Source organism: Luteimonas sp. A534, from assembly GCF_054072805.1.
This window is the reverse complement of the sequence record NZ_JBSVRR010000001.1, coordinates 740,567-798,237: the sequence shown is the minus strand read 5'-3', so window position 1 is coordinate 798,237 and position 57,671 is coordinate 740,567. Positions and strand designations below refer to the sequence as shown.

42 protein-coding genes (2 of these 42 running past the window's edge) are annotated in these 57,671 nt (G+C 70.1%); 19 read left to right on the top strand and 23 right to left on the bottom strand.

The genetic code is table 11. The features are described from left to right. Nucleotides 1-784, bottom strand: partial view of a GH1 family beta-glucosidase gene (locus tag ACW5F0_RS03570; RefSeq protein WP_456999041.1) — the 5' portion only. 596 nt of this gene lie to the left of the window's left edge; 784 of the gene's 1,380 nt are visible here — the first part of the coding sequence; its start codon is at nt 782-784; the stop codon falls past the left edge of the window. Nucleotides 785-894: 110 nt separating this feature from the next. On the opposite strand from ACW5F0_RS03570, the gene ACW5F0_RS03565 reads away from it, so the two are divergent. Then, nucleotides 895-2,010 carry an ABC transporter ATP-binding protein gene (locus ACW5F0_RS03565; protein WP_456999040.1) on the top strand — a complete coding sequence of 372 codons (1,116 nt, stop codon included), beginning with the start codon at nt 895-897 and terminating at the stop codon, nt 2,008-2,010. On the opposite strand, the gene ACW5F0_RS03560 is transcribed toward ACW5F0_RS03565, so the two are convergent. Beyond that, on the bottom strand, nt 2,007-2,885 hold the full coding sequence (locus tag ACW5F0_RS03560) for a DNA ligase (RefSeq protein ID WP_456999039.1): 879 nt from the start codon (nt 2,883-2,885) through the stop codon (nt 2,007-2,009). The two genes, ACW5F0_RS03565 and ACW5F0_RS03560, sit on opposite strands and share 4 nt — an antisense overlap. Before the next feature lie 244 nt (nt 2,886-3,129). Here ACW5F0_RS03560 and ACW5F0_RS03555 point away from each other — a divergent pair, with 244 nt between their 5' ends. The 7 genes from ACW5F0_RS03555 to epmA all read left to right on the top strand — a co-directional run bounded on the left by ACW5F0_RS03555 (nt 3,130) and on the right by epmA (nt 16,212). Continuing rightward, on the top strand, nt 3,130-5,403 hold the full coding sequence (locus tag ACW5F0_RS03555) for a winged helix-turn-helix domain-containing protein (RefSeq protein WP_456999037.1): 2,274 nt from the start codon (nt 3,130-3,132) through the stop codon (nt 5,401-5,403). Nucleotides 5,404-5,533: 130 nt separating this feature from the next. After that, nucleotides 5,534-7,771 carry an LVIVD repeat-containing protein gene (locus ACW5F0_RS03550; protein WP_456964649.1) on the top strand — a complete coding sequence of 746 codons (2,238 nt, stop codon included), beginning with the start codon at nt 5,534-5,536 and terminating at the stop codon, nt 7,769-7,771. Nucleotides 7,772-7,914: 143 nt separating this feature from the next. After that, the gene (gene smc / locus ACW5F0_RS03545) at nt 7,915-11,418 is read left to right on the top strand and encodes a chromosome segregation protein SMC (protein WP_456999036.1); all 3,504 of its coding nucleotides are present in this window, start codon (nt 7,915-7,917) and stop codon (nt 11,416-11,418) included. 19 nt (nt 11,419-11,437) lie between these two features. Beyond that, the gene (zipA, locus tag ACW5F0_RS03540) at nt 11,438-12,193 is read left to right on the top strand and encodes a cell division protein ZipA (RefSeq protein ID WP_456964647.1); all 756 of its coding nucleotides are present in this window, start codon (nt 11,438-11,440) and stop codon (nt 12,191-12,193) included. 235 nt (nt 12,194-12,428) lie between these two features. Beyond that, nucleotides 12,429-14,789: an NAD-dependent DNA ligase LigA gene (gene ligA, locus ACW5F0_RS03535; RefSeq protein WP_456999035.1), complete on the top strand. Its 2,361-nt coding sequence runs from the start codon at nt 12,429-12,431 to the stop codon at nt 14,787-14,789. Then, a complete protein-coding gene (locus ACW5F0_RS03530) occupies nt 14,786-15,265 on the top strand; it encodes an N-acetyltransferase family protein (RefSeq protein ID WP_456964646.1) in 480 nt (159 codons plus the stop codon). Before ligA ends, ACW5F0_RS03530 begins: the two co-directional genes overlap by 4 nt. Next, complete coding sequence (epmA, locus tag ACW5F0_RS03525; protein ID WP_456964645.1) at nt 15,262-16,212, top strand: EF-P lysine aminoacylase EpmA; 951 nt, start codon at nt 15,262-15,264, stop codon at nt 16,210-16,212. The genes ACW5F0_RS03530 and epmA overlap by 4 nt, the downstream gene beginning before the upstream one ends. Here epmA and ACW5F0_RS03520 read toward each other — a convergent pair. Beyond that, a complete protein-coding gene (locus tag ACW5F0_RS03520) occupies nt 16,191-17,006 on the bottom strand; it encodes a CPBP family intramembrane glutamic endopeptidase (protein WP_456999034.1) in 816 nt (271 codons plus the stop codon). The genes epmA and ACW5F0_RS03520 overlap by 22 nt on opposite strands. An 88-nt stretch (nt 17,007-17,094) precedes the next feature. Here ACW5F0_RS03520 and mtnA point away from each other — a divergent pair, with 88 nt between their 5' ends. From mtnA to pbpC, 4 genes are all read left to right on the top strand, one after another. Beyond that, nucleotides 17,095-18,171 carry an S-methyl-5-thioribose-1-phosphate isomerase gene (gene mtnA, locus ACW5F0_RS03515; protein WP_456964643.1) on the top strand — a complete coding sequence of 359 codons (1,077 nt, stop codon included), beginning with the start codon at nt 17,095-17,097 and terminating at the stop codon, nt 18,169-18,171. Nucleotides 18,172-18,317: 146 nt separating this feature from the next. Continuing rightward, nucleotides 18,318-21,041, top strand: a complete 2,724-nt coding sequence (gyrA, locus tag ACW5F0_RS03510; protein ID WP_456999032.1) for a DNA gyrase subunit A — start codon at nt 18,318-18,320, stop codon at nt 21,039-21,041. A 172-nt stretch (nt 21,042-21,213) separates the two neighbouring features. Further along, entirely contained in the window at nt 21,214-26,145 is a 4,932-nt protein-coding gene (locus tag ACW5F0_RS03505; protein ID WP_456999030.1) for an alpha-2-macroglobulin family protein, read from the top strand. A 16-nt stretch (nt 26,146-26,161) separates the two neighbouring features. Then, nucleotides 26,162-28,528, top strand: a complete 2,367-nt coding sequence (gene pbpC / locus ACW5F0_RS03500) for a penicillin-binding protein 1C (RefSeq protein WP_456999029.1) — start codon at nt 26,162-26,164, stop codon at nt 28,526-28,528. Nucleotides 28,529-28,531: 3 nt separating this feature from the next. Here the strand turns inward: pbpC and ACW5F0_RS03495 are convergent, their stop codons facing one another. Beyond that, the gene (locus ACW5F0_RS03495) at nt 28,532-29,008 is read right to left on the bottom strand and encodes a redoxin family protein (protein ID WP_456999028.1); all 477 of its coding nucleotides are present in this window, start codon (nt 29,006-29,008) and stop codon (nt 28,532-28,534) included. Between the two features lie 159 nt (nt 29,009-29,167). Between ACW5F0_RS03495 and ACW5F0_RS03490 the strand changes: the two genes are divergently transcribed. After that, on the top strand, nt 29,168-30,076 hold the full coding sequence (locus tag ACW5F0_RS03490) for a DnaJ C-terminal domain-containing protein (protein WP_456964638.1): 909 nt from the start codon (nt 29,168-29,170) through the stop codon (nt 30,074-30,076). 12 nt (nt 30,077-30,088) lie between these two features. Here the strand turns inward: ACW5F0_RS03490 and pilH are convergent, their stop codons facing one another. The 9 genes from pilH to purB form a co-directional block, all read right to left on the bottom strand. Further along, on the bottom strand, nt 30,089-30,478 hold the full coding sequence (gene pilH / locus ACW5F0_RS03485) for a twitching motility response regulator PilH (protein WP_456999027.1): 390 nt from the start codon (nt 30,476-30,478) through the stop codon (nt 30,089-30,091). A 67-nt stretch (nt 30,479-30,545) separates the two neighbouring features. After that, a complete protein-coding gene (locus ACW5F0_RS03480) occupies nt 30,546-31,538 on the bottom strand; it encodes a YhdH/YhfP family quinone oxidoreductase (protein ID WP_456964636.1) in 993 nt (330 codons plus the stop codon). A gap of 97 nt (nt 31,539-31,635) precedes the next feature. Then, nucleotides 31,636-32,229, bottom strand: a complete 594-nt coding sequence (locus ACW5F0_RS03475; protein ID WP_456999026.1) for an LOG family protein — start codon at nt 32,227-32,229, stop codon at nt 31,636-31,638. Nucleotides 32,230-32,332: 103 nt separating this feature from the next. Next, nucleotides 32,333-33,769, bottom strand: a complete 1,437-nt coding sequence (gene lpdA, locus ACW5F0_RS03470; protein ID WP_456964634.1) for a dihydrolipoyl dehydrogenase — start codon at nt 33,767-33,769, stop codon at nt 32,333-32,335. Between the two features lie 15 nt (nt 33,770-33,784). Further along, nucleotides 33,785-35,008 carry a dihydrolipoyllysine-residue succinyltransferase gene (sucB, locus tag ACW5F0_RS03465; RefSeq protein ID WP_456964633.1) on the bottom strand — a complete coding sequence of 408 codons (1,224 nt, stop codon included), beginning with the start codon at nt 35,006-35,008 and terminating at the stop codon, nt 33,785-33,787. 42 nt (nt 35,009-35,050) lie between these two features. Continuing rightward, the gene (locus tag ACW5F0_RS03460) at nt 35,051-37,915 is read right to left on the bottom strand and encodes a 2-oxoglutarate dehydrogenase E1 component (protein WP_456999025.1); all 2,865 of its coding nucleotides are present in this window, start codon (nt 37,913-37,915) and stop codon (nt 35,051-35,053) included. A gap of 166 nt (nt 37,916-38,081) precedes the next feature. Further along, nucleotides 38,082-38,582, bottom strand: a complete 501-nt coding sequence (locus tag ACW5F0_RS03455) for a DUF7931 domain-containing protein (RefSeq protein WP_456999024.1) — start codon at nt 38,580-38,582, stop codon at nt 38,082-38,084. Next, on the bottom strand, nt 38,579-39,802 hold the full coding sequence (locus tag ACW5F0_RS03450) for a JmjC domain-containing protein (protein WP_456964629.1): 1,224 nt from the start codon (nt 39,800-39,802) through the stop codon (nt 38,579-38,581). The genes ACW5F0_RS03455 and ACW5F0_RS03450 overlap by 4 nt, the downstream gene beginning before the upstream one ends. Nucleotides 39,803-39,830: 28 nt before the next feature. Further along, nucleotides 39,831-41,201, bottom strand: a complete 1,371-nt coding sequence (gene purB, locus ACW5F0_RS03445; RefSeq protein WP_456999023.1) for an adenylosuccinate lyase — start codon at nt 41,199-41,201, stop codon at nt 39,831-39,833. Between the two features lie 439 nt (nt 41,202-41,640). On the opposite strand from purB, the gene ACW5F0_RS03440 reads away from it, so the two are divergent. Continuing rightward, nucleotides 41,641-43,029: a class II fumarate hydratase gene (locus ACW5F0_RS03440; protein WP_456999022.1), complete on the top strand. Its 1,389-nt coding sequence runs from the start codon at nt 41,641-41,643 to the stop codon at nt 43,027-43,029. Nucleotides 43,030-43,053: 24 nt separating this feature from the next. Here ACW5F0_RS03440 and ACW5F0_RS03435 read toward each other — a convergent pair whose 3' ends face one another. From ACW5F0_RS03435 to ACW5F0_RS03410, 6 genes are all read right to left on the bottom strand, one after another. Further along, entirely contained in the window at nt 43,054-43,953 is a 900-nt protein-coding gene (locus ACW5F0_RS03435; RefSeq protein ID WP_456964626.1) for a universal stress protein, read from the bottom strand. Nucleotides 43,954-44,049: 96 nt separating this feature from the next. Then, nucleotides 44,050-44,889 (bottom strand): hypothetical protein, encoded by an 840-nt coding sequence (locus tag ACW5F0_RS03430; RefSeq protein WP_456999021.1) that lies wholly within the window; start codon nt 44,887-44,889, stop codon nt 44,050-44,052. 49 nt (nt 44,890-44,938) lie between these two features. Continuing rightward, nucleotides 44,939-45,985 carry a hypothetical protein gene (locus ACW5F0_RS03425; protein ID WP_456999020.1) on the bottom strand — a complete coding sequence of 349 codons (1,047 nt, stop codon included), beginning with the start codon at nt 45,983-45,985 and terminating at the stop codon, nt 44,939-44,941. Further along, a complete protein-coding gene (locus ACW5F0_RS03420) occupies nt 45,985-46,854 on the bottom strand; it encodes an ABC transporter ATP-binding protein (RefSeq protein ID WP_456999019.1) in 870 nt (289 codons plus the stop codon). Before ACW5F0_RS03420 ends, ACW5F0_RS03425 begins: the two co-directional genes overlap by 1 nt. Then, complete coding sequence (locus ACW5F0_RS03415; RefSeq protein WP_456964622.1) at nt 46,851-47,213, bottom strand: GntR family transcriptional regulator; 363 nt, start codon at nt 47,211-47,213, stop codon at nt 46,851-46,853. The genes ACW5F0_RS03420 and ACW5F0_RS03415 overlap by 4 nt, the downstream gene beginning before the upstream one ends. A gap of 3 nt (nt 47,214-47,216) precedes the next feature. After that, nucleotides 47,217-47,471: a hypothetical protein gene (locus ACW5F0_RS03410; protein WP_456999018.1), complete on the bottom strand. Its 255-nt coding sequence runs from the start codon at nt 47,469-47,471 to the stop codon at nt 47,217-47,219. Between the two features lie 183 nt (nt 47,472-47,654). Between ACW5F0_RS03410 and ACW5F0_RS03405 the strand changes: the two genes are divergently transcribed. From ACW5F0_RS03405 to ACW5F0_RS03385, 5 genes are read left to right on the top strand one after another with little or no spacing between them, the layout of a single operon-like run. Further along, entirely contained in the window at nt 47,655-48,596 is a 942-nt protein-coding gene (locus ACW5F0_RS03405) for an FKBP-type peptidyl-prolyl cis-trans isomerase (RefSeq protein WP_456964620.1), read from the top strand. Nucleotides 48,597-48,631: 35 nt separating this feature from the next. Further along, nucleotides 48,632-49,399, top strand: a complete 768-nt coding sequence (locus ACW5F0_RS03400; RefSeq protein WP_456999017.1) for an FKBP-type peptidyl-prolyl cis-trans isomerase N-terminal domain-containing protein — start codon at nt 48,632-48,634, stop codon at nt 49,397-49,399. A gap of 3 nt (nt 49,400-49,402) precedes the next feature. Then, entirely contained in the window at nt 49,403-50,746 is a 1,344-nt protein-coding gene (locus tag ACW5F0_RS03395; protein ID WP_456964618.1) for a UDP-glucose dehydrogenase family protein, read from the top strand. 2 nt (nt 50,747-50,748) lie between these two features. Continuing rightward, nucleotides 50,749-50,964, top strand: coding sequence for a SlyX family protein (locus ACW5F0_RS03390; RefSeq protein ID WP_456964617.1), 216 nt, complete (start codon nt 50,749-50,751; stop codon nt 50,962-50,964). Nucleotides 50,965-50,970: 6 nt separating this feature from the next. Continuing rightward, complete coding sequence (locus ACW5F0_RS03385) at nt 50,971-51,660, top strand: DUF2058 domain-containing protein (RefSeq protein ID WP_456964616.1); 690 nt, start codon at nt 50,971-50,973, stop codon at nt 51,658-51,660. Nucleotides 51,661-51,839: 179 nt separating this feature from the next. On the opposite strand, the gene ACW5F0_RS03380 is transcribed toward ACW5F0_RS03385, so the two are convergent. From ACW5F0_RS03380 to ACW5F0_RS03365, 4 genes are all read right to left on the bottom strand, one after another. Further along, nucleotides 51,840-53,021, bottom strand: coding sequence for an MFS transporter (locus tag ACW5F0_RS03380; protein WP_456964615.1), 1,182 nt, complete (start codon nt 53,019-53,021; stop codon nt 51,840-51,842). A gap of 18 nt (nt 53,022-53,039) precedes the next feature. Then, a complete protein-coding gene (gene metH / locus ACW5F0_RS03375; RefSeq protein ID WP_456999016.1) occupies nt 53,040-55,727 on the bottom strand; it encodes a methionine synthase in 2,688 nt (895 codons plus the stop codon). A gap of 376 nt (nt 55,728-56,103) precedes the next feature. After that, a complete protein-coding gene (locus ACW5F0_RS03370; RefSeq protein ID WP_456964613.1) occupies nt 56,104-57,180 on the bottom strand; it encodes a homocysteine S-methyltransferase family protein in 1,077 nt (358 codons plus the stop codon). Then, nucleotides 57,177-57,671, bottom strand: partial view of an ArsR/SmtB family transcription factor gene (locus ACW5F0_RS03365; protein WP_456964612.1) — the 3' portion only. It continues 435 nt past the right edge of the window; 495 of the gene's 930 nt are visible here — the last part of the coding sequence; the start codon falls outside the window, past its right edge — the gene reads right to left on this strand; it ends in the stop codon at nt 57,177-57,179. The genes ACW5F0_RS03370 and ACW5F0_RS03365 overlap by 4 nt, the downstream gene beginning before the upstream one ends.

The following is a 57,671-nucleotide window of genomic DNA, read 5'->3' as shown; positions in this document are numbered from 1 at the left end:
GCAGGGCGGGGTGCAGGAACTGCTCGTTCATGTAGGCATGCGCGCGGCGCACGGCGGCGGCGTCCTCGGCCGAGTCGCTGGCCGGGTACTTCGGCTCGATGTTCACCACCAGGCCCATTTCGTGCTTGCCCTCGGCGCGGTAGGCCTGCACCGCGGCGCCGTGCGCGCGCATCAGGTTGTGCGCGGCGATCGGCGCTTCGTAGCGGCTGCGATGGCCGGGCGCCAACGCGCCGTGCAGGTAGCCGCCGTCGGTGACCACCCAGGGCTCGTTGATCGTGGCCCATTTCTTCACCCGGCCGTCGAGCGCGCGGTAGAGCGTGGTGCCGTATTCGGCGAACCAGTCGGCGCAGTCGCGGTTGAGCCAGCCGCCGCGGTCGTCCAGCGCCGCCGGCAGGTCCCAGTGGAACAGGGTGAGCAGGGGCTCGATGTCGTTGGCGAGCAGTTCGTCGACCAGGCGGGAATAGAAGTCCAGGCCCTTCTGGTTGACGCGGCCGGTGCCCTCGGGATGGATGCGCGACCATGACACGCTGAAGCGATAGGCCTTCAGTCCGAGTTCGCGCATCAGCGCGACGTCCTGCTTCCAGCGCCCGTAGTGGTCGCAGGCGACGTCGCCGGTATCGCCATTGAGGGTCATGCCCGGGGTGTGCGCGAAGCGCGTCCAGATGCTGGGGCCGGCGCCGTCGGCCAGCGGCGAGCCTTCGATCTGGTGGGCCGCGGTGGCGGCACCCCAGAGGAAGCCTTCGGGGAAAACGAGGTCTCTTGCAGGACCAGTGGAATCGGACATGGACAAGGGGCTCCGGGCGGATCGGCGCGTAGGAATGCGTTGAAAACGGTTACATTGCGAGGATAACGCACAGGCCCCGCAGCCGCATGACGGGGAAACCCGGAGTGACGATGGCGCAGGTCAGGCTCGAACACGTCCGCAAGGTCTATCCCGACGGCTTCATCGCCGTCCATGACGCAAGCTTCGAAGCCGGCGACGGCGAGCTCCTTGTGCTGGTCGGACCGTCGGGCTGCGGCAAGTCGACCCTGCTGCGGATGATCGCGGGCCTGGAGACGGTCGACGGCGGCACGATCTCGATCGGCGAGCGGGTGGTGAACGACGTTGCGCCGCGCGACCGCGACATCGCCATGGTGTTCCAGAACTACGCCCTGTACCCGCACATGAGCGTGGCCGGGAACCTGGCCTTCGGCCTGAAGCTGCGCGGCATGGACAAGGCGGCGATCGCGGAGCGGGTTGCGGGCGCGGCGAAGACGCTGGGGCTGGAGGACATGCTGGAGCGCAAGCCGGCGGCGCTTTCCGGCGGCCAGCGCCAGCGCGTGGCACTCGGGCGCGCACTGGTCCGGCAGCCGCAGGTGTTCCTGCTCGACGAGCCGCTGTCCAACCTCGACGCCCGCCTGCGCGCGGCGATGCGGGTGGAGATCGCGCGCCTGCACCGCAGCCTCGGCACCACCATGGTCTACGTCACCCATGACCAGGTGGAGGCGATGACCCTGGGCCAGCGCATCGTGGTGCTCGACGGCGGCCGCATCCAGCAGGTCGACACGCCGATGGCCCTGTACGAGCGGCCGGCGAACCTGTTCGTGGCCACGTTCCTGGGCAGTCCGGCGATGAACGTCATTCGCGGTCGGCTGGTGTCGGTTGGCGACGCGCCCGCGCTGCTGGCCGATGGCGAGCTGCGCGTACCGCTGCCCGGGCTGCAGGTGCCCGGCGATTGGGAGGGCCGCGAACTGGACATGGGCCTGCGGCCCGAGCACCTGCTGCGGGCGGACGCCCCGGCCGGCGTGGAAGCCGTTGGGAGTGGCGACGCCAATTTCGAAGCGCTGGTGGAAGTGGTCGAGCCGGTGGGCAGCGAGGTGTTCGTGAACCTGGACCTGGGCGGGCATGCGCTGGTGGCGCGGCTGCCGCCCGGCGACCTGCCACGTCCGGGCGAGTCACTGTCCCTCCGGGTCGCAGTCGCCCACCTGCACTTCTTCGATATCGGCGACGGACGCCGATTGCAGCGCTAATCCAGTCGAGGGAGGGCGCCTGCCTGGCGCTCGGGGACGGCATCGGGCGGCGGCTCGCGCAGCCGCATGAAGCGTGCGAAGCGCGGCAATCCATTGCTGGTCAGGCCGTTGTAGCGATAGGTCACCAGGCTGCCGAGTGGCGGCGGCACGTCGCGCTCGGCGTCGCTGAGGCCGCTGCCGAGGCGGAAACGCGCGCCGTCTTCGCGCTCCACCAGCAGGGCACCGACCATGCCGGCGTACTTGCCGCGGCCTGGCAGATGCGCGACCACGCGCGCTTCGGCATCGTCGTGCGGCTTGAGCTTCAGCAGGCCGTCGCTGCGGCCGGGCATGTAGTGGACGTCACGGTGCTGCAGCATCAGGCCCTCGCCGCCGGCGTCGAGCACAGCGCGCAGGCGGGCCTGCAGCTGCTTGTCGTCAGTGACCCTTGACTGCGCCACCGGCCGCAGCCAAGGGGGAGTGTCCGGGCCGGCGAGCGCGCGCATGGCCTGGACCCGCTGCTCGAAGGGACCGGCGTGGTCCGGCAGGTCGAACACGAGGAAGCGCATCGCGCGCCACGGCGCGTCATCGGCCGGCGGATTGCGTACCAGGCTGCTGGCCTCCTCGAAGCGGCCGCGGCCCAACCACAGTTCGCCGTCCATCGGCTCCTCTGGCCAGCCCACGGTGAACCAGGGCGGCGCGTCCACCGGCAGGCCACCGCGCGTCCACAGCCGCCGACCGTCCCAGCGCCCGCGGACGCCGTCGAGCTTTTCGCTCAGCCAGTAGTCCGCAATGGGCCCGGCAGGTATCGCGCCGGGCGCAAGCACCGCGGGCGCGGCGTGCATGAGATCGGCTGGCTGCGCGTGAATGGCCGTGGGGGCGAAGGCCGGTGCGGACATGCATGCGCAGGCGAGCGCGCCGCGAAGGAACACGCCTGTTCCAAGTGTCGGAGCCGTGGTCATCGGTATGGTCCATCCTCGGGAAAGGCAGGCCAGCCTCCCGCCTCGTGCCCACCCTGCATATCGGCGCGACGGCCAAGCCTGCATCGGTGAGTTGCCCGTGACGATGCCGGGTACTGCGCCGGGATCCGGCCAAGGGGCGTCGAATCGGCGATCATCGCAGCGTGCAGATCCGATCGAACCCATGAGCCCGCGCTACCGCTTCGGGCGCCACTTGCTGGACACGGCCACGCGCGAACTTCGGCGCGACGGAGAGCCGGTGGTGCTGCAGGCGCGCGTGTACGAGTGCCTGCTGTGCCTCATCGCCCACCGCGACCGCGCGGTGTCGCGCGACGAACTGGTGCGGGCGGTGTTCCGCCGCGCCGACGTGTCCGATGCCCAGCTCGGGCAGGTGATGGTGCGCACGCGGCGGGCGGTCGGCGACGACGGCCAGTCCCAGCACACCGTGCGCACGGTGCCGCGCTACGGTTTCCGCTGGATGATGCAGGTGGACGTCGAACAGGGCACGCCGACACCGGCCCCCGTTCCCGTTCCCGTTCCCGTTCCCGTTCCCGTTCCGGCCAGCATGGAGCCGCCCCCTCGACCTCCACCGCCGGACCCGCCCCGCCCGGGCGATTCCGGCCGGCCCGGCCGGCTACGCCAACGGTGGGCTGTCGGATCGTTCGCGCTCCTCCTGTTGGCGGTCTTCGCGGCCACGGCATGGTGGGCGACGCGCCAGCGACCTCATGCAGGACCGCTGGACGCGGTTGTCGCCGGCAGTGGGGCGACGGTGCCGGTGCAGGACGCGCTGCTGGTGCTGCCGACCCGCGTGGAGGACGGCGACGATGTCGCCTGGGTGCGGCTTGGCCTGATGGACTACCTTGGCGACCGGCTGCGGCGCAGCGGCCTCGTGGTGCTGTCGAGTGAGTCGGCGCTGGCGGCGGACGCACGCGAGGGGGGCGACGGGCCCGCCCGGTTCCGCGCCATGCTGGGACGCGGCTGGCGGGTGGAAAGCGAGGTGGCGCGGAACGGCGCGGCGTGGGGTGTCCGCCTGACTGCAGGGGACGGCGGGGGCATGACCCACGCCGCGGCCGGAGAGGCCGGCGACCTGCTCGAAGCCGCGCGCCTGGCGGTCGACCGCTTGGCCCCGAGGCTCGGCGGAACGGCGCTGGCGGATGCCGAGGCCACGGACCTGGCCGAGCGCCTGCAGCGTGCGCGAGCGGCGATGCTGGCCAACGAGCTCGAGGCCGCACGCGGCATCCTGCTTGCCGCGCCCGAGCTGCAGCGCGCACAGCCGCGGCTGCAGTACCAGCTGGCGCGGGTGGATTTCCGCGCCGGCGAACACGCGCGGGGCCTGGCGCGCCTGGAGCGCCTGCTGGAAGAGGATGCCGTGCCCGATCCGGTGTTCCGCGTGCAGGTGTTCAACGCGCGCGGCGCGATGCTGCTGCGCCTGGAGCGGCTTGACGAGGCGGAGGCGGCGTATGACACCGCGATCGCGCTGGCCGCGGAGTACCCGGCCGAGCTCGGCCAGGCCCTCAGCGGGCGCGCGGTGGTGTACGCGATGGACGAACGCTTCGACGCGGCCCTGGCCGACTTCGGCCGTGCCCGAGTGACGCTGCAGCGGACCGGCGATGCCCTGGCGGTCGCGAGGGTCGACGCCAACATGGGCATCCTCGAAGCCGATCGCGGCCGGCCGGCCCAGGCCCTGGCCTTCCTGGACGAAGCCGAACAGGCGTTTTCGGCAATGGGGGCGGTGAACGAACTGGCGACCGTGCTGGCAGCGCGCACCGACGCCGAACTCGGCCTGCTGCGGGTGGAGCAGGCGCTGGCTGCAAGCGGGCGCGGCCTGGCGCTGCGCGACCGCGTCGCCGACCCGGCGCAGGCGCGGGCGCTGCTGCAGGCGCGGGCCGGGGCGCTGCGGGTCGCCGGCCGGCTGGACGAGGCGGCGGACATCCTCGCGAGCCGTGGCCCGCCAGGCCCCGGTCTCACGCTGCAGCTCGAGGCGGCGCGGCACGAGGTTGCGCTGGCCCTCGACCGCGAACGGCCGGACGAGGCCCTTGCGTTGGCTGATGCGGCCCTCGCCGCCGTTCCCGTCGGCGTGCATCCGGAGGCCCGCGCCTGGCTGCTGCTGCGCCGCGAGCAGGCCGCGCTGCGCCTCGATCGGCCGGTGCGCATGGCGGCGGAGGCCGATCTGGGGGCGTTCGTGCCCGACCGGTTGCGGCGCGCACTGGGCGTCCAACAGGCGGGACGGCCAGCAGCCGAGGTGGACGCCGCATTTGCCGACGCCCTGTCACTGGCCGAGCGCGAGGGCGTGCCGTCCGACATCGCCGACGTCGTGCTCGCCTACGCCGGCTGGCTGCTGGAGCAGGGGCGGCAGGCCGAGGCCGCGGCGCTCGCGGGGCGCGTGGCGATCTGGGCGCCCGCCGTCCCGTCGCTGGCGGAGCTGCAGGCGCGGGTCGCTGCCGCGATCGCCGGATGACGGTGGAGTTCGCCCGCAAGTGTCTGATTTCAAGCGTAATGATCATGTAACAGTCATGCGTCTGGAGTGTCCGGCAGCAGGTCGGGTCCCAAGGTCGGTGATCCACCCCAGCAAGACAGAGGATCCGTACGTGAAGCCGAATCCGTTTCTCACTGCCGCGCTTGCGGCTGCCATGGCCTGCACCCTTGCCGCGGGCGTCGAAGCCGCCGAGCCGCTCAAGCTCAAGCTGCTGCGCGGCGGCGGGATCGCGGCTGCCCCGGTCGTTTCCGGCGCGCTTGCCTACGTCCCGACCGGCCGCGTGATCGCGACCTGGGACTACGCCCGACCTGATCGACCGGTGCGGCTGGACACCTCGGACGCCGTGGGTGGCCCCATCAACGGCCTGGTGCGCGTGGGCGACCACCTTTACGCCAGCTGGCGCGGCGACAACGGTCGCAGCGGCGTCGCCACCTGGTCACTGGCCGACCCGCGGGTCCCGCGCCTGGTGCGCGATGACGAGGCCTACCTCGACAGCGATCGCACGCTGCGCGCCCTCGGCCTGACCACGGCCAACGACCATCTCTATCTGTTCGACGATGGCCACGGGCTGCTGGTCGGCAAGCTTGACGATCCGGAGGCGCCGGTCTTCGCGGCCAGCGCCGTGGGCAGCCTTCCGGCCCAATTCACGGACCTGGCGGTCCACGGCGACACCATCCACGCCAGCGGTCGTGGCTGGCTGGGCAATACGGTCTACACCCTGTACGACGTGTCCGCGCCGGGAGCCCCGGTGGTGGCGTCGAGCCACGGCCTGGACGGCCTCGACACATTCCGGGTCGTCAGCGGCCCGGAGACCACGGTCGGCATCGGCAACAACCTGTCGGTCTTCGACACGGCCGCGGGCATGGCCCAGCGTGGCTCGATCGAGATTCCCGCCGCCACCGCCGGCGCCCGCCTGGGCGACCATGTCTACAGCTTCGGCTACGGGCCCGGGATGGGGATCTGGAACGTGGCCGACCCGGACGCGCCGCAGGCGGTGGCACAGTCCACGATCGATGCCTTCGCCGGCAGGCGGGCCGTGCCGCTGGGCGAACAGGGCATGTTGCTGCAGACCGGCACCGATCTCATGCATGCGCTGGACGTCGGCCAGCCCGGCAAGCCGCAGCTGGTGGCCACCGGCTGGCTCCCCGGCGGCGTCCGCGCCGTGGACGCCGCGATCCATGACGGAAAGACGGTGCTGCTGCAGGCAAACTACGGCCTGACGGTCAACGACCCGGATACGCTGGCGCCGCTGGCGCGCGTGGAGGCCGGCCTGCCGAAACTGCTGGAGGGCCGCAGCTTCGAACAGATGGCCATGGCGGGCGACATCGCCTGGATGGCGGCCTGGGGCTACGGGCTGGTGGCGGTGGATCTCGGCGCGCAGGGTGGGCCGAAGGAGGTCTCGCGGCTTCCGTACCAGTTCGCCGCGACCATCGCCATCGAAGGAACCCGTGCCTGGGTCGGCCGCTGGACCAATGAAGGCGGGCTGGCGACGGTCGACATCGCGAAGCCCGGCGCGCCGGCGCTGCTGTCGGAGATCCCGCTCGCCAACCAGCCGTACCGCCTGCATGCCGGCAATGGCTACCTCTACATGGCCCAGGGCGCGCAAATCGAATCCGGATACCCGGGCGGCATGATCGTCTTCGACGTGTCCGGCAGTGGGGCGCCGCGGCAGCTTGCCCACGTCGACGACGGCTGCGGCGCGGCCTTCGATCTCGCCGTCGACGAGGCCATGGACCTGGCCTACCTCGCCTGCGGAGAGGGCCTGCGCGTGGTCGACATCGCCAATCCGGCGGCGCCCGAGGTGATCGGGCGCTACTCCCCGGGCAGCGGCTTGGGGGACTACACCCGCGTGGCTCAGGCCGGCGAACTGGTGTGGTTCGCGGACGCGGAAGGCCTGCACGAGCTTGACGTCAGCGATCCCACCAGCCCGGAGCTGCGGAAGCTGACGTCCTTGGGCGGTGCCGCGCCGCAGCGCCTGCTGGCCACCGGAGACCAGCGCCTCCTGGCCCTGGGCGGCGACACCGGCGTCCACGTGCTGGGTCCGGATGCCCGCCTGCTGCGCGCCGGGGAAACGGTGCGGGGCCTGTCCGGTGCGGAAGGCGATTCGTTCCTGTTCGCCGTCCGGGTGCCGGCCGGCGTGCGCAACCTGACGGTGCTCAGGGGCGGTGGTGGTGGCAGTGGTCAGCTGCGCATCGAGTCCCGCCACCAGGCGGTGCCGGAGGATGGCGCCGCCGATGGTTCGACCAGCGGCCGTGGCCTGCGCATCCAGGCGCCGGAGCCGGGCCTCCACTACATCCGTGTCACCGGACTGCAGGCGTTCGCCGGGGTCAGCCTGTACGTCGTCTTCTGAGGCTTGGGGGTGGCGGCATCCGGCCCAGCCGGGTGCCGCTATACTGCGGTGCTGCTGCCTCCGGGCCGCATTCCCGCTGCATTTCCCCGAAACCGACCGCCGCCACGGCCCGCCCGTGTGCCGCCGAGGCAACCGACCGCCGCATGCGCCTGTCCACGATCAAGCTCTCGGGTTTCAAGTCCTTCGTCGATCCGACCACCCTGCACCTGCCGACCAACATGACCGGCGTGGTGGGGCCCAACGGCTGCGGCAAGTCGAACATCATCGACGCCGTGCGCTGGGTGATGGGCGAGAGTTCGGCCAGCCGCCTGCGCGGCGACTCGCTGACCGACGTGATCTTCTCCGGCTCGAACTCGCGCAAGCCGGTGTCGCAGGCGACGGTCGAGCTGATCTTCGACAACAGCGACCACGCCATTACCGGCGAATTCGCGGCCTTCAACGAGATTTCGGTCAAGCGCCTGGTGTCGCGCGACGGCCAGAGCAGCTACTACCTCAACGGCGCCAAGTGCCGCCGCCGCGACATCACCGACCTGTTCCTTGGCACGGGCCTGGGGCCGCGCAGCTACTCGATCATCGAGCAGGGGATGATCAGCCAGATCATCGAAGCCAAGCCCGAGGAACTGCGCGTGTACCTGGAGGAGGCCGCCGGCATCTCCAAGTACAAGGAGCGCCGCAAGGAAACCGAGACCCGCATCCGCCACACGCGCGAGAACCTCGATCGTCTTGGCGACCTGCGCGACGAGGTCGGCAAGCAGCTCGGGCATCTCGCGCGCCAGGCGCGGCAGGCTGAGCAGTACACCGCGATCCAGGCAGAGCGCCGGGTGCGCGACGCCGAGTGGAAGGGGCTTGAATACCGTGCGCTCGACGCGAAGCTGTCCAGGCTGCGCGAGGGCCTGGCGCAGGAAGAGACCCGTCTGCAGCAGCTGATCGCCGAGCAGCGCGAAGCCGAGCGCGAACTCGAGGAAGGCCGCGTCAGGCGCGAGGAGGCGATGGACGCGCTCAACCGCGCCCAGGCCGCGGGCTACGAGGTCGGCGGCACCCTGGCGCGCATCGAGCAGCAGATCGCGCACCAGCGCGAACTCTCGCAGCGCCTGCTGCGTGCCCGCGAGGAGGCCGAGGACGCGATCGCCGAGCTGGCGCAGCACATCAGCGGCGACGAGGAGCGCCTGGCGATCCTCGAGGAATCGATCGCCGAGGCCGAGCCGGCGCTCGAAGCCCTGCGTGAAAGTGACGAAACGCGGCAGGACGCGCTGCGCGATGCCGAAGGCGCGCTGGCCGACTGGCAGGAGCGCTGGGACGCGCACAGCGGCGAGTCCAGCGAGGCGGCGCGTGCGGCCGAGGTCGAGCGCACCCGCGTCGACTATCTCGACCGGCAGTCGCTGGAAGCCGACCGGCGCCGCGAAGCGCTCTCCGCCGAGCGCGCCGGCCTGGACCTGGATGCGCTGGCCGAAGCCTTTGCCGGCGTCGCCGAGGAACACGAGACGCAGAAGCTCGCGCTGGACGGCCTCAACGAAGGCCTGGAAGCGCGCAAGCAGGCCGCGCTCGACCTGCAGGACCAGCAGCGTGCGGCCCAGCAGGAAATTTCCGAGGTGCGCAAACTGGCGCAGGAGGCCCGCGGCCGCCTGTCCTCGCTTGAAACCCTGCAGCATGCGGCGCTCGGCCAGGAGCAGGGCGCGGCGGTGGCCTGGCTGCGCCAGCGCGGCCTGGACTCGGCCACTCGCGTGGGCGAGGCGCTGGAGGTCGATCCGGGCTGGGAGAACGCGGTCGAGGGCGCGCTCGGGCAGATGATCGAGGGCGTGCTGGTCGAGAGCCCGGAAGCCTTGGTGGAAGCCTTGGCCGACCTGGGGGAAGGCCGCATCGCGCTGGTGTCGGCCGACGCCGGCGACGCTGATTTCGCGCCGACCTCGCTCGCCGCGCGCGTGCGCGGCCCGCTGGCCATCCGCCGCCTGCTGGCGCGGCTGCACGTGGCCGATTCGCTGGCCGATGCGCGTGCGCTTCAGGCACGGCTGGAGCCGGGCGATTCGGTGATCACCCGCGATGGCGAGCGCCTTGGCGCCGGCTGGCTGCGGGTGCTGCGCTCGGGTGCGGCGCGCCAGGGCGCGCTGCTGCGCGAGCGCGAGATCCAGGGCCTGCGCGAACGCATCGAGCAGTTGCAGGCGCGCGAGGCCGAACTCGAAGCCGCGCTGGCCAACGGCCGCGAGCGCCTGCTGGCCGCCGAGCAGGCGCGCGAGGACGCGCAGCGCCAGCTCTACCACGCACACCGCAGCGTTTCGGAGCTTGCCGGCCGGCTGCAAGGCCAGCAGGGTCGGCTCGACGCGGCCCGCAACCGCATCGAACGCATCGACGCCGAACTCGCGCAGCTTGGCGAATCCATCACCGGCAGCGGTGAACAGGCGCGCGAGTCGCGCGGGCGGCTCGAGGACGCCGTCTCGCGCATGGCCGAACTCGAAGGCCGCCGCCGCGAGCTGGACGCCGAGCGCGCGCGCCTGTCCGCGCTTCGCGACGAAGCCCGCACCGCCGCCCGCGAATCCCGCGAGCAGGCCCATGCGCTGGCGCTGCAGCTGGAAGCCCAGCGCACCCAGGCCAATGGCCTGCGCCAGGCCCTGCAGCGCATGGGTGGCCAGCGCGGCCAGCTCGACAGCCGCCTCGGCGAGATCAGCACCCAGCTTGCCGCCGGCGACACCCCGGTCGACACGCTGGAACAGCAGCGCCAGGCCGCGCTTGCCGAGCGGGTGAACGCCGAGCAGGTGCTGGCGCAGGCACGCAGCGCGCTCGATGGCGTCGACGCCGGCCTGCGGCAATACGAACAGGTGCGCCACCAGCGCGACGAGCAGGCCATCGCCCAGCGCGAGGCCATCGCCCAGCGCCGCCTCGACCAGCAGGCACTGGTGATCCACGCCGAGCAGCTGGGCGCGGCCGTGGTCGAGGCCGGTTTCGTGCTCGACGACGTGGTCGCGGGCCTGGCCGACGATGCCGAGGCCACCGCCTGGGGGCGCATGGTCGCCGACTTCGACGCGAAGCTGCGCCGGCTGGAGCCGGTCAACCTCGCGGCGATCCAGGAGCATGTCGAGGCCGCGCAGCGCAAGGAGTACCTCGACAGCCAGGACGCCGACCTCAACTCGGCGCTGGAAACGCTGGAAGATGCGATCCGCAAGATCGACCGCGAGACCCGCGGCCGCTTCAAGGACACCTTCGACCGCGTCAACTCCGGCGTGCAGGAAATCTATCCGCGCCTGTTCGGCGGCGGCCACGCCTATCTCGAACTCACCGGCGAGGACCTGCTCGACACCGGCGTGGCGATCATGGCGCGCCCGCCGGGCAAGCGGGTGTCCAACATCTCGCTGCTGTCGGGCGGCGAGAAGGCGATGACCGCGGTGGCGCTGGTGTTCGCGATCTTCCAGCTCAACCCGGCGCCGTTCTGCCTGCTCGACGAGGTCGATGCGCCGCTGGACGAGGCCAACGTCGGCCGCTTCAGCGCGATGGTCACCGAGATGAGCGAGAAGGTGCAGTTCCTGTTCGTGACCCACAACAAGGCGACGATGGAAGCCGCGAGGCAGCTGTCGGGCGTTACCATGCGCGAGCCCGGCGTCAGCCGGCTGGTGTCGGTGGACCTTGCGGAAGCCGCGCGCCTGGCCGGCGCCGCCTGAACCAACACGGGAGAGTGGAATGAGCGATACCTGGCTGCTGCGGATCGGGATCCTGGTCGCGGGCGTCCTGCTGTTCGCGGCGATCTGGTACTTCGGCACCCGTCCGCGGAGCCCGCAGGGCCGCCGCGTGCCGGCGAAGGCCGCGTCCGCCGTGCGCGAGGAGCGCATGGAGCCGACCCTGGGCGCGCAGCTCGAGCGCGAACTCGGCGAGGGCGAGGCGTTTCCGGCCGAGGAAGCGGTGCAGAGCGAGATGGACCTGCTCGACGGGGCCGTCGGCGGGACTGCGGGGGCGACGGTCAGCCAGTATGGCCAGCGCGTCAGCGACGACTTCGACAAGATCGTGACCTTGTACATCGCGGCGCGCGCGGGCAACGTGCTGCGCGGCCCGGACATCGTGGTGGCGGCCGAGAAGGCGGGGCTGACCTATGGTCATCTCAGCGTGTTCCATCGGCTGGTCAACGGACATCCGGAGCGGGGGCCGGTGTTCAGCGTGGCCAACATCCGCCGTCCCGGGAGCTTCGAGATGGCCGAGATCCAGTCGTTGGAGACGCCGGCGATCGCGTTCTTCCTGACGCTGCCGGCGCCGGTGTCGGCGCTCGATGCGTGGGATGCGATGCTGCCGACGGCGGAGCGCATGGCGGAGCTGCTGGACGGGGTGCTGTTGGACGAGCACCGCAATGCGCTCGGGCGCCAGCGGATCTCGCACCTGCGTGAGGAATTGCGCACGTACGATCGCGAGCAGGATGTGCCGATTACGCGCAGTCCGGACTGGTAGCCGGAGGGCGATAACGCCAAAGGCGGAAGGGCGTGCCTTGGAGGCGCGCGGTACGGCAGGTGGGCGGGTACTCCGTGGGCTGACCACGTGGTGGTCTTTATGCCCACTGCGTACCCGCCCACCCGCCTTGCGGCGCTGTGCCGCGGGCCGCCGGGAGGAGCAGTGCCGGCGCGAGCACTGGCCTCAACGCATGGACGGGTGCCTCGGGAACGCGTGGCCGTCTTACAATCTGCGGATGCCACAGAACGCCCGGAAGCGCGCCGCCGAACTGCGCCGGCTGATTGACGACGCCAACCATCGTTACCACGTGCTTGACGATCCGGCGCTGCCGGATGCGGAGTACGACCGGCTGCTGCGCGAGCTTGTTGCGCTCGAAGCCGCCGATCCGTCGCTGCAGACACCGGATTCGCCGACGCTGCGCGTGGGCGGCGTGCCTTCGGGCAAGTTCGCGACGGTCCGGCATACGGTGCCGATGCTGTCGCTGGGCAATGCCTTCAGCGATGGGGAGGTGGCGGAGTTCGTTGCCCGTATCGTGCGCGAGACCGGTGACGAAATGCCGGTGTTTTCGGTGGAGCCGAAGTTCGACGGGCTGGCGATCAGCCTGCGTTACGAGGATGGGCTGTTCGTGCGGGGGGCGACCCGTGGGGATGGTGCGTCGGGGGAGGATGTCGCTGCCAATCTGCGCACGGTGAAGGCGATCCCGCTGCGGCTGCGGGACGATGGCAGCGAAGCGGGTGGCCCGGGTATCCCGGAGGTGCTTGAAGTGCGTGGGGAGGTTTATATGCCGCGCGCGGGCTTCGAGGCTTACAACCAGTGGGCGCTGGCGCACGGGGCCAAGCCTTTGGCGAATCCGCGCAACGGGGCGGCAGGGTCGCTGCGGCAGCTCGATCCGGCGATCACGGCGAAGCGGCCGCTGGCGTTTTTCGCCTATTCGCTGGGCGAGGTGAAGGGCGTCCGCGTTCCGGCCACGCATTCGGGCGTGCTCGCGTGGCTGCGTAGGCTGGGGCTGCCGGTGTCGCCGCTGGTGGAGTGCGCCACGGGCCTGGCGGGCGTGCTCGATTACTACCGTCGCATCGGCGAGGCGCGCGATGGGCTGCCGTACGACATCGATGGCGTGGTCTACAAGCTCGACAGCCACGAGCTGCAGGCGGACCTGGGCTTCGTCTCGCGCGCGCCGCGCTGGGCGATCGCGCACAAGTTCCCTGCGCAGGAAGAGGCGACCGTCGTCGAGGCGATCGAGGTGAATGTCGGCCGGACAGGTGCGGTCACGCCCTGGGTGCTGATGCGGCCGGTGCACGTGGGCGGCGTGACCGTCACCCGGGCGACGCTGCACAACGCCGACCAGGTCGCGCGCCTCGACGTGCGCGTGGGCGACACGGTGATCGTGCGCCGCGCGGGCGACGTCATTCCGGAAGTGCTGCGGGTGATCCCGGAGCGTCGGCCGGAGGGCACCACCGCCTGGCGCATGCCGGAGCATTGCCCGGTCTGCGGCTCCGAGATCGTGCGCGAGGAGGGTGAGGTGGTGGCGCGCTGCAGCGGCGAGCTCGTGTGTCCGGCGCAGCGCGTGCAGGGCTTGTTCCATTTCGCGTCGCGCCGTGCAATGGACATCGATGGCCTGGGCGAACGGCTGATCCAGGCGCTGGTGGACTTCGACTACGCGAAGAGCATCGCCGACCTCTATGGCCTTGGCGTGGACGACTTCGTTGAAATGCGGCGCCGCGCGGACGAGCGCGATGGCACCACGCCGGAGACGGTGAAGTCGGGGAAGGTCGCGACCAGGTGGGCGGAAAACCTCGTGGCCGCGATCGAGCGCAGCCGGGAGACCACGCTCGAGCGTTTCCTGTTCGCGCTGGGCATCGAACACGTGGGCGAGAGCACGGCCAAGGCGCTTGCCGCCTCGTTCGGCGACCTCGACCGCATCCGGCGGACGCCGTGGCCGCTGTTCAAGCGCGTGCCCGATATCGGCGACGAAGTCGCACGCGCGCTCGGCCACTTCCTGGACCAGCCCGGGAACCAGGCGGTGATCGACGGGCTGCTGGCCGCGGGCGTGCACATCACCGATACCCGGGCGCCTTCGCCGAAGCTGCGCGAAGGTCTCGACCTGCAGACGCTGCTGGCCGACCTGGGCATTCCCAGGCTCACGCCCCTGCGGGCGAAGCAGCTGGCCGATGCCTTCCCGGATGCCGCGAGGCTGCTCGACCAGGAGCGCCACAACTTCGTGATGGCAGGCCTGCCCGACGACACGGCGACCGCCGTGGCCGGGTGGCTGTCCGTCGATGCCAACGCGCGCCTGCTGCTGGCCGCGGGGGCGATGCAGGCGGAGTTGCTGGCCGCGCTGCCCGAGGACACCGCGGCGGCGGGGCCGCTGGAAGGCGTGACCGTGGTGCTGACGGGCACGCTGGAATCGATGGGCCGCGACGAGGCGAAGCAGAAGCTCGAGGCGCTCGGCGCCAAGGTGTCGGGCAGCGTGTCGAAGAAGACCGGCTTCGTCGTCGCCGGTGCCGAGGCCGGCTCGAAGCTGGTCAAGGCCACCGAACTCGGCGTCGACGTCTGGGACGAGGCGCGACTGCTGGCCTTCATCGGGGCGCAGGCATGAGCCGACTGCCGGATGCACCGCTGTCGCTGCGCGCCGCGGGGCCGGAAGACCTGCCCGGGATGCTCGACATGCTGCGTCGCTTCTACGCCGAGGACCGGATCCCGCTGGATGAATCCCGCGTGCGCCGCGGGCTCGGGCAGCTGATCGCCGACGCTTCGCTCGGCGCGGTGCTGCTGGCCGAAGCCGACGGCGCCTGCGTGGGTTACCTGGTGCTGGGGTGGTGCTTCAGCATCGAGCAGGGCGGCCGCCACGTGCTGGTCGACGAGCTGTACGTCGAGCCCGCCGCGCGTGGTCGCGGGCTGGGCGCAGCGCTGCTGGCCAGCGCGTGCGACTGGGCGCGCCAGCACGGTGCCGAGGTCGCGCGCCTGGAAGTCAATCGCCACAACCCGCGTGCGAAGGCGCTGTACCTGCGCGCCGGCTTCCGCGACGACGATCGCGACATCCTCAGCATCGCGCTCGCGCCGGTGGACGCGTGAACCACGACGCCCTGCGCCTGCGCGCGCGCCTGAACCGGCTGGTGCGTGACTTCTTCGACGCCCGCGGCGTGCTGGAAGTCGAGACCCCGGTGATGTCGCGCGGCGGCAACACCGATCCCAACATCGCCTCGTTCACCGTCGAGTTCGGCGGCCGCACCCACGGTGCGCCACGCACGCGCTGGCTGCGCACGTCCGCGGAATTCCCGATGAAGCGCCTGCTCGCCGAAGGCATCGGTGACTGCTACGAGCTGGGCCGCGTGTTCCGCGACGGTGAGGCCGGCGGCCGCCACAACCCCGAGTTCACCATGCTCGAGTGGTATCGCGTGGGCTGGACGCTGGATCCGTTGATCGATGAAACCGCGGAACTGGTGCGCGCAGCCCTCGCGCTGGTCGGTCGCGAGGCGGGCTTCCGCAAGGTCTCGTTCCGCGAGGTCTACCGCGAAGCGCTCGACATCGACCCGATGACGGCGTCCCTGGCCGAGCTGCAGGCGGCGTTCCCCGGCCAGGTCGACCCGAAGGGCCTCACCCGCGACGACTGGCTGGACCTGCTGATGACCCATCGCATCCAGCCGGCGTTCCCGCCGGGCCAACTGTTGGCGATGCATGACTATCCGGCCACGCAGTGCGCGCTGGCCAAGGTCGTGCGGCGCGATGGCGTGGATGTCGCCGAGCGCTTCGAGCTCTACCTCGGCCCGCTGGAGCTGGCCAACGGGTACCACGAACTCACCGACGCCGACGAACAGCGCGCACGCTTCGCGCGCGACCACGGCGTGCGTCGACCACGCGGTGACGTGCTGCCGCCGATCGACGAAGCACTGCTGGCGGCGCTGGCCGCGGGCCTGCCCGATAGTGCCGGCGTCGCCCTCGGCATCGACCGCCTGCTGATGGCGATGCTCGGCACCGGCGCCATCGCCGACGTGCTGGCCTACGACTTCGCGCAGGCCTGAGCGCGCCACGAAAACCCAGGGGCGCGGATGCCCAGCACCGTGCCGATGGTGGCCGACGGCAGCAGCGCGAACGCGATGAACTGCAGCGTCTCCACGCCTCCCACCGTGGCCACGCCGTGCTGCGGCGAAAGCAGGAGCGCCGTGGCCGTCATCCACGCGGTATGCACGCCCATGGCCAGCCAGACGCTGCCACCGACGGCGCGGGCATAGCCCAGGATCAGCGCCAGTCCGGGCAGGAACATCCACTGCTGGAGAGACGCCAGTGCACCCACCGCCCACGCGAAGGCGATGAACAGTGCGGCCTGCACCAGCAGTGCGACCCAGGCCGCACGGGTCCGGCCGACCCGTCCCTGGATGTAGCCGCGGAACACGAGTTCTTCGGGAAACGCTTCGACCAGGAACACGCCGAGCGCCGCAACCGGGATCGCGGCGAGCACTTCCGTGGGGGAGGCGTGCACGGCGACCGTCGTCCAACCGGCTGCAGTGCACAGCGCCAGTCCGATGGCGGCCGGCAGCGTCCATAGCGCTATACCGAGGAAGAACGCCCGGGCATTCGCGCCCGCCGAGTGATGGCCGAGCATGCATGCCGCCAGCCGCTCCCGGCGCGCAAGCAGCAGCACCGTGGCCAGCACCACGGCCGAGAGCGCCAAGCCGAGCAGTACGTGGCCCCCGGTGCCGCGACCGGTCGAGAGCGGCATCCCGAAGCGCCAGCAGGCCGCCATCACGCACAGCAGTATCGCCACGCGCAGCACGGCCGGAATCCAGGGGGTGCGGGTGGGGCGAGGCAGGTCCATGGCGCGATTGTCGAGCATGCACGGCGCCATTCGTACTGACAGCTGTCATGCGAATCGGCCGCGATGCGCGGGGCGGTAAACTTGGCGGATGGACACCGCCATCGATTACGCCCGCTACGACCGCATCCGCCCGATCCGCTGGACCGGCGACGCGCTTGAACTCCTCGACCAGCGCAAGCTGCCGTTCGCGACCGGGTACGTGACCTGCACCGACAGCGACGCCGTCGCCGAAGCGATCCACGGACTGGCAGTGCGCGGGGCGCCCGCGATCGGCATTGCCGCCGCGTGGGGGGCGGTGCTGGCAGGGCGTGCGATCGAGGCGCGCGACGCCGCCGACGCCGCGGAACGCCTGGAGCCCGCGTTCCAGCGTCTCAACGCCGCGCGTCCGACGGCCGTCAACCTGGCCTGGGCGCTGGGGCGCATGCGTGCCGCGCTCGTGCGCGCGCAGGCCGGTGATGGCGATGTGGACTGGCGTGGCGCGCTCGAGGCCGAGGCACGTGCGATCGAGACCGAGGACCTGGCCGCCAACCGCACCATGGGCGTGCTGGGCGCCTCGCTGATCGCGCCCGGCAGCGGCGTGCTCACCCATTGCAACACCGGCTCGCTGGCCACCGCGGGCTTCGGCACCGCACTGGGCGTGATCCGCGCCGGCGTGGCGCAGGGGCGCGTCGGCCGCGTGTTCGCCGGCGAGACCCGGCCCTGGAACCAGGGCGCGCGGCTGACGGTGTGGGAGCTGCAGCAGGACGGCATCGACGCCACCCTGATCGCCGATGCCGCCGCCTCGCACCTGATGAAAGGGGGCGATGTGCAGTGGGTGGTGGTGGGCGCCGACCGCATCTGTGCCAATGGCGACGTCGCCAACAAGATCGGCACCTACCAGCTGGCCATCGCCGCGCGCCACCACGGCGTGCGCTTCATGGTGGTGGCGCCATCGTCGACGGTCGACATGGCGACGGCATCGGGCGACCTGATCGAGATCGAGGAACGTGATCCGGGCGAACTGCTGGGCGCCGCGGGCAGTCGCACCGTCGCCGAAGGCGTGCAGGCCTGGAACCCGGTGTTCGACGTGACCCCTGCCGGACTGATCGATGCGATCGTCACCGAGAAGGGGATCGTGGAACGTCCAGGCGAAGATGCGATGCGGGCGCTGTTCGCCACCGTCTGAGCGCACGCAAGCCATTGATTTCAGGTCGGATTGGTCGCCTGAAGACTCGCGTTTTGTGATAGAATCCTAGGGTTCCGCCGAGGTGTGTGCGTGGCGTGCCCATGCGCGCCCTCCGGCGGCTTCCCGAATCACTGCAAAGGGTCGCAATGGCCGAGCTCGCCAAGGAAATCATCCCGGTCAATCTCGAGGACGAGATGCGCCGCAGTTACCTCGATTACGCCATGAGCGTGATCGTGGGCCGCGCGCTCCCCGACGTCCGCGACGGACTCAAGCCGGTGCACCGGCGCGTGCTGTTCGCCATGACCGAGCTCGGCGCGCACAGCAACAAGCCCTACTACAAGTCGGCGCGTATCGTCGGTGACGTGATCGGCAAGTACCACCCGCACGGCGACCAGTCGGTATACGACACCCTGGTGCGCATGGCGCAGCCGTTCTCGCTGCGCTACATGCTGGTCGACGGGCAGGGCAACTTCGGCTCCATCGACGGCGACTCCGCCGCGGCCATGCGTTACACCGAGGCGCGCATGTCGCGCCTCGCGCACGAGCTGATGGCCGACATCGACAAGGACACGGTCGATTTCCAGCCCAACTACGACGAGAAGGAGCTGGAGCCGACGGTCATGCCGACCCGGTTCCCGAACCTGCTGGTCAACGGCTCGGCCGGCATCGCGGTCGGCATGGCGACCAACATCCCGCCGCACAACCTGGGCGAAGTGGTCGACGCGCTGATCGCGCTGATCGACAACCCCGACATCGACATCGACGGCCTGATGGAATACATCCCGGGCCCTGACTTCCCCACCGGCGGCATCATCAACGGCGTCGGCGGCATCCACCTCGGCTACCGCACCGGCCGTGGCCGCGTGCGCATGCGCGCCAAGGCCGACATCGAGATCGCCGACAACGGCCGTGAGTCGATCATCGTCACCGAAATTCCCTACCAGGTGAACAAGGCGCGGATGATCGAGAAGATCGCCGAGCTGGTGAAGGAGAAGAAGCTCGAGGGCATCAGCGAGCTGCGAGACGAGTCCGACAAGGACGGCATGCGCATCTACATCGAGATCAAGCGGGGTGATTCCGCCGATGTGGTGCTGAACAACCTGTACCAGCAGACCCAGATGGAGTCGGTCTTCGGCATCAACATGGTGGCGCTGGTCGACGGCCGCCCGAGGCTGCTGAACCTCAAGGACTTCCTCGAGGCCTTCGTGCGCCACCGCCGCGAAGTGGTCACCCGCAGGACCATCTTCGAGCTGCGCAAGGCGCGCGCACGCGCGCACATCCTGGAAGGCCTGACGGTCGCGCTCGCCAACATCGACGAGATGATCGAGCTGATCAAGACGTCCGACAACCCGCAGGTCGCCAAGGAACGCATGCTCGCGCGCCTGTGGCAGCCGGGCCTGGTCGGCGCGCTGCTGGGTGCCGCCGGCGCCGAGGCGTCGCGTCCCGAGGACCTGCCGGATGGCGTCGGCCTGCTGGTCCATGCCGATGGCAGCACGGGCTACCAGCTCACCGACATCCAGGCGCAGCAGATCCTCGAAATGCGCCTGCACCGCCTGACCGGGCTGGAGCAGGAGAAGCTGACCGAGGAGTACAAGCTGCTGCTCGACGTCATCCGCGGCCTGATCGAGATCCTGGAGGATCCGGACGTGCTGCTGGAGGTGATCCGCACCGAGCTGCGCAACGTCAAGGAAGAGTTCGGCGATGCGCGCCGCAGCGAGATCCGCGCCAGCGAGGAAGACCTCGACATCCTCGACCTGATCGAGCCCGAGGACGTGGTGGTCACCGTGTCGCAGGCCGGCTATGCCAAGCGCCAGCCGGTCAGCGCCTACCGCGCGCAGAAGCGCGGCGGCCGTGGCCGCAACGCCGCCGCCACCCGCGACGAGGACTTCATCGCCCAGCTGTGGCTGGTCAATACACATGACACGCTGCTGGCCTTCACCAGCCGCGGGCGCGTGTTCTGGCTGCCGGTGCACCAGCTGCCGGAGGCCGGTGCGAACGCGCGCGGGCGCCCGCTGGTCAACTGGATGCCGCTGGAAGAGGGCGAGAAGGTGCAGGCCGTGCAGCCGGTGCGCGAGTACCGCGAGGATCAGTATGTGTTCTTCGCCACGCGCCGCGGCACCGTCAAGAAGACCCCGCTCACCGAGTTCGCCTACCGCCTGGCGCGCGGCAAGATCGCGATCAACCTCGAGGACGGCGACGCGCTCGTCGGCGCCGAGCTGACCGACGGTTCGCGCGACATCATGCTGTTCGCCAGCAACGGCAAGGCCGTGCGCTTCGACGAAAGCGCCGTGCGCGCCATGGGTCGCACCGCGACCGGCGTCCGGGGCATCCGCCTGGCCGACGGCGAGTCGGTGGTGGGCCTCATCGTGGCCGAGTCCGCGCAAAGCCTGGACGAGTCCGAGGACGATGATGTCGTTGTCGACGGCACCGCCGAGGTCGTCCAGGACGAGCGCGAGGGCGAGCCGGACGCCTACGTCCTGACCGCCACCGCCAACGGCTACGGCAAGCGCACGCGCTTGGCGGAATACCCGCGCAAGGGTCGCGGCACCCAGGGCGTGATCGGCATCCAGACCACCGAGCGCAACGGCCCGCTGGTGGCCGCGGTGCTGCTCAGCCGCGAGGACGAGGTGCTGCTGATCTCCGATGGCGGCACCTTGGTGCGTACGCGCGCCGCCGAGGTCTCCGTGGTCAGCCGCAATACCCAGGGCGTGACCCTGATCCGCCTCGGCGTGGGTGAGCGCCTGCAGGCCATCGAGCGCGTGGACGGCTCGATCGGCAGCGACGATGACGAGGGCGACAGCGATGCCGAGGCCGGTACCGCTGCCGTCGATGCCGGTGCAGGTGGCAGCGGCGAAGCTGCAGCCGACTGAGTCGGCACAAGCGGCAGCACCGCGATCCCCCGCCCCCTTCCCTTCGTGGGAGCGGCTAAAGCCGCGATGGCCTGACCTGGCAATCGCAGCTATAGCTGCTCCTACAAAGGCGGGCGCCGCCCTTCCCGACGCCCGGCCCTGCTTATACTGCCGGCGACTCGGGAGGGAAGGCATGCACGCAATGAATGGAATCGGGCGTCCGCTCGGCCTGCGGCTCTGCGCCGCGGCAATGATGGTGCTGGCGCTGCTGGCAGTGGGCTGCAAGCGCAACGAAGGCGGGCAGATGCCCGCGCCCAGCGGCGAAGCAATCGTCGCCGAGCGGACTGAAATCGATGGATTCGGACTGGTGCGGGCGTGGCCCGACCAGGAGCAGGGCTCGCTCGCGCTGGCAGTCGAATTCTCGCAGCCGCTGGTCGGCACCCAGGACTTCGACGCGCTCCTGACCTTTGCCGAGCCGGTGGCCGCCGACAGCGGCTGGAGCCTGGACGACGACGGCCGCGTGCTGCGCTTCCCCTTCGCGCAGGCCGACCGCGAGTACACGCTGCGCATCTCCGCCGCGCTCACCGCTGCCGACGGCAGCACCCTGGGCCGCGACATCGAGCAGAAGGTCTACACCGGCGAGCTCGAGCCCGCCGCCGGCTTCGCCTCGCAGGGCAGCGTGCTGCCGGCACGCGAGTCGCGCGGGCTGCCGGTGGTGTCGGTGAACGTCGAAGAGGTCGACGTCGAGTTCCTGCGCGTGCGCGACTCCGAGCTGTCCCGCTTCTTCTCCCAGTACCAGCGCGGCGGGCGCCGAAGCAACTGGGACCTGGACAACCGCTACCGCGGCAGGCCCACGCTTGCGCGCATGGCCGAGCCGGTCTACGTCAACCGCTTCGTGCTCGGTGGCCAGCGCAACGAGCGTGCGGTGACCTACCTGCCGCTGCAGGACATCGCCGAGCTGCAGCAGCCGGGGCTGTACTTCGCCACCATGAAGCGCGCCGGCAGCTTCGATGGCATGTACGACACCGCCTTCTTCACCGTCAGCGACATCGGCCTGCACGTGCGCGCCTATGCCGACCAACTGTTCGTGCATACCGCATCGCTGCAGGGCGGCGGGGCGCTTGGTGGTGTCGAGCTGCGCGTCCTGGGCGACGACGGCGGCACCGTGTTCAAGGCGGAGACCGACGGCAACGGCAACGCCGTGCTCGACCACAGGCTCGACGCCGCGCAGGTGCTGGTGGCCACGCGCGGCAGCGACGTGTCGATGCTGCCGTTCAACCAGCCTGCGCTGGACCTGTCGGAATTCGCGGTCGCCGGTCGCAGGCAGGCCTGGTTCGAGGTCTTCGCCTGGTCCGGGCGCGACCTCTATCGCCCGGGCGAAACGGTGCGCGTCTCGGCGCTGCTGCGCGACGCCGACGGCAAGCCGGTGCCGGCTGCGGCCGACGGCAAGGCGCAGCCGCTGTTCGCACGGCTGAAGCAGCCCGACGGCAAGACCTTCGTGGAATCGCGGCTCGAGTCCGACGCCCAAGGCTACTACCGCTTCGAGAAGGAGATTCCGGTCGAGGCGCCTACCGGGCGCTGGCAGGTCGAGTTCCGCACCGATCCCGCCAGCAAGGAGGCGGTGCAGGGCATGGCGCTGCGGATCGAGGAGTTCCTGCCCGAGCGCATGAAGCTCGAACTCGACAGCGCCCAGGTGCGCCTGGCCAAGGGCGATCCGCTGCGCGTGGAGGTCACGGGTGCCTATCTGTACGGCGCACCGGCGGCGGGCAACCGCTTCACGGCGCGGCTCGCGGTCACCGTCGAGCAGCACCCCGTGGTGTCGCTACCCGGCTGGTTCTTCGGTGATCCCACGGTGTCGCTGCCGCGCGAGGCCAGCGACGTGGTCGATGCGACGCTCGACGACGCCGGCACGCTGATGCAGGCACTGCCGCTGCCCGCCGAGGTGCGCGGAGACACGCCGGTATCCGTGGTGCTCGCGGGCAGCCTGTACGAAACCGGCGGTCGCACCGTCAACCGCAGCCTCCAGCGCGTGCTCTGGCCCGCGGAGGCGCTGGTCGGCGTGCGTCCGCTGTTCGACGACAAGGACGGCAGCGACGCCAACGCCAATGCCGGCTTCGAGATCCTCCGCGTGGATGCGGAAGGTACGCCGGCGCCGCTGGCCGGCCTCGAGCTCAAGCTGGTGCGCGAGCGCCGCGACTACCACTGGAACTTCGACGAGGACAGCGGCTGGAACTACAACCACACCAGCCGCTTCGAAGTGGTGGAGACCCGGACCGTGGATGCCGGATCCACCGCACTGCGCGTGGACTTCCCGGTGGAGTGGGGCGGGTACCGGGTCGAGGTCCGCGATCCGCAGACCGGGCTCGTCACCCGCTATCCCTTCAACGCCGGCTGGAGCTGGAACGACGACAACCGCGGCCTCGATGCGCGGCCCGACAAGGTCAAGCTGGCCCTCGACCGCACCGGCTACCGTGCCGGCGACACCCTGGAAGTCACGGTCACGCCGCCGCACCCCGGCAAGGGCCTGTTGCTGGTGGAGAGCGACAAGCTGCTCTACGTGCAGGCGATCGACGCCAGGGCCGGCAGCAGCTTCCGCATCCCGGTGACCGAGGACTGGGAGCGGCACGATGTCTACGTCACCGCACTGGTGTTCCGCGGCGGCAGTGCCGCCAGCAAGGTGACGCCGGCGCGCGCGGTGGGCGTGGCCCACGTGCCGATGGCGCGCGACGACCGGCGCGTGGCGGTCGGGCTGTCGGTGCCGAAGCAGTCCAAGCCCGCCGAGACCCTGCGCGTGACCCTGGCGGTGCCGGAGCTGGCGGGCACGACCGCACGCGCGACGGTGTCCGCGGTGGACGTGGGCATCCTCAACATCACCCGCTACCCGGTACCCGATGCCAACCGCCACTTCTTTGCCCAGCGCAGGCTGGGCGTGGACGCGTACGACATCTACGGGCGCGTGATCGAAAGCCTGGACGGCGGCACTGCGCGACTGCGCTTTGGCGGCGACGCCGGCATCGAAGCGCTGCCGCAGGCGCGGCGGCCGACCGCCCGCGTGCAAACGGTGGATCTGTTCTCGGGTCCGGTGACGCTCGACGGCCAGGGCAATGCCACCGTCGAGTTCCCGCTGCCCGATTTCAACGGCACCCTGCGCGTGTCCGCCCTGGTCTTCAGCGACGCCCGCTACGGCAACCGCGACACCGAAGTGCTGGTGCGCGCGCCGCTGGTGGCCGAGGCCAGCATGCCGCGGGTCATGGCGCCCGGCGACCGCGCCACGGTGACGCTCGACCTGAGCAACTTCACCGGCAAGGCCGGTGACTTCCGCGTGCGCGTGGAAGGCATCGGGCCGCTGCAGGTGGAGGAGGGCACGCGCGAGGTGAAGCTCGCAGCCGACGGACGTTCGACCCTGTCCTTCCCGCTGCGTGCGCTCGACGGGCACGAGGTCGCCAAGGTCCGCTTGCGCGTGGACGGCCCCGGGGTCGCGGTCGATCGCAGCCACGACCTGCCGGTGCGCGCGCCGTGGCCACAGGTGCTGCGCTCGCGCAGCCTGGTGCTGGATCCGCTGGCCCCGGTGGTGCTCGAAGCCGCGCTGGCCGAGGGCATGCTGCCGTCTTCGGTGAACGCGCGCCTGGGCCTGAGCGCCACGCCGCCGATCGCCTTTGCCGCCGCCCTCGAGGGGGTCTTGCGCTATCCCTATGGTTGCGCGGAACAGACCGCGAGCAAGGGCTATGCGGCGCTGATGCTGGACGCGCCCACCGCCGAGGCCTACGGCATGTCGCCGCTCCCCGCTGACGACCGCCTGCGACGCATGGAAAGTGCGCTGGGGCGGCTGGCCGCGCTGCAGGCCGGCTCCGGCCACTTCGCCATGTGGGGCGGCAGCGGCCGCACCGAGCCGATGCTGACCCCGTATATCGCGGAGTTCCTGCTCGATGCGCGCGACGGTGGCTTCGACGTGCCCGACGCGATGTTGCAGAAGGCGCTGTCGCGCATGTCCGAAGACCTGCTGTCCGACGGCGAGCAGTTCTACGGCCGCGACAACCGCAGCCACCTGCGCCTGGCGTACAAGGCGCACGCGGGCTACGTGCTGGCGCGCCTCGATCGCGCGCCGCTGGGCACGCTGCGCGCGCTGTACGACGGCGAGCGCAAGTCCGCGCGCAGCGCCATGCCGCTGGCCCACCTGGGCCTGGCGCTGGCGCTGCAGGGCGACGTGACCCGCGGCAACAAAGCGCTGGACGAAGCCTTCGCGTGGAGCGGCGACCGCCCCGGCTGGCTGGGCGACTTCGGCACGCCGCTGCGCGACGCCGCGCTGATGCAGGCCCTGGTGCAGGAGCACGACCTGGCCACGCCTCAGCGCAGCAGCGGCCTGCGCACGCTCGGCCTCGAGCTCGACGCCCGCCGCAAGGCACGCTGGTTCTACCTGAGCACCCAGGAGCAGTCCGCGCTCGCGCGCCTGGGCCACGCGCTTGCGGGCACGCCCGGCCGCAGCTTCAGCGGCACCCTGGTCGAAGGTGGCGTGGAAGAGGCGCTGGAGCCGATGCGTCGCTTCTCGCGCAGCTACGGCTACGAGGCCCTTGCGGCCGGCGTCCGCCTTGCACCGACGGGCGAGCCGCCGCTGTACGCGAGCATGGACGTCGCCGGCATCCCGCGCACCGCGCCCACGCCCGATGACAGCGTGCTGAAGGTGGAGCGCAGCTGGTACACCACCGACGGCAAGCCCTGGGCACCGCGTGCGCTGCGCGAGGGCGAGGCTCTGGTGGTGCGGGTCACGGTGACCGCCGACCGCGCCATGCCCGACGCGCTGCTGACCGACCTGCTGCCGGCGGGACTCGAGGTCGAGAACATGAATCTCGGCGACGCCTCGGCCTGGGCCGACGTGGTCGTGGGGGGTATCCATCTCAACGAGCGCGGCCACGCTGCCGACCTGCTGCACGAGGAGTTCCGCGACGACCGCTACGTCGCCGCCCTGCGCTTGGATGCGGGCCGTGCCGCCGACGTGTTCTACCTCGTGCGCGCGGTCACGCCCGGCGAATACACCGTGCCGCCGCCGCTGGTGGAAGACATGTACCGCCCGGAGCTGCGCGGCGTCGGCCGCGCGCAGCCGGCGCGCATGACGGTGGTGCAGCCGTGAGCTGGGGCGGTGCGGCGTGGGGTCGGGCGTAGACCGTCCGAAGTGGCGCGCACGCCTGCTGCCAACGCTGCGCTGGGGCGCGGTCGCGCTGCTGCTGTCGCTGCTCGTGCTCGACCTCGCGTTCCCGCCGCCGCTGCCCGAAGCCCGTGACCACGCCACCCTGGTCACCGCGCGCGACGGCACGCCGCTGCGCGCCTTCGCCGACGCCGAGGGGGTGTGGCGCTATCCCGCGTCCGAAAGCACCGTCTCGCCGCTCTACGTCGAAGCACTGCTGGCCTATGAAGACCGCTGGTTCCGCCGCCATCCGGGAGTGAACCCGGTGGCGCTGCTGCGTGCCGCGTGGCAGGCCGCGGCCAGCAGGCGCATCGTGTCCGGCGGCTCCACGCTGACCATGCAGGTGGCGCGCATCCTCGAACCCCACGCGCGCACGCCGGCGGGCAAGCTGCGGCAGATGCTGCGCGCGCTGCAGCTCGAGGCGCACCTGTCCAAGGACGAGATCCTCACCCTGTACCTGGAGCGCGCGCCCTTCGGCGGCACCATCGAAGGCGTGGAGGCGGCGAGCTGGGCCTATCTCGGCAAGCCGGCGGCACGACTGTCACACGCCGAGGCCGCGCTGCTGGCGGTGCTGCCGCAGGCGCCGACGCGACTGCGGCCCGACCGCGCGCCCGAGGCCGCGCGGCGCGCGCGCGACAAGGTGCTGCAGCGCATGGTCGACCGTGGCCACTGGAGCCGCGCCGAGGTGGATGACGCACGGGTCGAAGCGGTCGTCTCGCGCGCGCTGAAGCCGCCGCTGTCGGCGGCGCTGCTGGCACAGCGCCTGCGCTCGCAGCGACCGCGCGCCGAGCGCATCGAATCCACCATCGACGCCGCGTTGCAGCGCACGCTCGAAGAGCGCCTCGGCGCCTCTGTCGGCCGCCTGCCCGAGCGGACCTCGGCGGCGTTGCTGGTGATCGACAACGAGACCATGCAGGCGCGAGCCTATCTCGGCACCGCGGCCTTCGGCGACGCCGCGCGCCTGGGCCACGTCGACATGGTGCAGGCCTGGCGTTCGCCGGGTTCGACCCTGAAGCCCTTCGTCTATGGCATGGCGCTGGATGACGGCCTGGTGCATTCGCAGAGCCTGCTGCTCGATGCGCCGCAGTCCTTCGGCGGCTACCGCCCGGGCAATTTCGACGCCGCCTTCAATGGCCCGGTGGCGGTGGCCGATGCGCTGCGCCTGTCGCTCAACGTGCCGGCCGTGGACCTGCTCGACCGCGTCGGGCCGGCGCGCTTCGCGGCGCGCCTGGACCACGCCGGGATCGGCCTGCGCTTTCCCCGTGGTGCCAAGCCGAACCTCACGCTGATCCTGGGCGGCACCGGTGCGCGCCTGGAAGACCTGGTCGGCGCGCATGCGGCGCTGGTGCGTGGGGGCATCGCAGGGCGCGTCCGCTACGCCGCCGACGATCCGCTGGTGGAGCGCCGCCTGCTGTCGCCGGGCGCGGCCTGGATCGTGCAGGAGATCCTGGCCGCGAATCCGCGGCCCGGCGAGCGCGTCGACACCTTCGACACCGGGCGTCGCCCGCGGGTGGCGTGGAAGACCGGCACCAGCTACGGCTTCCGCGATGCCTGGGCGCTGGGTGCCACCCGGCGCTACACCGTCGGCGTCTGGGTGGGACGTCCCGACGGCACGCCGCTGCCGGGCCAGTACGGCGCGGTCACCGCGCTGCCGCTGCTGTTCGAAGTCGTGGACAGCCTGCCGCAGCGCCCGGGCGACGGCGCGCGCCTGCCGCGTCCGGCCAGCGTGGGCGAAGCCGAGGTGTGCTGGCCCTTGGGAACGGCCGCCAGCGCGCAGCCCGGGGACGCCTGCCAGCGGCGGATGCAGGCATGGGTGCTGGACGGCGCGGCGCCGCCGACGCTGCCCGAGCGCGACATCCGCAGCTGGGCGACGCGGCTGGAACGGATCGAGGTGGATGCCGCCACCGGGCAGCGGCTCACGGCCGACTGTTCGCGACCGCACGAGCGGCGGCTGCGCAGCATCGCGCGCTGGCCTGCGCTGGCATCGCCCTGGCTGGGCGCGACCGAACGCAGCGCGTCGCGCCTGCCGCCATTGGCGCCGGACTGTGCCGACGACGGACGCGGAACCACGGTCGCCATGCACATCGAGGGCGTCAACGAGGGCGCGCTGCTGCTGCGCGCGCCGGGATCATCGCGGCCGCCGCGGCTGGCGCTGCGCGCGGTCGGGGTCGATGGCGAGGTGCAGTGGCTGCTCAACGGGCGCCTGGTCGGCAGGACCCGCGGCGGCCAGGTGCTGTGGCGCGAGTTCGGCGAACCCGGCCGCCAGCAGCTGACCGCTCTGGCCGAGGGCGGCGCCTGGGCCAGCCTGTCCTTCGAGGTCGGGCGCTGAACCTCAGATGGCGCCGAGCACGTGCTCGGCGGAAGACACCTTGAACTCGCCCGGCGCCTCGACGAACAGCTGCTTCACCACGCCGTCCTCGGCGTAGAGCGCGAAACGCTTGCTGCGCATCCCCATGCCGAAGGCGGTGCCGTCCATCTCCAGGCCGAGCGCGCGGGCGAAGTCGCCGTTGCCGTCGGACAGCATGCGCAGCCCCGCGGGAATGTGCTGGCTTTCGCCCCAGGCCTGCATCACGAACGGATCGTTGACCGCCATGCAGGCGACCTCGATGCCACGCTCCCTGAATTCGCCGAAGCGTTCGACGAAGCCGGGTAGGTGGCGCTCGGAGCAGGTCGGCGTGAAGGCGCCGGGCACCGCGAACAGCACCACGTTCTTGTGCGCGAACAGGGTCGGGGTATCGATGGTCTGCACGCCGTCGTCGATGTGCTTGAGCGTGACTTCCGGGATGGCATCGCCGATCTGGATGGGCATTGGGGGCTCCGTGTGGGCAGGGCGGGACCGGGATGGGCCGCAGCGTACCCATGGTGCCATGCGCCGTGGAAAATGCGGCCTTGCCTTGCCCGGCACCGCCCCGATATTGCTAACCTGCCGCCGCCGCGCACGACCTGCGGCGGCGCGAGTGGAGATCGCATGCAGTTCAAGGATTACTACGCCATCCTGGGTATCGAACCCAGCGCCGGCGACGCCGAGATCAAGACCGCCTACCGGCGGCTTGCGCGCAAGTACCATCCCGACGTCAGCAAGGAGGCCGGCGCCGAGGACAAGTTCAAGTCCGTCAACGAGGCCTACGAGGCGCTGCGCGATGCGGAGCGCCGCAAGGCCTACGACCAGCTGCGCAGCCGTGGCTACCGGCCGGGTGACGACATCCATCCGCCGCCGGGTGGCTTCGGCGGCAACGGCGGCGGGCCGGGCTTCGACTACGAAGAGGTCTTCGGCGGCGGCGGCGGTGGCAACGGCGGCTTCAGCGACTTTTTCGAAAGCCTGTTCCGGCGCCAGGCGCAGCAGCGTGGCGGACCGGGCTTCGGCGCGCCGCCGCGCGGCGATACGCGCGCGCGGCTGGTGGTGCCGCTGGAAACCGTGCACCAGGGCGGGGCGATGCGCATCGCGGTCAAGGGCCGCACGCTCGAGGTCAAGGTGCCGCGCGGGATCCGCCCGGGCCAGGTGATCCGGCTGGCGGGGCAGGGCGAGCACGGAGGGAACCTGCTGCTCGAGGTCGAGTACGGCACGCATCCGCGCTTCGAGGTCGACGGCCGCAACATCCTGTACGCGCTGCCGATCGCGCCCTGGGAGGCTGCGCTGGGCGCGAGCGTGAGCGTGCCGACGCTGGGCGGTACGGTGGAAATCAAGGTGCCGGCCGGCTCCGAGGCCGGACGCCGCCTGCGCCTGCGCGGACGCGGATTGCCCGGTAGCGGTGGCCAGGGCGACGGCGACCAGATCGTGGAGCTCGAGGTCCAGGCCCCGGCGCCACGGGACGATGCGCAGAAAGCCGCCTACGAGGCGCTGCGCGATGCCTTCTCCGGGGAGTGGCGGCGCGAGTAGCGCCGCGCCGGCTCAGGCCGCCGTGGGCGGCGTGGGCTCGGTGGCGACCGCCTTGGTGATGGTCTCCGACAGCTCGGTCTCGCTGAACGGCTTGGTGAGGTAGGCGCGCGCGCCCTGGCGCATGCCCCAGACCCGGTCGGTTTCCTGGTCCTTGGTGGTCACCAGGATCACCGGGATGTGCCGGGTGGCCGGATCGCGCGTGATCGAACGCGTGGCCTGGAAGCCGTTGAGGTTCGGCATCACCACGTCCATCAGGATCAGGTCGGGCAGCTCGCGCTTGGCCGCCTCGACGCCGGCAGCGCCGTCCTCCGCGGTCAGCGCCTCGTGGCCGAGGCCTTCGACGATGCGACGGATGCCCATCAGCTGCGACGGTGAGTCGTCGACGATCAGGATGCGCGCCATGGTGTCCCCCGTTGGATTCTGGCCGATTGTAGCCGTCGCGGGCAGCGCTGCAAGCGCGGCCCGGGTTTCAGAGCTTGACCAGGGTGCGGCCCAGCGACCCGCCCGCCAGCATGCCGTCGAATACCGCGGGCAGTTCATCGAGGCCCACTTCACGGGTGCAGATGCGGTCCAGGTGGCGGGGCTTCCACTCGCCGGCCAGGCGGCGCCAGACCTCGTCGCGGATGTCGCGCGCGGTGCCGGCCGAGGCCACGCCCAGCAGCGACACGCCGCGGATGATGAAAGGCATCACCGTGGCCGGCAGGTCATGGGTGGCTGCCAGCCCGGCGCTGGCGACGTTGCCGTAAGGCGTGGTCTGCGCCAGCAAGCTGGCCAGCATCGGGCCGCCGACGTTGTCGAGGCCACCGCCGAAGCGAGCCGATTCCATCGGCCGCGTGGTCGTGAGCGCGTCGCGGCCGATGACCTCGGCTGCGCCGATCTCCCTGAGATATGCGGCCTGTTCCGGCTTGCCGCTGACCGCGTTGACCTCGTAGCCGGCACTCGAGAAGATGTCCACGGCCAGCGAACCGACGCCGCCCGTGGCGCCGGTGACGGCCAGCGGGCCAAGATCGGGATGCTGGCGGTTTTCGGTCATGCGCAACAGCGCCAGCGCGGCGGTGAAGCCAGCGGTGCCGAGCACCATCGACTCGCGCAACGAGAGGCCCGCGGGCAGCGGGATCGTCCACCTCGACTCCACGCGCGCGTACTCCGAATAACCGCCGTCACGGGTCTCGCTGAGGCCGCAGCCGGTGACCAGCACCGCGTCGCCCTCGCGGAAGGCAGGATCGGTGGACGCGACCACGTGGCCGGCGACGTCGATGCCGCCCACCAGCGGGAAGCGGCGCAGGATCCTGCCCTGGCCGGTGCCGGCCAGCGCATCCTTGAAGTTGACCGAGGAGAACGCGGTGCGCAGCACCACTTCGCCCGGTGCCAGCTGGTCGATGCCGACCTGCTCGATGCCGGAGCGGTAGCCCTGGTCGTCGTCGTGGATGCGGAAGGCGCGGAAGCTGTGGGGGATCGTCATGCCGTGCTCTCGAAAGCGCCGCGCAGGCTGCGGCCAGCGCCATTATCGGCGATGGCCGGCTCCCACAAAAAGGGGCAAAGGCGCGGCGCGGCTTGCCTCAGCGCAATTCGCGGCTGCGCTTCTCGTCGAGCCACTTCGAGGCCGACGCAGGCTGGTAGTCGCGCATCCAGTCGAGCATCGCGTCGATGTCCTGGCCTGTCCACAGGTCCTCGCGCTGGCCGGGGTGCAGGAAGCGCTCCTCGACCATGCGGTCCATCATCGCGACCAGCGGCTGGTAATACCCTTCGATGTCGAGGATGCCGCAGGGCTTGTCGCCGATGCCGAGCTGGCGCCAGGTCAGCATCTCGATGATCTCTTCAAGGGTGCCGAAGCCGCCGGGCAGGGCCACGAAGCCGTCGGCCAGGTCGAACATCCGCGACTTGCGCTCGTGCATCGAACCCACGACTTCGAGTTCGGTGAGGCCCAGGTGCGCCACTTCCATGTCGAGCAGCTGCTTGGGGATCACGCCCGTGACTTCGCCGCCTGCAGCCAGCACCGCGTCGGCGATCGTGCCCATGAGGCCGATGTTGCCGCCGCCGTAGACCAGGCGGATGCCGGCGCGCGCCATGCGCGTGCCCAGCGCGATCGCGCGCTCGGCGTAGGCGGGGCGGATGCCGCTGTTGGAACCGCAGTAGACGCACAGGCTTTTCATGGACAGGTCATCGGTATGGGCCGGAAAGGACGGCGCCGGGCAGTGCCCGGCGCTGGGTGTTGCTGGATCGGTGCAGGGCGCCAGGGACGCCCTGCACGCGCGATCAGTTCGCCTTGTGGATCGCGCGCTTGTCGACCGCCATGGCGGCGTCGTGGATCGCTTCCGACAGGCTCGGATGCGCATGGCAGATGCGGGCGAGATCGTCGGCGGAGCCCTTGAACTCCATCGTCAGCACGCCTTCGTGCACGAGTTCGGACACGTTGGCGCCGACCAGGTGCATGCCGAGCACGCGATCGGTCTCGGCATGCGCCAGCACTTTCACGAAGCCCGCCGGCTCGACCATCGCCACGGCGCGACCGTTGGCGGCGAAGGGGAAGCTGCCCGACTTGTACGGGATGCCTTCTTCCTTCAGCTGCTGCTCGGTCTTGCCGACCCAGGCCAGCTCCGGCTCGGTGTAGATGACCCAGGGGATGGTGTCCATGTTGACGTGGCCGGGGAGGCCAGCGATCAGCTCGGCCACCGCGATGCCTTCCTCGAAGCCCTTGTGCGCCAGCATCGGGCCGCGCACGCAGTCACCGACCGCCCAGACGCCGTCGACACCGGTGTGGCAGTGCTCGTCGACCTCGATCTGGCCGCGTTCGCTGAGCTTCACGCCGCTGTCGTCGGCCAGCAGGCCCTTGCTCGCGGCCCTGCGGCCCACGGCCACCAGCAGCTTGTCCACGGTGATCGTCTGTTCGCCCTTCTTGTCTTCGAAGGTGACCTGGACTTCCTTCTTCTTGCCCTTGCCGGTGACTTCGGCCTTGGAAACCTTGGCGCCAAGCTTGATGTCCAGGCCCTGCTTCTTGAATTCGCGTGCGGCGAGCTTCGACACCTCGGCGTCGGCCGCGGCCAGGAAGTCGGGCAGGGCTTCGAGCACCGTGACCTCGGCGCCCAGGCGCTTCCACACGCTGCCCAGTTCCAGGCCGATCACGCCCGCGCCGATCACCGCCAGGCGCTTGGGCACCTCGGGGAAGTCCAGCGCGCCGACGTTGTCGACGATGGTGTCACCGTCGAACTTCGCGAACGGCAGTTCGATGGAGTCCGAGCCCGCGGCGATGATGACGTTGGTGCCGGTGAGCTCGACCTCGCTGCCGTCGTGCTGCTTGACCTTCACGAGTCGGTCGGCGTGCAGGGTCGCGAAGCCGTAGTACGGCGCGACCTTGTTGGCCTTGAACAACTGCGCGATGCCGCCGGTGAACTGCTTCACGATGGCGTCCTTGCGGCCGACCATCTTTTCGACGTCGATCTGCGGATCCTTGGCCGTGATGCCGTGCTGCCCGAACACGTGCTGCAGGTTGTGGAACTGGCGCGAGGAGTCCAGCAGCGCCTTCGACGGGATGCAGCCCACGCGCAGGCAGGTGCCGCCAAGCGCCGGCTTGCCGTCCTTGCCCAGGCCCGCGTCGATGCAGGCGACCTTCATGCCCAGCTGGGCGGCGCGGATCGCGGCGTGGTAGCCGGCAGGGCCGGCACCGATCACGACAACATCAAACTGTTCAGCCATTTCGGTTCCTTTTTCTTACATGCCCAGGAGCATGCGGTGCGGATTTTCCAGCTGGTCCTTGATGTCCACCAGGAACAGCACCGCGTCCTTGCCGTCGATGATGCGGTGGTCGTAGCTGAGCGCGATGTACATCATCGGCGCGGCGACCACGGCGCCGTTCTCGACGATCGGGCGCTCCTTGATGGTGTGCATGCCCAGGATCGCGGACTGCGGCGGATTGACGATCGGCGTCGACATCAGCGAGCCGAAGGTGCCGCCGTTGGTGATCGTGAAGGTGCCGCCCTGCAGGTCGTCCAGCGACAGCTTGCCGTCGCGCGCCTTCTTCGCGTAGTCGCCGATCTGCAGCTCGATGTCGGCGAAGCCCATGCGCTCGACGTTGCGCAGCACCGGCGTCACCAGGCCCTTCTCGGTCGACACCGCGATCGAGATGTCGGCATAGCCGTGGTAGATGATGTCGTCGCCGTCGACCGAGGCGTTGACCACCGGGTACTTCTGCAGCGCGTTGGCAGCCGCCTTGGCAAAGAAGCTCATGAAGCCGAGCTTGACGCCGTGCTGCTTCTGGAAGGACTCGCCCAGCTCCTTGCGCATGGCCATGACCTTGCCCAGGTTGACCTCGTTGAACGAGGTCAGCATCGCGGTCGACTCCTTCGACTGCATCAGGCGCTCGGCGATGCGCTTGCGGATGCGGGTCATCGGCACGCGCTCTTCCGGACGTGCGCCGCCGGAGACCCCGGCGGTCTTGCCCGAGGCGTAGTTGACCAGGTCTTCCTTGGTCACCGCGCCGCGGCGGCCGGTGCCTTCGACCTGCGCGGGGTCGATGCCGTCCTTCACCGCGGTGAAGCGCGCGCCCGGGGGAAGGCTGTCGGTGCCCGAGGCCGGGTCTGGACGCGTGGAGGCAGGTGCCTTGGCCTCGGCCTTGGCGGCGGCGGCCTTGGGCTGCACTTCCTGCGCGCCGGCGGCGGGCTCTTCCTTCGGCGCGTCGGCAGCCTTCGCCGGGGCGGCGCCTTCCTCGATCACCGCCAGCACCTGCTGGCTGGTGACGGTGTCACCCTCGGCGTACTTCAGTTCCTTGATCACGCCCTCGACGGTCGAGGGGACCTCGAGCACCACCTTGTCGGTCTCGAGGTCGACGATGTTCTCGTCGCGCGCGACGGCGTCGCCCACCTTCTTGTGCCAGGTGGCGATGGTGGCGTCGGAAACGGATTCGGGGAGTACCGGTACCTTGATCTCGGTGGCCATGGTCTTGATGCGTCCTGGTCGTGGCTGTCAGCGTGTGTGGGGTCAGTCGGCGGCGAAAACGCTGCCGACGGGCGAGGCGAGGGCATCGTCGACCAGCTGCTGCTGCTCGACGACATGGTCGGCGAAGTGGCCGACGGCGGGCGAGGGCGAGCGCTGGCGGCCGGCATAGTGCAGCTCCAGCTTGGCCGGCACGCAGGCCTGCAGGTGGTGGCGGATCTGGTACCACGCGCCCTGGTTCTGCGGCTCTTCCTGGCACCAGACGACCGAGGTCGCCTTGTCGTAGCGGCCGAGTTCCTCGACCAGCGCGGCGCGCGGGAAGGGATAGAGCTGCTCGACGCGCACCAGGGCGACATCGTCCCGGCCGCGCTTTTCCTTTTCCTCCAGCAGGTCGTAATAGACCTTGCCCGAGCACAGGACCACGCGCGTGACCTTCTTCGGATCCGCCGAGGCGTCGCCGATCAGGTGGCGGAACTCGCCGTTGGCGAGTTCTTCCAGGCTCGAGACCGCCAGCTTGTGGCGCAGCAGCGACTTCGGCGACATCACCACCAGCGGCTTGCGGGTGCTCATCCGCATCTGCCGGCGCAGCATGTGGAAGGCCTGGGCGGGCGTGGACGGCACGCAGACCAGCATGTTGTCGAGCGCGCACAGCTGCAGGAAGCGCTCCAGGCGGGCCGAGCTGTGCTCGGGGCCCTGGCCTTCGTAACCATGCGGCAGCAACAGGGTCAGTCCGCTGAGGCGGCCCCACTTGGCTTCGCCCGAGGCGATGAACTGGTCGATCACCACCTGCGCGCCGTTGGCGAAGTCGCCGAACTGGCCCTCCCAGATGCACAGCGTGCTCGGGTCGGTGGTGGAGAAACCGTACTCGTAGGCCATCACCGCCTCCTCGCTGAGCAGCGAGTCGATCACGGTGGCGCGCTCCGGACGGTCGACCAGCTGGCGCAGCGGCAGGTAATAGCCGTCGGTGGTCTGGTCGTGGAGGATCGCGTGGCGATGGGTGAAGGTGCCGCGGCCGACGTCCTGGCCCACCAGGCGCAGGCCGTAGCCTTCGTCGAGCAGGGTGGCGTAGGCGAGGTTCTCGGCGAAGCCCCAGTCGGCACCCGCATCACCGGCGGCCATCTTGCGGCGGTCGTCATAGACCTTGGCCACGCGCGAGTGCAGCTTGACCTCGTCGGGGATGGTGGTGATCGACTGGGCCAGCGCCTTGAGCTTCTTCGCCGGCACCGTGGTGTCGACCTTGTCGGTGAGGTTGCCCTCGAGCAAACCGGGCCAATCGACGAACAGGCGGCTCTCGCGAGGGGTCTTCTCGACCTTTGCAAGCTCCGTGGTGACCTCGCCGGAATCAAGCTTGTCGCGGAAGGCGTCGACGAGTGCCTGGCCGCCCTTGGCCGGCAGCACGCCGCGTTCCTCTAGGGTGGTCGCGTAGAGCTCGCGGGTGGTCTTGTGCTGGCGGATGACCTGGTACATCACCGGCTGGGTGATCGCCGGCTCGTCGGCCTCGTTGTGGCCGTGGCGGCGATAGCAGACCAGGTCGATCACCACGTCCTTGCGGAATTCCTGGCGGAAGTCGTAGGCCAGGCGCGCGGCGAAGGCCACGGCTTCGGGGTCGTCGGCGTTCACGTGCAGCACCGGCGCGCCGATCATCTTGGCGACGTCGGTGCAGTACAGCGTGGAGCGGGCATCGGCCACGTTGCTGGTGGTGAAGCCGACCTGGTTGTTGACCACGACGTGCACCGTGCCGCCGACCGCGAAGCCGCGGGCCTGCGACATCTGGAACAGTTCCATCACCACGCCCTGGCCGGCGAAGGCCGCGTCGCCGTGGATCAGGATCGGCATCACCTGGCGGCGGTCCTCGTCGTGGCGGCGCTCCTGGCGCGAACGCACGGAGCCGGCGACCACGGGGTCGACGATCTCGAGGTGGGACGGATTGAAGGCCAGCGCCAGGTGCACCGGGCCGCCGTCGGTGACGACGTCGGCGGAGAAGCCCATGTGGTACTTCACGTCGCCGGCGTGGGCGCGCGGGTCGTACTCGAACTTGCCCTCGAACTCGTCGAACAGCTTGCGCGGGCTCTTGCCCAGCGTGTTGACCAGCACGTTGAGGCGGCCGCGGTGGGCCATGCCGATCACGATGTCCTTGACGCCGTCGTTGCCGGCGCTGCGGATCACGGTGTCGAGCAGCGGGATCAGGGAGTCGCCGCCTTCCAGCGAGAAGCGCTTCTGGCCGACGTACTTGGTATGCAGGTAGCGCTCCAGGCCCTCGGCCGCGGTGAGGCGCTCGAGGATGCGGCGCTGCTCGTCCGGGGTGTGGCTGTAGCGGCCACCGGCGGTTTCCATGCGCTCGTACATCCAGCGCCGCTGCGCGGCTTCGGGGATGTGCATGAACTCGGCGCCGATGGGGCCGGCATAGGTGGCCTGGAGCAGGCCCAGCAGCTCGCGCAGGCGCATGCGCGGCGCGCCGCCGAAGGTGCTGGTGCCGCCGCCGGGACCGGTGGCGAACTCGGCGTCGAGGTCGGCATCGGACAGCCCGTGGAAGGGCAGCTCGAGATCGGGCGCCTCCGGCAGCTCGGACATGCCGAGCGGATCGGTGGCCGCGCGAAGGTGGCCGCGCGAGCGGTAGGCGGTGATCAGCTTGAGCACCGAGCCCTGCTTGCGCTGGGCCTCGAGGTCACCGCCGCCGGCGGAGACCACCACGCCATTGCGGGCCTCGCGGCCGGCGCGGGCCACGGCATCCATGACCACGGAGTGGGGAACGTCCCCCGCTTCGCGACCCTTGAATCCGTCGAACCAGGCCTTCCACTTGTCGCCGACGCTGTCGGGGTCCACGAGATACTGCTCGTACAGGTCCTCGATGAAGGCGGCATTGGCGCCGAGCTGGGAGGACTGCGCAAACTGCTTCAGAAGACTGTCCACGTCGGTTGGGCGGGCTCTTTCAGGATTGGCGCGCGCCAGTCCCGCATTGATGAATGCGGCCGCGGCGCGGGGGCGGGGGGAAAGCGCAATTATAGCCGGACGCGCCCTTGCGACGCATCACGTACCGGTCATTGAGCGTTCCGCCTGCGGGGCGTAGGGACGCGGCTCAGAGGCCGAGGGCGCGCAGCTCGCTGCAGGGCCGGGAACGCTCCCAGACCGGGTCGAAGGCTTCCACCAGCTGGCGCGCGCGTCCGGCTCCCGACGGCATCGCCTCGCCGTCGAAACGATGGCCGAATTCGCGGTGGTAGCAGCCGCCGTTGTCGGTGGCGATGAAGGCATCGGCGCGGGCGCGGTCGACGGGATCGGCCAGCTCGCGGAACTGGAACACGCTGGGCAGGCGCTGGGCCAGCGCCAGCAGCGGGGCATGGGCACGCTGGATGGCGGTGGCGTCCAGGACCAGTAGCCGCACCTCGGCGTCGGTGGTCGAGGTGGCGAAGACGCGCAAGGCCTCCAGCACCCGCGGGTCGTCATACAGGCCCGGGTCGAGCACCCGGCTGAGGATGCGGATGCGGCGGCGGGCGCTGGTGACCAGGCTCACCGTGGCCTCGACCGCTTCTTCGCGATCGGTGATGGCGAGCGTGTCTCCCGCGGCGCCGCGGGTGTTCATGGCGTTTCGTCGTCCGGACTTTCCAGCCGGTAGTGGCCTTCGGCCAGCAGTCCGGCGACGCAGTCGCGCCCGGCCGCGGAGAGCGCGACCCAGGTGCCGGCATCCAGCCATGCGTTGGCGGCGAGGCGCTTCGCATCGGCCACCGGCAGCGGCCAGGCCTGGCCGGCGGCGTAGAGGCGGGCGCCCTTCGCGGCACGGCGCCAGGCGACGCGGGTCCACGGGTAGCGCTGCAGCAGCAGCCCACCGGCCAGTGCACGGGACAGTTCGTCGGTCGCCAGCGGCTGGCCGTCGCCGTGTCCAGGGCCGGCGGCCGCGCGATACACGGTGATGAAACGCCCGAACCAGTCGCCCAGCGCATCGGCATCGGCCATGCGCACGGCGTTGAGCGCTTCGACCACGCGCGCCATTGCGGCAGCGTCGATCTCGTGCGGGTCGCGGGCCGGATCGAGGTCCGCATCCTTGTAACGCAGGGCCTCGTCGGCTTCGGCGGCCAGGGTATCGACGTAGTCGCCCATGAGCTCCGCGACCGAGGGCGCGCGCATGCCCAGCGAGAAGGTCAGGCAGGGATCCTCGGCCACGCCGTGGTGGGGCACGTCGGGCGGCAGGTAGAGCATGTCGCCCGGTTCCAGCACCCAGTCGTGGGTGGGCGTGAACTCGCGCAGCAGCTTGATCTCGACGTCGTTACGGAAGTCCAGCGGCGGCTTGCCGCGGCCCATCGCGTCGGAGGCGTCGATCTGCCAGCGCCGGTGGCCCATGGCCTGGAGCAGGAAGACGTCGTACTGGTCGACGTGCGCGCCAACCGAACCGCCGGTCGCGGCGAAGCTGACCATCACGTCGTCCACCCGCCAGCGCGGCAGGAAGGCAAAGGCCGGCAGCAGGTCGGCGATGTCCGGGTCCCACTTGTCCATGTCCTGGACCAGGAGCGTCCAGTCGCGGTCGCCCAACTCCGCGAAGATCTCTTCGGGAAGGGGCCCGCTACCCACGGTCCAGGCATCGGTGGCGCGGTCGTGCTGGATCAGGCGGGCGAGCACGCCCTCCTCGCAGGCCAGGCCGGCGAGGTCGTCGGGTTCGATCGGCGAGACGTAGCCCGGGAAGGCGCCGCGGATGAGCAGCGGGCGCTTCTGCCAGTAGTCGCGCAGAAAGACGCGGGATGCCATTCCCAGCGGCTGGCCCGGTTTGGCCCGGACTTCGAAGGGAAGGGTGGTGGCGCGCTTGGCCATGGTCGGTTCCTGTGTCGGTCGGCGGCGGTCAGACCGCACGTGCCTGGTCTTCAGCGAGTCCGGTGTACGCACCCGGAGTGAGTTCGAGCAGGCGCCGGCGTTCGTCGTCCGGCAGCTCGAGGCCGGTGATGAACGCGCGCATGGACTCGGCGGTGATGCCCTGGCCACGCGTGAGCGCCTTGAGTTGTTCGTAGGGGCTGGGCAGGCCGTGGCGGCGCATCACCGTCTGCACGGCTTCGGCCAGGACTTCCCAGGCGGCGTCGAGGTCCGCGGCCAGGCGCTCGGGGTTGGTGCTGAGCTTGCCAAGCCCGCGCCCGAGCGCGTCGAAGCCGACCAGCGCGTGGCCGAAGGCCGTGCCCAGGGCACGCAGCACGGTGGAATCGGTGAGGTCGCGCTGCCAGCGGCTGACGGGCAGCTTGGTGGCGAAGTGCTCGAACAGGGCCACGCTGATCCCGAAGTTGCCCTCGGCGTTCTCGAAGTCGATCGGGTTGACCTTGTGCGGCATGGTCGAGCTGCCGACTTCGCCGGCCTTCACGGCCTGTTTGAAATAGCCCAGCGAGATATAGCCCCAGACATCGCGACAGAGATCGATGCAGATGGTGGCGATGCGCTTCTGCACGTCGGCGATCTCGGCGATGCAGTCGTGCGGCTCGATCTGGGTCGTGTACGGATTGAAGTCCAGGCCCAGCGATTCGACGAAGCGGCGCGAGAACGCCGGCCAGTCGACATCAGGGTAGGCGGCCACGTGGGCGTTGTAGTTGCCCACGGCACCATTGGCCTTGCCGGTCAGCGACACCGCCACCAGCTGCGCGCGCTGGCGCTCCAGCCGCGCCACCACGTTGGCGATCTCCTTGCCCACGGTGGTCGGCGAGGCGGTCTGGCCGTGCGTGCGCGAGAGCATCGGCAGCGCGGCGAATTCGTGCGCCATGCCGCGCAGGGTGGCAGTGACGTCGTCCAGCGCCGGCAGCATCACCTCGCGGCGCGCGGCGTCGAGCATCAAGCCGTAGGACAGGTTGTTGATGTCTTCGCTGGTGCAGGCGAAGTGCACGAACTCAAGCGCCGGCCCGAGCGCTGCCTCGTCGGCCAGGCGCTCCTTGATGAAGTACTCGACCGCCTTGACGTCGTGGTTGGTGGTCCGCTCGATTTCCTTCACCCGCGCGGCGTCTGCGGGCGAGAAACCCTGGGCCAGGGCGTGGAGGCGGGCGGTGGCGGCCTCGTCGAACGGGGCCAGTTCCGGAACGCCGGGTTCGGCGGCCAGCGCCAGCAGCCACTCCACTTCCACGCGCACGCGGGCGTGGATCAGCCCGAACTCGGAGAACACCGGCCTCAGCGCCTCCACCTTGCCGGCATAACGGCCGTCGAGCGGGGAGAGGGCGAGCAGCGGGTCGAGGGCGGGCATGGCGGGCTTCGGCGTTGTGAGGCCGGACATTCTACTCGGCGGGTGTTGGGGTTGCCGGATGGTTGTGCGGGGCTTTCCAGGCTTCCTGGCGTGCCGGCTTCGTGTGGGAGCGTGCCGCTGCGCGGTGGGTATGGACCGGCGAAGCAGCCGTCCATGGCTGAATCGCCTACCGCGCACATCCATGTGCGCTGTCCATACCCACCGCGCAGCGGCACGCTTTCGCGGGTGTGCGGTTGTGCGGCTTCGGGAGAGATTGCTTTCGTTGAGCATCGGCGCACAGGGGGGCCGCGTGGCTTAGGGAACGGCCTCTCCCCCCGCCAGCCGTCTCCTGCGGCGCGGACCTGCCCGAGGCCGGCTCCACCTGAGGCACCAACCCCCACGAGGCGCAGGCCCACACGAGGCGCGGCGTATCCTCCAGTGAAACGGACTGGAGGACGACATGGCCAACACGGGCTTTCGAACCGAGCACGACAGCATGGGCGAACTGCAGGTGCCCGCCGATGCGCTGTGGGGCGCGTCGACCCAGCGCGCGGTGGACAACTTCCCCGTCAGCGGGCGGCCGATGCCGCGCGGGTTCATCCGTGCGCTGGGGTTGGTGAAGGCTGCCGCCGCCGATGCCAATGCCGGCTTCGGCCTGCTGCCCAAAGGCCTGGCGGCGTCGATCCGCAAGGCGGCCAACGCCGTCGCCGCCGGTGAGCACGATGCCCATTTCCCGATCGACATCTACCAGACCGGCTCGGGCACCTCGTCGAACATGAACGCCAACGAGGTCATCGCGACCCTCGCCACGCGCGCGGGGAAGAAGCGCGTGCATCCGAACGACCACGTCAACCTCGGCCAGAGTTCGAACGACGTCATCCCGACTGCCCTGCGGGTGTCGGCGCAGCTGGCGGTCGTCGAGGACCTGCTGCCTGCGCTGAAACACCTGCGGCGGACCATCGACCGTCGCGCGCGCTCGCTGGGCAAGGTGGTCAAGACCGGTCGCACGCACCTGATGGACGCGATGCCGCTGACCTTCGCCCAGGAGTTCGGCGCCTGGTCATCACAGCTTGCGTCGGCGGAGGCGCGACTGGCCGATGCGCTCAAGCGCCTGCGGCGGCTGCCGATCGGGGGCACCGCCATCGGCACCGGCATCAATGCCGATCCGCGCTTCGGCAAGGCGGTGAGCCGGGGGCTGTCGACGACGACGGGCACGCGCTTCGAGTCGGCCGCGGACAAGTTCGAAGGCATCGCGTCGCAGGACGATGCGGTGGAGCTGTCGGGCCAGCTCAACGTGCTGGCCGTGGCGCTGACCAAGATCGCCAACGACCTGCGCTGGATGAACTCGGGACCGCTGGCGGGACTGGGCGAAGTGGAACTGCCTGCGCTGCAGCCGGGCAGCTCGATCATGCCGGGCAAGGTCAATCCGGTGATCCCCGAAGCCACGGTGATGGCCTGTGCCCAGGTCATGGGGCACCACGTCGCGGTCACGGTGGCCGGGCAGGGCGGGAACTTCCAGCTCAACGTCGCGCTGCCGCTGATCGCGAACAACCTGCTGGAGTCGATCGGGCTGCTGTCGGCGGTATCGCGGCTGCTGGCCGATCGCGTCATCGCCGGACTGCAGGTGCGGCGCGACGTGGTCGGCGCGGCGGTGGAGCGCAATCCCATCCTTGTCACCGCGCTCAACCCGGTGATCGGCTACGAGAAGGCGGCGGCGATCGCCAAGCAGGCCTACCGCGAGGGGCGGCCGGTGCTGGAGGTCGCGGTTGAAGCGACCGGGATGCCGGAGGCGAAGCTGCGCGCGCTGCTTGATCCGCTGGCGCTGACGCGAGGCGGGATCCAGGGCTGAGCCCGGGCGCGCGCGGCAGCGGATTCAGTCGGACGCGGCCCTGCGCGCTTTCGCTTGCGGTACCAGCAGGGTGTCGCAGGGGCTCGCGTCCAGGATCTCGCGTGCCACGCTGCCGATCACCAGGTGGAAGAGCGCGTTGCGGCCGTGACTGGCCACCACCACCAGGTCCGCGGCGGTGGCGAGGGCATGTTCCGCGAGGCGGATGGCGGCGTCGCCGTGTGCCGCGGCCACGGGCAGGCCGGGATGGCCGTGCTCGGCCAGGAAGCCGGCCGCCGCGCGCAACGTGTCGTCATGCACCTGCGCCACGCTTTCGTCACGATCGCCGTCGCGGAGGCCGAGGTAGGGCACCTCGAATGCGCTGAACAGCGTGGCCCCGGCGTCCGGGAAGAGCTCGCGGGCGACGTCCAGCGCGCGTGCGGAGGACGGCGAGAAATCGCTCGACACGACCATGCGTGCGTATGGCGCGTGCGCCCGGTCGCGGACGATCAGCAGTGGAAGCCGTCCCTGCCGCGCGAGCCAGGTGACGGTCGAGCCGAGCAGGTGGCGCCCGAAGAGGGCGTCATGGGCCACGCCGGTGACGAGCAGGCTGCTGCCGGTTTCCGCGGCGACCGCTTCGATGCAGCTGCCGACCTGTCCTTCGCGCACCAGCAATTCGAAATCCAGTCCGCTCGCGGCCGGGCCGACGTCGCGGCGCAGGCGCGCCGCCGCGCGCAACGCGGCTTCGCTGGCGCGTGGCGGGGCGGGGGTACCGATGCGCGGCGGTGGCGCCGCCGGGGGTTCCACGACGGTCAGCACGACGAGCTTCGCCTGCCACTGCCGGGCCACGGCCACGGCGCGGTCGAGCGCGCGGTCGCAGCGCCCGTCGAGGTCGGTGGCGAGGAGGATGGCGCGTGGTGCGCCGGCGTCCCAGACAGTGTCGTGCATGGCGGCCTCGGCTGGCGGGGGCGACGCCGCGTCCTGCGGCGTGGCTGCAGCGAGTCTAGCCGCGATGCCGCGTGCGGGGTTCCGCACGCGACGGGTTCAGCGCTTGCGCGGCAGGTCGACCTTGCCGGTGACGCCATCGTGGTCGACCGAGCCGCTGCCCAGCGCGCGCACGCGCAGGTCGCCGGCGACGCCACTGACGTCGATGTCCCCCGAACCCACCGAGCCGATATCGACGCTGCCGCCGATGCGCTCGAGGTCGGCATCGCCCGAGCCGATCGAACCGATGTCCACGCTGCCGCGGACATCACGCAGGCCCAGGTCGCCGGAACCGATGCTGCCGACGCGGGCGTCGCCGCGGACGCCGCGCGCTTCGAGGTCGCCGGAGCCGATCGAGCCCACGTTCAGGCTGCCGATGTCGGCCAGTACGATGTCGCCGGAGCCGACGCGTGCATCCACTTCGCCCGCGATCCGGCGCGCATCGGCATCGCCGGAGCCGACGGTGAGGCCGAGTTCGGAGAGACCGGTCGCCCAGGCATCGCCCGAACCCACCCCGATCACGATGGGCATGTTGTCAGGCACCGTGCCGGAGAGATCGAAGTACGCGTAGCGGTTGCCGAAACTCAATCCAACGCGCTCCTCGCGGGCCAGGCGCACCACCAGGCGGTCGCCTTCGCGTGACTGCTCGAGGCTCAGGCGCGCGAGCTCGCTTTCGCTCGAACCGCAGGCGCGGCCCTGCAGGCTGCCGGCCTTGCCGGACTTGCCGTCCAGGCGCAACTTGCTGGCACCGACGTCGAACTCGATGACGCGGGCGTCGCCGATGTCGAGCGTCAGGGACTGCGCCGTGCTGTGCTTGCAGGCGCGGTCGTCATCGGCCTGCGCCGGCGCAGCGGCCAGGCCCAGCACGCAGAGTGCGATGAAGAACGTGTTCGGGGTCATTCGCATGGTGGCACCTCGTGTTCGTGTCATGGATTGCGGCGGGCTGGGTTCAGCCCTCGTCGCGCCAGCGGCGCAGGCGGGTGGCGACCAGCAGCATGGCCACGCCCGCCGCGGCACCGATCCAGGTGGCGGGCTGCAGCAGGTTGCCGTAGACCGCCGCGGGCTCGATCAGGTGGACCAGGCCCGCGCTTTCGATGTGCGCGCTGTCCATGCGCGACAGGTCGTACGGCGTCAGCGGGACCACGCCCAACAGCATCCGCGCCACGATGTGGCTCCAGAACCATTCGGCGCCGAGGTCGAACAGCCGCATCACGCTGAACATGGTCACGAATACACCGGCAAGCACCGGCACCAGCACTGCCCACAGGAAGGGCACGCTGCGCGCCCACGCCGAGCAGAGCATCAGCCAGCCCACGGTCGGCAGTGCCCAGATCGCGTACACCGGGATCACTGCCAGCAGGGACAGCGAAATGGTCAGCGCATGGCCCGGACCCCAGATGAGCTCGAAGGGATTGCCGCCGTGGTACGCGACCACCGCGCTGAGCAGCACCAGGAACACCAGCATGGTGGCGATGGCGATGAGCGTCGCCAGCAGGGGCACGACGAGCGTGGCGGCGACGATCTTGGACAGCACCGTCTCGCCGTCCGACACCGGCAGCGACTTCCAGAACAGGACGCTGCGGTCCTTGCGTTCGTCGTACAGCGCGCCCAGGCAGTAGAAGAACATCACGAACACCATCACGATGAACGGCCAGGCCGACGACAGCAGCATGGTCAGGTCGATGCCGGTGGCGAGCTGGAGCTTGTCCTCCGCACTGAGCTGCCCGGCCAGGACGCCGAGGTCGAGGCCGTTGATGGACATGGACCTGCCATCGTCGAGGAACACCTTCGCGTCGCTGTCGGCGTTGCGCATGCCGACCAGGGCGATCGCGAAGAGGATCGCGGTCAGCAGCAGCGAGATCACCGCCGCGATCGTGGGCGCCCAGAAGAAGCCACCCCTGTGCTCCCAGTATTCGCGCCTGAGCAGCAGCGCGAAGCGGTGGGTCCGGTGTGCCGGGGCCTTGGCGACCGGCAGGGTGTCGACTGTCGCGTTCATCAGTAGGTTCCCTTCATGGTGGCGACGAAGAGGTCGGCGAGCCCCGGCGTGCGGGTTTCGCCGAAGGCGGCCAGGGCGCTGCGCTCGACGCCGTCGAACAGCATCACCGTCTTGCCGAACGGCAGGCTGCGCTCGTCGATCGGCGACAGCGCGCGCGCGTCGTCGGCCTGGCCTGCATCGACCAGCACCTCGGTGAAGCGCGCGGCGAGCTCGTCCATCGGCGCATCGAGCACGATCCGGCCGTCGCGGATGAACAGGGCATCGGTGAGGATGTGCTCGACTTCCTCGACCTGGTGGGTGGTGATGACGATGGTCTTCTCTTCGTCGAAGTAGTCCTCCAGCAGGCGCTGGTAGAACTCCTTGCGATAGAGGACGTCCAGGCCCAGCGTGGGCTCGTCGAGCACCAGTAGGCGGGCGTCGATGGCCATCACCAGGGCCAGGTGCAGCTGCACGATCATGCCCTTGGACATCTCGCGCACCCGCATCTTCGGGGTGAGCTTGGTGTTGGCCAGGAAGCGCTCGCAGCGCGCGCGGTCGAAGCGCGGATGCACGCCTTCGACGAAGGCGATCGCCTCGCGGACCCTCATCCACCGGGGAAGCACGGCGACGTCGGCGATGAAGCAGACATCGTTCATCAGCAGGTTGCGCTGGCTGCGCGGATCGCGCCCCAGCACGGACAGGTCGCCCTGGAAGGGGATCAGCCCGAGGATCGCCTTGAGCGCGGTGGTCTTGCCGGCGCCGTTGGGGCCGATCAGGCCGACGATGCGGCCGCGCTCGACGCGGAACGCGGCCCCGTCGAGGGCCCGCGAGTTCTTGTAGATCTTCTGCAGCCCGCGGGCATCGATGACGGCGGTGTCTTGCATGTTCATGCGGCGTCTCCTTCGCGCAGCAATTCCCCGGGCGTGAGGCCCAGCAGCCGGATGCGTTCAAGCACCAGCGGCCATTCCTCGGTCAGGAAGCGGTCCCGCTCGTTGCCGAGCAGTTTCTTCGATGCTTCTTCGGTCACGAACATGCCCAGGCCCCGGCGCTTCTCGACGAGCGCCTCGTCGGCGAGCTCCTGGTAGGCGCGCGACACGGTGATCGGGTTGAGCTGGTACTCCGCCGCGACCTGGCGCACCGAGGGCAGGGCGTCGCCGGGCTTGAGCTGGCCGTCGAGCATCATCGCGATGACGCGCTCCTTCAGCTGGCGGTAGATGGGAGCGCTGTCGCTCCACTGGATGCCGGACATGGCTCAGCCTCCGATACGGCGCATGCCGCGGGCGAACGAGAAATAGGGCATGGCCAGTCCCCGCCGTCCGCCCCGGGCGCTGCGACGGTCGCGGCGCGCGGCCTCCGCATCGTCAAGGCCGCTGGCCGGGGATGCGTCCTGGGCGGGGCCGCCGGACAGGCCGTTGCTGTCGGGGGGGGTGCCGACCAGCAGGGCTGCGGCCAAGACCAGGCCGGCAGCGGAGAGCGCGATCAGGCTGTGGTTGAGCTTGCGGTCCATGGCTTGGGTCCTGCTCGGGGTGACTGGTGTTGTATGCAACTATAACACCACCACACACCCCGTCAAGCGCCGATGTCCCCAACTCATGGCAGGGGTCGCCCGCGATTGCCCGAGGCGGCCCGTGCCGTGACAATAGGCGCTTCGACGCCGCGTGGAAGCGGCCGGTATCCAGGAGCATCCCCGATGAAACCCTTGCTGCGCGGCCTGGTCGCGCTGTCATTTGCCGCGGCCCTGTCGCTGGCCCCCGCATCTGCACAGGAGAACGCCGTGCCGTCCACCGAGCGCGAAAAGAACAGCTACATGATCGGCATGGACGTCGGTAACTCGATCCAGGCCGTGGGACCCGATATCGACCGCGCGGCCTTCCTGCGCGCGGTGGCCCATGCCTTCGAGGGCGGCGACCCACTGGTCACCGAAGAAGAGGCGGCCGCGATCGCCCCTGTGCTGATGCAGCGCGTGGCCGTGCGCGGCGGCCAGCAGATCCCGGGCATGGCGCCGGGCAGCCAGCCACCGTCGTTGGACGCCGGCAAGGTCGGCCTGCTGGTGGGCGCCGATGTCGGCCGTTCGCTGGCGCCGGTCAAGGACGAGCTCGACCTGGCCGTGTTCGGTCGTGGCGTGGCCACGGTGCTCGACGGCACCAAGCCGCTGTTGGGCGAGGCGGAGCTGATCGCGGTGCGGGAAGCGCTGAGCAAGCGCATTCAGGATCGCGCCCGTGCCGAGAGCGAAGCCGCAGCCCAGGCCAATGCCACCGAAGGTGCCGCGTTCCTTGCCGGCAACCGCAGCGTCAAGGGCGTCGTGACCACCGCCTCGGGACTTCAGTACATGGTGCTGCGCCAGGGCTCGGGCCCGCGTCCGACCGCGAGCTCGCAGGTCCGCGTGCACTATGAGGGCAAGCTTCTCGACGGCACCGTCTTCGACAGCTCCTATGAACGCAACGATCCCGCGACCTTCGGGCTGGGCCAGGTGATTGCCGGCTGGACCGAAGGCCTGCAGCTGATGCCGGTGGGCGCGAAGTACCGCTTCTGGATCCCTTCCGAACTCGCCTACGGTCGTAACGGCTCGCCCGGCAGCATTCCCCCCAACGCCACCCTGGTCTTCGACGTCGAACTCCTGCAGCTGCGCTGATCGCCGCTGTCCGCCCCCCTTTCCGAGGTACATCGATGAACACTGCCGTCCGCACCATCGCGACCAGCCTGCTGGCCGCTTCGCTCCTCGTCGCCCTGGGCGCCTGCAAGAAGATCGACCCCGACGCGGCCAAGCCCGCGTCTGCCGACGCCGACGCCGACGCAAGCGCCGACGCGCTCGGGATCCCTGGCCTGCCCACCGCCAAGCAGCAGGCCGGCTACGCCATCGGCCTGCAGATCGGCGGCACGCTGGACGAGGTCAAGGACGAGATCGACGTCGATGCCATGGTCAAGGGCATGCGCGCCACGCTGGATGGCGAAACCCCGCTCATGGACGAGGCGCAGGCGCGGCAGGCCTTCGAGGCCTTCGGCCAGCGCATGCAGACCAAGATGTCCGCCGCCAATCGCGAGGCCGGCGAGGCCTTCCTCGCGGAAAACGCGAAGCAGGAAGGCGTGCAGGTCACCGCGTCCGGCCTGCAGTACAAGGTGCTCGAGGAAGGCCAGGGCGCGAAGCCCGGTCCCGACAGCCGCGTGAGCGTCCACTACCGCGGCTCGCTGGTCGACGGCACCGTGTTCGACAGCTCCTACGATCGCGGCGAGCCCGCTGTGTTCGCGCTGTCGAGCGTCGTGCCCGGCTGGCAGGAAGGCCTCCAGCTGATGTCGGCGGGCAGCAAGTACATGCTCTGGCTGCCGAGCAGCCTCGGTTATGGCGACATGGGCACGCCGGGTGGTCCGATCGCGCCGGGCAGCGCGCTGGTGTTCGAGGTCGAGCTGCTCGACATCGTGGACGCGGCGGCGGAGTAAGCCATGCGGGTCAGCATCTTCGGCACCGGTTACGTCGGCCTGGTCACCGGCACCTGCCTGGCGGAGGTCGGGCACGATGTCGTCTGCGTCGACGTGGATGCCGGCAAGGTCGAGGGCCTCAAGCGGGGCATCATCCCGATCTACGAGCCGGGCCTGGAACCGATGGTGAAGGCCAACCACGCTGCCGGCCGGCTCGAGTTCACCACCGATGCGGCGCGCGCGGTCGCGCACGGCGAAGTGGTGTTCATCGCCGTGGGCACGCCGCCCGACGAGGACGGCAGCGCCGACCTCCAGTACGTGCTGGAGGTGGCGCGCACCATCGGCGAACACCTCGAGCGCCCGGTGATCGTGGTCGACAAGTCGACGGTGCCGGTCGGTACCGCCGCCCGCGTGGGCGAGGCGATTTCCGCGGTGCTGGCCGGGCGTGGCGTCGACATCGCCTTCGACGTGGTCTCCAACCCGGAGTTCCTGAAGGAGGGCGCGGCGGTCGAGGACTGCATGCGTCCCGACCGCATCGTGCTCGGGGTCGACAGCGCCGCCGCCGCGGAAAAGCTCAAGCGCCTGTACGCGCCGTTCAACCGCAACCACGACCGCTTCGTGATCATGGACGTGCGTTCGGCGGAGCTGACCAAGTACGCGGCCAACGCCATGCTCGCGACCAAGATCAGCTTCATGAACGAGATCTCCAACATCGCCGAGCGCGTGGGCGCCGACGTGGAGATGGTGCGCAAGGGCATCGGTTCGGATCCGCGCATCGGCTGGCACTTCATCTATCCCGGTGCCGGCTACGGCGGCTCCTGCTTCCCGAAGGACGTCCAGGCGCTGGCACGCACCGCTCAGCAGCATGGGCACCAGCCGCTGCTGCTTGACGCGGTGGAGGCGGTGAACGAACGCCAGAAGGGCCACCTGCACGCCCTGATCCAGCGCCACTACGGCGACGACGGCATCGCCGGCAAGACCTTCGCGGTCTGGGGCCTGGCGTTCAAGCCCGATACGGACGACATGCGCGAGGCCTCCAGCCGGCGCCTGCTGGCGCAGCTGTGGGCGTCGGGCGCCCGCGTCCGCGCCTACGATCCAGAGGCGACCGGCGAAGCGCGGCGGGTCTTCGGCGAGCGCGAGGACCTTGTCCTGTGCGGCTCGGCGAGCGAGGCCCTCGAGGGCGCCGACGCGCTGGTCGTGGTCACTGAGTGGAAGCAGTTCCGCAGCGCCGACCTGGCCCATATCCGCGCGCAGCTGGCCGACGCCGTGGTGTTCGACGGCCGCAACATCTATGCCCCCGGGGATGCCGAGGACGCCGGCTTGGCCTATTACGGCATCGGGCGCGGGCGTTCGGTGCAGGTGTCCTGAGCATGGCATCGGATATTGAGGCGCGGGTGGTGGAGCTGGAAACGCGCCTGGCCTTCCAGGAGCAGGCGCTGGCCGAGCTCAACGACGCCCTGGCGGAAGCCCGCATGGAACTGTCGCGCAACGATGTCCTGCTGCGGCGCGCACTCGAGGAGCTGCGCGCCGATCGCCCCGGCCCGACCGGAAACCCGGCCGATGAGCCACCTCCGCCGCACTACTGAATGACGATGAGCGATTCACTCAAAGACCAGTTGCTGGGCCTGGGCTTCAAGCCGGCCCCCGTTGCCGAGCGCCCCAAGGGTCCGCGTCGCAATGACGGAACGCCGCCCGCCGGGAAGTTCGCACGCAACGACCGTGGCGGCGGCAAGGGCGCGCGCAACGAGCGCGGTCCGGGCAGGGGGCCGGCAGCGGCCGACCGCCAGGGCAGGAAGGAGGGCAGGGGCGCGTCGACACCCGGTGGCGGCGGTCGCCAGCGCGGGCCTCGTGCCGAAGGCGACATCGATCTTGCCAAGGCGTTTGCCATCCGCGCGCAGCGCGAGAAGGAAGAGCGCATCCGTGCCGAGCAGGAGAAGCAGGAAGCCGCGCGCCAGCGCCGCGAAGCGCAGGCGAAGCTGGCCACGCTGCTGCAGGGCAAGGGCCTGAATGTGGCCGAGGCCGAACACGTCCGCCACTTCGAGTACGGCGGCAAGATCAAGCGCGTACACGTGACCGAAGCGCAGCTGCGCGCGATCAACGCCGGTGAACTGGGCGTCGTGCAGCTCAACGGCCGCTACCTCGTGGTCACCCTCGACACGCTGGCCGAAGCCGAAGCGGTGTTCCCGCAGGCCGTCGCCCTCCGGGTCGACCCGAACGCGCCGGCCGCCGACGACCCGTATGCCGATCCGAAGTACCAGGTGCCGGACGACCTGATCTGGTAGGGCGACGAGCCTTTTTGCCACGGATTCACGCGGATCACGCGGATCAAGCAAAAGCTGTTGGAAGGGGCGCTACGCAGGGTCTGGCCTGGTACGTGCAAGCCACTCCAAAAATCCTTCCAAACTTGCCTCGGCCAGATCCGCGTGATCCGCGTGAATCCGTGGCCGAAAAAGCTCTTGCCCTATCCGGAACCCACCCGCCTCGGCACGACCCAGATCCAGGCGATCACACAGCCGGCCAGGGCGAAGCCGCCCGCAGCGAGGAAGGCCACGCGGCCGTCGCCGTAGGGCCAGAGCTGGCCGGCGATCAGGGCGCCGAGTACGCCGCCGAGGCCTGACGAGAACCCGTAGAACAGGCCTTGGGCGTGGCCGTTGAGGCGGCCCGGGAAGTGGCGTGCCAGCAGCTGCATGGCGGCGGCGAAGAAGGCCGCGAAGCTGAGGGCGTGCGTGGCCTGCGCGACCAGCATCACCGGCAGGCTCTCCGGCCACAGCGCCGTGGCCCACCAGCGCAGCACGGCGCTGGCCATCGAGACCAGCAGCAGCCAGCTCGCGTCCCAGCGGCGGAAGACGCTGGCGATGGTGAAAAACACCGCGACCTCGAATACCACGCCCACCGTCCACATCAGCCCGAGCATGGAGGTCGAGTACCCCAGGCCGTCCATGTAGACGGAGAAGAAGGTGTAGTAAGGCCCGAAGGAAAGCTGCTCCAGGAACGCCGCGACCAGGAACGCCGCCACGCGCGGCTGCCGCACGATCTTCCAGAAGCCGGCGCCCGCCGGACCACGCGGACCGACATGGCCGGCGTCGCGGTTGGCGAAGGCGCTCAGCGCCATCAGCGCGAACAGCGGCAGCATCGCCCACGGCAGGATGGCGGCGCCGCGGTGCTCGATCAGCCAGCCGAAGCCCGAGGTCACCAGGATGAAGCCGATCGAGCCCCAGACCCGCACGGTTCCGTAGCGGTGGGCGTTGGCACCGAGATGCCCCAGCGTGATCGCCTCGAACTGCGGCATCACCGCGTTGTAGAAGAAGCAGAACGCCACCATCACCGCGAACAGCGTCCATTCCGGCTGCTGCGGAAGGAAGCAGGCGAAGCTCGCCACCGTGAGCACGCTGCCGATGCGCAGCCAGCGGATCGGGCGCGGCGAGGCCCCGGCCAGCGTCGCCCAGGTCGTGGGTGCGACCACGCGGGTCGCGTACCACAGGCTCATCATCACGCTGATCGCGGTGATGGACATGCCCCGGGACTGCAGGTACAGCGCCCAGTAGGGCGTGAATGCGCCCAGCGCCGCGTAGTAGGCGAAGTAGAAACTCGACAGCCGCACCATCGGGACGGCCGCCGCTGGAGGGTGCGGAACCTGGACCATCAGCCGTCGCCCTGGGGACTAGTCCGGATCGTAATCGAGGTTGGAGGCCAGCCAGCGTTCGGCGTCCGCCACCGATACGCCGCGGCGCTTTGCATAGTCCGCGACCTGGTCCTTGCCCACGCGTCCGACCACGAAGTACTTGCTGCCGGGATGGCTGAAGTAATAGCCGGACACGGCGGCGGTCGGCAGCATCGCGAAGCCGTGGGTGAGCTCCATGCCGGCGTTGCCGGTGGCGTCGAGCACGCGGAACAGCTGTTCCTTCGGGCTGTGGTCCGGACAGGCCGGATAGCCCGGTGCCGGACGGATGCCTCGGTAGGCTTCGGCGATCAGGGCGTTGTTGTCCAGGGCCTCGTCGGGTGCGTAGCCCCAGTAGTCGGTGCGCACGCGGCGGTGCAGGTGTTCCGCCAGGGCTTCGGCCAGGCGGTCGGCGAGTGCCTTCAGCAGGATGCTGCGGTAGTCGTCGTGGTCGGCGCGGAAACGTTCCAGGTGCGGCTCGATGCCGATGCCGGCGGTGACGGCGAACATGCCCATCCAGTCGCGCAGGCCGGTGTCCTTCGGTGCGATGAAGTCGGCCAGGCAGAAGTCGGGGCGCTCGACTGGCTTGTCCACTTGCTGGCGCAGGAAGTGCACGGCGGCGCTGCTTCCGTCGCCGAGTTCGAGCTCGACGTCGTCGCCGACGCTGTTGGCCGGCCATAGACCGAAGACAGCCCTCGCGGTCAGCCATTTCTCGCGGATGATGGTGTCGAGCATCTCGCGCGCGTCGCGATAGAGCTCGCGGGCGGCGGTTCCGACGACTTCGTCGGTGAGGATCGCGGGATAGCGCCCGGCCAGTTCCCATGCCTGGAAGAAGGGCGTCCAGTCGATGGTGTCGACCAGGACGGCCAGCGGGTAGTCGTCGAACACGGTGATGCCGGGTTTCGCCGGCTGCGGCGGCACGTAGCTGTCCCAGCCACCGTCGAAGCGCTGGCCACGGGCCTTTGCAAGCGGCACCAGGCGCTTGGCGTCGCCGCGGTTGCGGTGGCGCTGGCGGATCTCGGCGTAGTCGGACTCGTTGGCTGCGACAAACGGCGCGCGCAGTTCGGCGGACACCAGTGACTGGGCCACGCCGACTGCGCGCGAGGCGTCCTTCACCCAGATCGTGGGCGACTTGTAGTGCGGATCGATCTTCAGCGCGGTGTGCGCGCGCGAGGTGGTGGCGCCGCCGATCATGAGCGGGATGGTCATGCCCTGGCGCTGCATTTCCCGCGCCACGTGCCCCATCTCCTCCAGCGACGGCGTGATCAGGCCGGAGACGCCGATGATGTCGGCGTTCTCGGCGATCGCGGTGTCGATGATCTTCTGCGCCGGCACCATCACGCCGAGGTCGATGACTTCGAAGTTGTTGCAGGCCAGCACCACGGCGACGATGTTCTTCCCGATGTCGTGGACGTCGCCCTTGACGGTCGCCATCACGATCTTGCCGTTGTTCTTCCCGGTATCGCCGGTGCGCAGCTTCTCGGCTTCGATGAAGGGCAGCAGGTAGGCCACCGCCTTCTTCATCACCCGTGCCGACTTGACGACTTGGGGCAGAAACATCTTGCCGGCCCCGAACAGGTCGCCGACCACGTTCATGCCGTCCATCAGCGGGCCTTCGATCACATCCAGCGGGCGGCTGCTCAGCTGGCGCGCCGCTTCGGTGTCCTCGACCACGTACTGGTCGATGCCGTGCACGAGTGCGTGGCTGAGGCGCGCGCGCACGTCCTTCTCGCGCCAGGACAGGTCTTCTTCGGTCTTCTGTCCCTTGCTGCCCTTGTAGCGCTCCGCAAGCGCGAGCAGGCGCTCGGTGGCGTCCGGGCGGCGGTTGAGGATGACGTCCTCGACGTGGTCGCGCAGCTCCGGGTCGAGGTCGTCGTAGATCGGCATCCCGCCGGCGTTGACGATGCCCATGTCCATGCCCGCACTGATCGCGTGGTACAGGAACACCGAGTGGATCGCCTGGCGCACGGTCTCGTTGCCGCGGAACGAGAACGAGACGTTGGAAACGCCGCCGGAGACGTGGCAGTGCGGCAGCGTCTGCCGGATGATCCGCGTGGCCTCGATGAAGTCGACCGCGTAGTTGTTGTGCTCGTCGAGCCCGGTGGCGATGGCGAAGATGTTGGGGTCGAAGATGATGTCTTCGGGCGGGAACCCGACCTCGTCGACCAGGATGCGGTAGGCGCGGGTACAGATCGCGACCTTGCGTTCGGCGGTATCGGCCTGGCCGTCCTCGTCGAAGGCCATCACCACCGCCGCGGCGCCATAGCGCAGCACCATGCGCGCCTGCGCGACGAACTGCTCCTCGCCCTCCTTGAGCGAGATCGAGTTCACCACGCCCTTGCCCTGCAGGCACTTCAGCCCGGCCTCGATCACTTCCCACTTCGAAGAGTCGACCATCACCGGGATGCGCGCGATGTCCGGCTCCGACGCGATCAGCGTCAGGAAGCGCGTCATCGCCTTGGCCGAATCGATCAGCCCCTCGTCCATGTTCACGTCGAGGATCTGCGCCCCGCTGGCCACCTGCTGCCGCGCGACCTCGACCGCCTCCTCGAAGCGGTCGTCCTTGATCAGCTTCTTGAACTTCGCGCTGCCGGTGACGTTGGTGCGCTCGCCGACGTTGACGAACAGCAACTCCGGGGTGATCACCAGCGGCTCGAGGCCTGACAGGCGGGTATAGCGAGGCGTGTTCATGCGGAAGCCTTTTTTGCCACGGATTTGCGCGGATCAACGCGGATAGAGCAGAGGCGGGAGCAGGAGAAAAAGCTTTTTTTGGCCACGGATTTGCGCGGGTTTGCGCGGATCTGGCCGAGGCAAGTCTTGGGAGATTTTTTGCAGGGGCTTTTTGACGAACCGGGGATCGTCCGCGAGCTGTTGCAGGCCCGCGGGGATGCAGCCGACAAGGCTCCAGCCCAATCCGCGCCAATTCGCGCAAATCCGTGGCAAAAAATTGCTCTTGCTCTTGCTCTATCCGCGTTTATCCGCGCAAATCCGTGGCCAAAGCTGTTCGCTCTAACCGCGAAAATCCGCGCGCAGCCGCGCAAATCCGTGGCAAGAACGCTCTCCGGATTCACGCCGCAGCCTCCACCAACCCCGGCAGCCGCCGCGGGGGAATGCCGCGGACAGCATCGGCGATGGCGCGGATGTGGGCCGGGGTGGTGCCGCAGCAGCCGCCGACGAGGTTGAGCAGGCCCGCGCGGGCGAACTCTTCCAGGATGGCGGCGGTTTCCTCCGGCGTCTCGTCGTACTCGGCGAACGCATTGGGCAGGCCGGCATTGGGATGGGCGCTGACGTGGCAGTCGGCCACGCGGGCGAGGGTCTCCACGTGCGGGCGCAGCTCCTTCGCGCCCAGCGCGCAGTTCAGGCCGATCGACAGCGGCCGCGAGTGCGTCACCGAGATGTGGAAGGCCTCCGCGGTCTGCCCCGACAGCGTGCGACCGGATGCATCGGTGATCGTGCCCGAGATCATCACCGGCACCCGCGCGCCGCGGGCGTCGAAGGCTTCCTCGATCGCGTACAGCGCGGCCTTGGCGTTGAGCGTGTCGAAGATCGTTTCCACCATCAGCACGTCGGCGCCGCCATCGATCAGTCCGTCCACGGCCACGCGGTAGTCCTCGCGCAGTGCATCGAAGCTGGTGTTGCGGAAGCCCGGGTCGTTGACGTCGGGGCTGATCGACGCGGTGCGGCTGGTGGGGCCGACCACGCCGATCACGAAGCGTGGCTTGCCGGGCGTCGCGGCCTCGGCGGCGTCGCAGCAGGCCCGGGCCAGATGCGCGCCTTCGACGTTGAGTTCGCGCACCAGGTGCGGCAGGCGATAGTCGGACTGGCTGACGGCGGTGGAGTTGAAGGTGTTGGTCTCGACCAGGTCGGCGCCCGCGTCCAGGTAGGCGGCGTGCACGGCGGAGATGATGTCGGGCCGGGTCAGGCTCAGGAGGTCGTTGTTGCCCTTGAGGTCGTGGCCGACGCCGTCGCCGGGATGCAGGCTGTCGAAGCCGTCGGCGAAGCGTTCGCCACGGTAGTCGGCCTCGTCCAGCCGGTAGCCCTGGATCATCGTGCCCATGGCGCCGTCGATGACGAGGATGCGGTTGGCCAGCGCGGCGTCCAGCAGCGCGACGCGATCGGGATGGAGCCAGGGAAGGGTGCTCATGGTTTGCCCGCGATCAGGGAAATGACTTCGAAGTGCGGCGGCCGCTTCTCACGCGTGACCGTCTCGCAGGACTGCAGCTGGAGCCCGGCCTTGTCGACGAAGCGACGCAGCTCCTTGTCGGTGAAGCCCAGGTTGATGTGGCCGAAGGCCTCGACCGCGCTGCGATGGCCGTGGCGCGCGAGGCTGGTCATCAGCAGCCGGCCACCCGGCCGCAGCACGCGGGCGCCTTCGGACACGGCGGCGGCGGGCTTGCCCGCATAGGTCAGCGCGTGCATCAGCACTACCAGGTCGAAGCTGGCGTCGTCGAAGGGCAGGGCATGCATGTCGGCCTCGCGCACCTCGACGTTGCGGTAGCGCTTCAGTCGCTCCTGCGCCGCCGCGACCACCCGCGGACTGGTATCGATGCAGACATAGCGCTTGGCGTGCGGGGCCAGGAGTTCGGCGAGCACGCCGTCACCGGACGCGATGTCGAGCACATCGCCGGTTTCCAG

What these genes read in the sequence shown, in the direction of transcription:
- ACW5F0_RS03560 (WP_456999039.1), bottom strand. Translation starts at nt 2,885, where the DNA reads ATGTCCGCACCGGCCTTCGCCCCCACGGCCATTCACGCGCAGCCAGCC.
- ACW5F0_RS03480 (WP_456964636.1), bottom strand. Translation starts at nt 31,538, where the DNA reads ATGACGATCCCCCACAGCTTCCGCGCCTTCCGCATCCACGACGACGAC.
- ACW5F0_RS03435 (WP_456964626.1), bottom strand. Translation starts at nt 43,953, where the DNA reads ATGCACGACACTGTCTGGGACGCCGGCGCACCACGCGCCATCCTCCTC.
- ligA (WP_456999035.1), top strand. Translation starts at nt 12,429, where the DNA reads ATGCCACAGAACGCCCGGAAGCGCGCCGCCGAACTGCGCCGGCTGATT.
- mtnA (WP_456964643.1), top strand. Translation starts at nt 17,095, where the DNA reads ATGGACACCGCCATCGATTACGCCCGCTACGACCGCATCCGCCCGATC.
- ACW5F0_RS03370 (WP_456964613.1), bottom strand. Translation starts at nt 57,180, where the DNA reads ATGAGCACCCTTCCCTGGCTCCATCCCGATCGCGTCGCGCTGCTGGAC.
- gyrA (WP_456999032.1), top strand. Translation starts at nt 18,318, where the DNA reads ATGGCCGAGCTCGCCAAGGAAATCATCCCGGTCAATCTCGAGGACGAG.
- ACW5F0_RS03415 (WP_456964622.1), bottom strand. Translation starts at nt 47,213, where the DNA reads ATGTCCGGCATCCAGTGGAGCGACAGCGCTCCCATCTACCGCCAGCTG.
- ACW5F0_RS03495 (WP_456999028.1), bottom strand. Translation starts at nt 29,008, where the DNA reads ATGCCCATCCAGATCGGCGATGCCATCCCGGAAGTCACGCTCAAGCAC.
- ACW5F0_RS03390 (WP_456964617.1), top strand. Translation starts at nt 50,749, where the DNA reads ATGGCATCGGATATTGAGGCGCGGGTGGTGGAGCTGGAAACGCGCCTG.
- pilH (WP_456999027.1), bottom strand. Translation starts at nt 30,478, where the DNA reads ATGGCGCGCATCCTGATCGTCGACGACTCACCGTCGCAGCTGATGGGC.
- sucB (WP_456964633.1), bottom strand. Translation starts at nt 35,008, where the DNA reads ATGGCCACCGAGATCAAGGTACCGGTACTCCCCGAATCCGTTTCCGAC.
- zipA (WP_456964647.1), top strand. Translation starts at nt 11,438, where the DNA reads ATGAGCGATACCTGGCTGCTGCGGATCGGGATCCTGGTCGCGGGCGTC.
- ACW5F0_RS03385 (WP_456964616.1), top strand. Translation starts at nt 50,971, where the DNA reads ATGAGCGATTCACTCAAAGACCAGTTGCTGGGCCTGGGCTTCAAGCCG.
- ACW5F0_RS03420 (WP_456999019.1), bottom strand. Translation starts at nt 46,854, where the DNA reads ATGAACATGCAAGACACCGCCGTCATCGATGCCCGCGGGCTGCAGAAG.
- ACW5F0_RS03395 (WP_456964618.1), top strand. Translation starts at nt 49,403, where the DNA reads ATGCGGGTCAGCATCTTCGGCACCGGTTACGTCGGCCTGGTCACCGGC.
- ACW5F0_RS03380 (WP_456964615.1), bottom strand. Translation starts at nt 53,021, where the DNA reads ATGGTCCAGGTTCCGCACCCTCCAGCGGCGGCCGTCCCGATGGTGCGG.
- ACW5F0_RS03455 (WP_456999024.1), bottom strand. Translation starts at nt 38,582, where the DNA reads ATGAACACCCGCGGCGCCGCGGGAGACACGCTCGCCATCACCGATCGC.
- ACW5F0_RS03405 (WP_456964620.1), top strand. Translation starts at nt 47,655, where the DNA reads ATGAAACCCTTGCTGCGCGGCCTGGTCGCGCTGTCATTTGCCGCGGCC.
- ACW5F0_RS03530 (WP_456964646.1), top strand. Translation starts at nt 14,786, where the DNA reads ATGAGCCGACTGCCGGATGCACCGCTGTCGCTGCGCGCCGCGGGGCCG.
- ACW5F0_RS03520 (WP_456999034.1), bottom strand. Translation starts at nt 17,006, where the DNA reads ATGGACCTGCCTCGCCCCACCCGCACCCCCTGGATTCCGGCCGTGCTG.
- lpdA (WP_456964634.1), bottom strand. Translation starts at nt 33,769, where the DNA reads ATGGCTGAACAGTTTGATGTTGTCGTGATCGGTGCCGGCCCTGCCGGC.
- ACW5F0_RS03565 (WP_456999040.1), top strand. Translation starts at nt 895, where the DNA reads ATGGCGCAGGTCAGGCTCGAACACGTCCGCAAGGTCTATCCCGACGGC.
- purB (WP_456999023.1), bottom strand. Translation starts at nt 41,201, where the DNA reads ATGCCCGCCCTCGACCCGCTGCTCGCCCTCTCCCCGCTCGACGGCCGT.
- ACW5F0_RS03440 (WP_456999022.1), top strand. Translation starts at nt 41,641, where the DNA reads ATGGCCAACACGGGCTTTCGAACCGAGCACGACAGCATGGGCGAACTG.
- ACW5F0_RS03400 (WP_456999017.1), top strand. Translation starts at nt 48,632, where the DNA reads ATGAACACTGCCGTCCGCACCATCGCGACCAGCCTGCTGGCCGCTTCG.
- smc (WP_456999036.1), top strand. Translation starts at nt 7,915, where the DNA reads ATGCGCCTGTCCACGATCAAGCTCTCGGGTTTCAAGTCCTTCGTCGAT.
- ACW5F0_RS03430 (WP_456999021.1), bottom strand. Translation starts at nt 44,889, where the DNA reads ATGACCCCGAACACGTTCTTCATCGCACTCTGCGTGCTGGGCCTGGCC.
- ACW5F0_RS03555 (WP_456999037.1), top strand. Translation starts at nt 3,130, where the DNA reads ATGAGCCCGCGCTACCGCTTCGGGCGCCACTTGCTGGACACGGCCACG.
- ACW5F0_RS03475 (WP_456999026.1), bottom strand. Translation starts at nt 32,229, where the DNA reads ATGAAAAGCCTGTGCGTCTACTGCGGTTCCAACAGCGGCATCCGCCCC.
- ACW5F0_RS03450 (WP_456964629.1), bottom strand. Translation starts at nt 39,802, where the DNA reads ATGGCCAAGCGCGCCACCACCCTTCCCTTCGAAGTCCGGGCCAAACCG.
- ACW5F0_RS03425 (WP_456999020.1), bottom strand. Translation starts at nt 45,985, where the DNA reads ATGAACGCGACAGTCGACACCCTGCCGGTCGCCAAGGCCCCGGCACAC.
- ACW5F0_RS03490 (WP_456964638.1), top strand. Translation starts at nt 29,168, where the DNA reads ATGCAGTTCAAGGATTACTACGCCATCCTGGGTATCGAACCCAGCGCC.
- ACW5F0_RS03410 (WP_456999018.1), bottom strand. Translation starts at nt 47,471, where the DNA reads ATGGACCGCAAGCTCAACCACAGCCTGATCGCGCTCTCCGCTGCCGGC.
- metH (WP_456999016.1), bottom strand. Translation starts at nt 55,727, where the DNA reads ATGAACACGCCTCGCTATACCCGCCTGTCAGGCCTCGAGCCGCTGGTG.
- ACW5F0_RS03505 (WP_456999030.1), top strand. Translation starts at nt 21,214, where the DNA reads ATGCACGCAATGAATGGAATCGGGCGTCCGCTCGGCCTGCGGCTCTGC.